Genomic DNA, 56,167 nt, shown 5'->3' with positions numbered 1-56,167 from the left:
CGTCGACCCCGCCGATGCGCGCGAGGTGCAGTTCGTGGCCCGCCGTGTAATAGCGGTCCTCGTCGAACACGCCGTAGTTCGGAAGATGGCGCTTGTAGTAGCGGAAGAGGACCTTGCCGTCCTGGATCAGCGCCAGCGCGTTGCGCAAGCCTCGCGAAGCGGGCGAATCCCCGGTCGCGGGGGGTGCGCCGTCGGCGTCGAGGTAGCCGACGGCCACGGGGAGGGCGCCGTTGCCGTCCTCGGCGAGTTCGGCGGCGAGGCGGACGAGGCGCTCGCGGCTGGCCTCCACGAAGGAGTGGCGCAGCGCGAGGTCTTCGACGGGGTAGCCCGTCAGCGCCTGCTCGCCGGTGGCGAGGAGGTGGGCGCCCGCGGCCGCGGCCGCGGAGGCGGCCCTGCGGATGAGGTCGGCGTTGTGGTCGAGGTCGCCTACGACCGGGTTGTCCTGGGCGAGTGCGATACGGAGCGTCGGCATGGGCCCATTCTTCCGCGTCCCGGCGCGCGCCGTCATGTGACTTGCGCGAAGTCTCAGACCTCGGTCGGGTTCAGAGGGAGCGCGCGAGGAGGATCGCCGAGAGCACGAGGCCGTAGGCGACGATCGCGATCCGCAGGGGCCGTTCGGGAATGCGCTGGAAGATGCGGGCGCCGATGTAGCCGCCGAGGAAGGTCGCGGGGACGAGGACGGCGATCGCAAGCCAGTCCACGTCGGCCCAGATCCCGTACATGACGGAGGTGACCACGCCGACGATCGTGGTGCAGAAGTTCTTGAGCGCGCCGACCCGCACGAGCCGCTCGCTCAGGCTCATGGCGATCACGGCCATGAGGATGAGGCCGAGGGCGGCGTTGAAGTACGCGCCGTACAGGCAGCCGGCGAAGACGCCGACGTGGAGCGCGGCGGGGTGCAGGTCGCGTCCGCCGTTGCGGGCGGTGACCTTGCGGTTGATCCACGGGCCGACCGCCATGAGGAGGGTCGCGGCCAGGACCAGGAACGGCACGATCGCCTCGAACACCTCGTGGGGGGTGTTGAGCAGCAGCAGCGCGCCGCACACGGAGGCGACGAGCGCGGTCGGGATGAGCCGGAGGGCGCGGGCGCGCTGCGGGAGCAGGTGCTCGCGGGAGCCGACGGCCGCCGCGGCGTAGGCGGGCGCGACCGCGATGCCGTTGGTGGCGTTGGCCAGGAGCGGGGGGACGCCGACGGCCATCAGGGTCGGGTAGGTGATGAGCGAGCCGCCGCCGGCCACGGCGTTGAGCCCGCCGCCGGCGAGGCCGGCGAGGACGAGGGCGGAGACCTGGAGCAGATTCATGGCTCCGGCAGCGTACGCTTTACCGCTGGGACGAGATGGCCAGGCGGTCGCGGCAGTGACGGGTGACCTTCACTGGCGAGGAACGTCCGGGCTCCACAGGGCAGGGTGGTCGCTAACGGCGACCCGGGGCGACCCGCGGGACAGTGCCACAGAGAACAGACCGCCGGCTTCGGCCGGTAAGGGTGAAACGGTGGTGTAAGAGACCACCAGCGCCGCCGGTGACGGCGGCGGCTCGGTAAACCCCACCCGGAGCAAGGTCAAGAGGGGCCGCGAGGCCCTGCGCGAAGGTCCGAGGGCGGCCCGCCCGACACGCGCCGCGACGCGGCGCGCACCTTCGCGGGTAGACCGCTCGAGCACGTCGGCAACGGCGCGCCTAGATGGATGACCGCTCTCGACAGAACCCGGCGTACCGGCCGTCTCGTCCCCCACTTCGCGATCGCGGCGCCGGTTCGGCGCGTACGCCTCGTCGACCTTCGGTCGGCGGCGTTCCCACCCTTTTGCTCCGTCGGGGCTCAGTCCTCGGGCTCGTTCGCCAGGGGGCCGAGGTCGTAGTGGGACAGGAGCTTGGCGGTGGCGCGGGTCATTTCGGGGAGGTCGTCGACGGGGTGCCAGCCGGCGTCCCAGACTTCGTGGCCGTCGACGATGATCTGGGTGGTCGCGGGGTCGCGGACGAGGCGGAAGACGTTGTCGACCCAGCGGCCGTGGGTGTGGACGACGGCGTTGGGGTCGGCGGGGGCGAGTTCGGCGAGGTCGGCTTCGATGCCGGTCTCCTCGGCGAGTTCGCGCCGGGCGCCTTCGATGGGCTGCTCGCGGCGGTTCAGCAGGCCCGCGGGGAGGGTCCAGCGGCGCCCTGGGGGCTGGCGGAGCATGAGGAGGCGCTCGCGGTCGGCGTCCGTCACCAGGACCACGGAGCCGAGCGTGTAGGTGGGCGTGGCGATCCGCACGATGCGCCGCCGCATCGGGTGCGGCAGGCTGTAGAACACCGTTCCGGCCAGGCGCCGCAGGAGCGGCGCCTTCCGGCGCTGCACAGAGGGAGTCACCGGCATACCCTACCCACCGGTCCGGCGGGGGGCGGCAGTGGCGTTGGGACGGTGGCGGACACGCGAAAGGCCCGGGGCACCCGCCCCGGGCCTTCGTCGCCGGTCTACTGCGGGCCGAGCTTGCGCGTGCCCGTGTAGTACTCGAAGAGGTAGCCGCCCACGGCGAACAGCAGGGCCACGCCGCCGGCGATGAGGAGCCAGGGGAGCCAGAAGACGACGCCGATGCCGGAGACGACCGCGGTCAGCGCCAGGCCCAGCGGCCAGTACGAGCCGGGGCTGAAGAAGCCGACCTCGCCGGAGACGTCGGAGATCTCGCCGTCGGCGCGGTCCTCGGGGCGCGGGTCGATGCGCCGGGCGATGAACCAGAAGAACAGCCAGACCATGAGGGTCAGCAGGCCCGAGAAGATCAGGGCGAGGGTGCCGACCGGTTCGATCTCGTTGGGCATCCCGTAGGCGGGGTTGTCGTTGATCTTGGTGACCCACGCGTAGATGGCCGCGAAGATGAACATCGAGACCATCACGATGGCGAAGAGCCGGTTCTCAGTCTTCATGGCGCTCCCTTAGCTCGCTTCGCCCGAAGCCGGGTCGGTGTCGAATGGATGCGTCGTGGTCGCGTACGCGTCCTGGCCGATGAGCTCGAGGGCCTCCGGCGTGGTCATGCCCTCGACGCGGGCGTTCACGAAGGTCTCGTAGTCCTCGGGGCTGACCACGCGCATCTCGAAGTTCATGAAGGCGTGGTAGGCGCCGCAGAGTTCGGCGCAGCGGCCGACGAAGGTGCCCTCGGTGTTGAAGTCGACCTCCCAGCGGGTGGTCTGGTCCTCGCCGCCGGGGATGACGTCGCGCTTGAAGAGCATGTCGGGGACCCAGAAGGAGTGGATGACGTCCTCGGCGTTGGCCTCGAAGCGGACGTCGTCCTCGTTGGGGACCACGATGATCGGGATGTATTCGGAGTTCCCGGTCTCGGTCACGGGGCGGCCGTCGGCGCCGGTGAGGGGCTCGCAGTCGGCGTCGGTGTACGTGAACTGCCAGTTCCACTTGAACGCGGTGACCTGCGTGCACGCGTACGGGTCGTCGCTCATCTCGGTGACCTCGTCCTGCACGATGACCGTGTAGTAGAAGAGGACGCCGATGAGCACGAACGGCAGGGCCGTGAAGGTCAGCTCCGCGGGCAGGTTGTACTTGGTCTGGCGGGGCAGCTCGGTGTCGGTGTCGCGCTTCTTGTAGGCGGCGATGCACCAGAACGTGAGGCCCCAGACGATGAGGCCGACGACGAGCGCGGCCACGGTCGAGCCGATCCACAGGTCGAACATCTGCTCGGACTGGGTCGTGGGGCGCGTGCGGGGCCAGCCGAGGTAGAACGCGTCGTCAAGGCTGCAACCCGCGAGGACGACGGGGAGCAGCGCGGCGATCCCGGTGAGACCTATCGTGCGGCGGGCTCGGCCGCGACGTACTCGGGACGGTTTTCCGACCACCTGTCTCATGCCTTTCTCAGCGCTCGGCTCCGCGTCCGCCGCCGGGCCGGCGGCAGGGCGCAGATCATGACGGCAAGAGCCTACTGCTTGGCCCGCGCCTCGGGGCGCAAGGGGTTGGGTTCGGCGCCGGAAGTCTTCTACATTGGGTCGGTGAGCGAGACCTACTTCGACGGCGCCACCGCGCAGCCGCCCCATCCGGCGGCGCGGGACGCCTATGCTGCGGCTTTGTCAGAGGGCTGGGCCGGGCCCGGGAGACTGTACACATTGGGCAGGCGGTCGCGGATGCTGCTGGAGGCGGCCCGTCAGTCGGCGGCGTCCTCGCTGGGCGTCGACCCCGATGAGGTCGTTTTCACATCGGGCGGGACACAGGCGGTGCACGCCGGGGTACTCGGCGTGATCGCGGCCCGCAGCGCGCCCGGTCCGCTGGTCCACAGCGCCGTCGAGCACTCCTCGGTGCTGCACGCCGCCGAGTGGCACGCGTCCCGCGGCGGCTCGGTCGTGACGGCGCCGGTGGACCGCGCCGGGAGGGTCGACGCCGATCCGCTCGCCGGGGTGGAAGACGCCTCGGTACTGGTCGTGCAGAGCGCCAACCACGAGGTCGGGACCCGTCAGCCGATCTCGGCGATCGCCGCGAACGCGGGCGGCGTGCCACTGGTGTGCGACGCGGCGGCGAGCCTGCCGTGGGAGACGGTGCCCGAGGGCTGGTCGGTCCTGGCCGCCAGCGCCCGCAAGTGGGGCGGTCCGTCCGGGACGGGGCTGCTGGTGGTGCGCCGGGGGGTGCGCTGGCGCAATCCGTTCCCGGGCGAGGACTCCTCGGTGCGGGAGGCGGTCGGTGAGGTGGACGTGCCGGCGGCGGTCGCCGCGGCGGCGTCGCTGCGGGCGGTCGTGGCGGAGCGGGAGGCGCTGTCGGCGCGGATGCGGGTGCTGACGGCGCGGATCAGGGAGCACATCGCCGAGACGGTGCCGGAGGTGGAGCTGCCGGGCGATCCGGTGGACCGGCTGCCGCACATCGTGACGTTCTCGTGCCTGGGGGTGGACGGGGAGGTGCTGCTGACGGAGTTGAACCGGGCGGGGTTCGCGGTGTCGTCGGGTTCGGCGTGCGCCTCGACGCGGCTGCGGCCTTCGCACGTGCTCCAGGCGATGGGGGTGCTGAGCCACGGGAACGTGCGGGTGTCGCTGCACCGGGAGTCGACGGAAGCGGAGGTGGAGCGGTTCCTGGAGGCGCTGCCGGGGATCGTGGAGGGGATTCGGCGCCTGTCGCGGTGAGGTGCGGAGGCGGTGCGCGCGTTCGGGTCCGGGTCGGCGGTCTTAAGACGACGGGGCTCACGGGGCGACTCGTGCCGCGTTCTATTGCATAGCACTTGCAGTTGTGGAAGCGTTGCTGTTGCAAAAGTGTTGCCACAAGTGAGAGAGGCGTCAGATGACCGTCTACACGCTGCCCGATCTGCCTTACGACTACGGCTCGCTGGAGCCGCACATCAACGGGCACATCCTGGAACTGCACCACGACAAGCACCACGCGGCGTACGTCAAGGGCGCCAACGACACCATCGAGCGGATCGCCGAGGCGCGCGACAAGGGCGACTTCGGCGGGATCGTGGGTCTGGAGAAGACGCTCGCGTTCAACGTCTCGGGGCACGTGCTGCATTCCCTGTATTGGGAGAACATGAGCCCGGACGGCGGCGGGCGCCCCGAGGGCGATCTGGCCGACGCGATCGGCGAGTACTTCGGGTCGTTCGAGGGCTTCCACGGGCAGCTCTCGGCGGCGACGACGCTCGTGCAGGGTTCGGGCTGGGGCGTGCTGTCGTTCGAGCCGACTTCGAAGCGGCTCATCGTGGAGCAGGTGTACGACCACCACGGGAACGTCGCGCAGACCTCGGTGCCGCTGCTGGCCTTCGACGCCTGGGAGCACGCGTACTACCTCCAGTACAAGAACGTGCGCCCGGACTTCGTGAAGGCCATGTGGGAGGTCGTGAACTGGCAGGACGTGGCGGCGCGCTACGCCGCTGCGATCGCCAAGGCCGAGTAGGGCTCGCGACCGGCTCCTGCCATCCCTAATCCCCACCCACCCAGAGGGGAAGCGACTGTAGGGGCCAGCGTGCCACCCGGGTCCGACAGGAATCGGCGCCGGCGGACCGCGCGAGCCGATTGTTCACCCGAAAGAGAGCGGCCCGCAGAATGCGAAGGGGCCCGCGCGGCGTTTGCCGCGCGGGCCCCTTCTCGTCTCGGGGTTCAGCGTTCGAGGCCGTGTTCGGCGGCGATCGCGGCGATGTCGGCGGGGGTGCCTGACATGATGGTGCGGGCGTGCTCGGTGACGAGCTCGACGGGCCAGTCCCACCAGGCGGCGCGCAGGAGCTGCTCGACGCCCTCCTCGTCGAAGCGGGAGCGGATCGGCTTGGCCGGGTTGCCGCCGACGATCGTGTAGGGCGCGACGTCGGCGGTGACGACCGCGCCGGAGGCGATGATCGCGCCGTCGCCGATGCGGATGCCGGGCATGACCGTCGTGTCGTAGCCGAACCAGACGTCGTTGCCGACGACGGTGTCGCCGCGGCTGTCGACGTTCATGACGATGTCGAAGGTGCGCTCGGCCCACTCGCCGCCGAAGATCGCGAACGGGAAGGTGGAGACGCCGACCATGGGGTGGTCGGCGCCGGCCATGAGGAACTTCGTGCCGGTCGCGAGCGCGCAGTACTTGCCGATGACGAGCTTCTCGGGGCCGTAGGAGTAGAGGACGTTCCGCTCCTCGAACCGCGTCGCGGCGTCGGGGTCGTCGTAGTACGTGTAGTCGCCGACCTCGATCTTCTCGGAGGCGATGAGCGGCTTGAGGAAGACCACGCGCGGGAATCCCGGCATAGGGTGCAGCACTGACGGATCGGGGATCATCGGCGTTCCTTTCGTCGCAGGCGGAACGCACGATACGCACGCGCGCCGTGGGACGCAAGGGGCTTTCGGGTCACCAGCCCAGTTCGGGACCGTTCGTCCCGCGTTCGGCGCGGGCGCGGAAGTAGCCGTTGAACAGCAGCACCAGGATGAGCGGCAGTCCGGCGAAGGTCGCGAGCAGCGGCAGCTGGGCGGCGGTGCCGAACCAGGAGGGCGCGGCCTCGGTGAGCAGCGGCGCGAGTTCGTCCTGGCCCCAGCCGCCGACCTGCGGCAGGCCGTCGAGGAGGCGTCCGAGTCCGACGCGGGCCATGATGAGCGCCCCTGCGGCGCTGAGCGAACCGGTGAGGACGACCGACCATCGTGGACCGATGCGGACCGCCACGGCCAAGGCGGCGAAGAGGATCGCGATCGCGAGGTAGGCCGTCGCGAGGTCGAGGAAGCGGAACTGGACGAGTTCCTCGAGCCGCAGCAGGTGGTACTCGACCAGGTCGTCGTCGCGGTCGATGAGCCGCGCCGCGGCGTCGGCCCGGGTCCGCGAGGCCGCGAGCCAGGCGGCGACGGCGCACACCAGCGCCACCCCGGCGACGACGGCAGCCAGCCAGGTCGCCGCGAGGGACCTCCGCGGCGCGGGGTCGGGAAGTCCGGTCAGCGGTCGGATCAATGGAGGCTCCGATCATCGGCGAGCTGTCAAGCATACCCGGTGCGGCGGGGCGGATCCACCGCCGCGGCCGGTCGGGGCCGGTTCGCCGGCCCCGGGCGCGGTCAAGGGAAGGACGCCGCGGCCTGCGGGAAGGGTTGCCCCCGCGGCGGATAGTCTGGCAGGCGACGGCGCGGCCGCGCGGCCGTTCCCCCACCACCACCCCTGGATTGGCGCCTGACGTGAGCCCTGAATTCCTACGCGACGCCGCAGGGACCGCGGCCGTCTTCGGCTTCTTCGCCATGACCTGGTTCGGCTGGGCGCAGGAGAAGCCGCCGCAGTCCTGGCTGTGGCCCTTGCGGATCGGATCGATCCTCAGTGGTCTCACGGCGGTCGCGGGCGGCCTGCTGCTGTGGCGGCACTGGTCCGACGGCTCGGTCATCGACGCCGAGACCGGTCCGCAGTTCGGCGTGATCGTCGGCATCGAGTTCGCCGCGGCCGGACTCGGCGCGGCCTTCCTCGCGATCCGCAAGAAGGCCCACCTCATGTCGGCGTGGATCGCGTTCGTCGTCGGCGTGCACTTCTTCCCGCTCGCGGTGATACTCCAGGCCCCGGCCCTGCACGTCACGGCCGCCCTGGTCACCGTCGCATCGGTCGCCGCCGTGTTCGTCGCGCGAGCGAAGTCGCTCACCGTCAGCGCCGTCGTCGGCGCGAGCGTGGGCCCGATCCTGCTCGTCTCCGGGCTCGTCGCCCTCGTCGACGCGCTCACCCGCTGAACGGAGCACCCCATGCGCGCGGTGATGGCGACCCTGGACGGACACCCCGGGCGGTCCAATGAGGACTTCGTGGGCGTCGTGCCGAACGGCGCGGTCCTCGTGGACGGCGCGGGCGTGCCGAACGCCGGGCACCTGTGCCGCCACGGCGTGGCCTGGTACGCGCACCGCCTTGGCGGCGCCCTCCTCGCGGCGCTCCCGCAGGAGCCGGAGCGCCCGCTCGCCGCGATCCTGACCGACGCGATCACCACGATCACCGACCTTCACCGCGACTCGTGCGAGGTGACGAACGCCAGCAGTCCCTTCGCGGCCGTCGCGATCCTCCGCGCCGGACCCGACCGCGTCGAGCACCTCGTGCTCGGCGACGCCTGCGCGGTCCTCGCAATGCGCGACGGCTCGCTCCTCGTGACCGAGGACCGGCGCGAAGCCGAGGTCATGGGCCGCTTCGAAGGCCGGCTCGCCGCCGCCCCCGAAGGGGGCGAGGCGTACCGCGCGGTCCTCGACGAGATGCGGGCCTGCCGCAACGCCCCCGGCGGGTACTGGGTCGCCAAGGACGATCCCGTCGCCGCCGCGCACGGGTTCACCGGTTCGGCTGCGGCACAGGAGGTCGCGAGCGCGGCGCTGCTGAGCAACGGCGCGGCCCGGCTCGTGGTGCCGTTCGCGGTGGCCGACTGGGCCGAGGTGATGACCGTCCTCGACACGGCGGGACCCGCGGCGCTCATCGAACGCGTGCGGGCCGAGGAGACCCGGCGCGAGTACGCAACCGACGACGCCACGGCGGTCCACTGCACGGCGTTCCAGGGGCGGTAGGCGGGTCCCCGAGGGTCGCGACCGGTCCGGCGCGGACCGACTGCGTGCCGCAGGCGCCGTGTTCGGATCCAGTGCGACGCCGTGTCGGAACCCGGTTCGGGTCATTGAACCTGCCGCAAACCGCCGACCCGACCCACGTCGGCGCCTAGGCTCGGCCGGAGAGGGCCGCGCGCTGGCGGCCCGCGACGGAGGGAGCGGGGCGATGGGCGACCCGGAGGCGCCGAGACCGGAGGAGGCGCCGAACGCCGCCGACGAGCACGGGCACAAGTCCGGCCTGTGGTCCGAGGCCGACGCCCGCGGCGGCTACATGACCGGCGAGTACGTCCACGGCCTGCGCCAGGGCGTGTGGCGCCACTTCGCCGACGACGGGCGGCCGCGCTCCGAGGGCCCGTTCCTCGACGGCCTGGTCCACGGCGAATGGACCTGGTGGCGGGCGAACGGCCGACTGCTCCAGAAGGGCGGCTTCGTGCGCGAGCAGCGCCACGGCCGCTGGGAACGCTGGACCGCCGACGGCACCCCGATCGACCGCGGCGACTACGACCACGACAAGAAGATCGGCGAGTGGACCGCCTACAACCCCGACGGCACGGTCAAGAAGGTCACGAACCACCGACCCCGGAAGTGAACGCCGACAGGGCGGGTCGTCGTCAGGTGCCTGTTGGTGGTGCGGCACACCCGCGCGGAACCGCCGCTGCGGCCCTGCGACCGGGCGCGAACCCGCCGTAGGCGATCGCGGCGGGTCACGACCGCATCGGGTACAGGTGCCCGCGCGAAGTCGACGCCCCTGGCCGGGACGACCGCGATCACGCGCCCCGAGCCACGAACCTCCGGATGCGGAAACGCCTGCCGTGCAAAGGGGCCGACCGGTCGTACCGGTCGGCCACTTCAGTGCGTCATGCGGCGCTGCACGTCACCTGTGGTGCCGTTGCGGGGCCGGAGGCGATGAAGCCGAAGGCTTCGCGGCTCTGGCCTGCGGCGACCGCGCCGTTCCAGCCGACGTCGGCGGCGGTGACGGCGGCTCCGGACTGGGACCAGTCGGCGTTCCAGGCGGAGGTGACCTGTTGGGAGGCGGGCCAGGTCCAGGTGAGGGACCAGCCGTTGAGGGCGCTCGCGCCGGCGGTGACGTCGACGCGGCCCTGCCAGCCCGAGCCCCAGTCGCCGGTCACGGTGACGGCCGCGGTGCAGCCGTCGCCGGTCGGCGGCGGGGTCGTGGTGGGCGGCTCGGTGGGTTCCTCGCCGTCCCCGCAGGAGGGGTCGGTATTGGTCTGGGTGAGCAGGCCCAGTCGCCAAGGCAGGCTGTTGTAGTCGCCGCCGGCGTTCGGGTCGACGCCCTGGTACACGTACCGCATGTCGCACGGGCTGATCTCCAGCCGCTGGTCGACGCCCGCGCGGACCATCTCGCCGTGGCTGATGTCCTCGGTCCACACACCGGCGGGGAAGGACACGTTGGACGCGGCCGCGAACGGGTTCGCGTTCGAGTCCGCAAGGGGCGTCCAGGGACCGGCGATGCTCGTGGAGGTCCAGGAGCGGAAGTAGCGTCCCACCGTGCCGAACGCCTCGATGAGGAGCAGGTACCGGTCGGCGCCCTGTACCTTGTAGACGTTGCTGGCCTCCCAGAGCGCGTACTTGTCGTCGTCCTCCATCGCGATGACGGGTTCGCTCATCCCGTTGGGGAAGTTCGACACCGAGGTCTGCGAGCGGTAGAGGTGCCCGTTGTCGTCGGAGGAGAACAGGTGGCAGTTCGCCTCGTCGCAGGTGACCCACATGTCGACCCAGTAGCCGCTGCCGATGTTGTCCTGGATGATCTGCGGCATCCCGGAGTAGAAGTGGCGCGGCGCCGTCCAGCCGGTGGGGTCGGCGATGTCGGGGTTGGTGGAGTACGCGGCGTTGCCGTCCTGGTAGACGAGGTACCATAGGCCTTGCGGCTCATAGAAGAAGACCTGCGGGGCGGCCCGGTAGCCGGTGCCGATAGCCGAGCGGTCGAGGTAGTGGTGGGTCGCGTTCGCGGCCTGGGACCAGTCGGTGAAGTTGAGGTACACCATGTTGTACCCGCCCGAGCTGGCGATGCTGGCGAACACGTGCCAGCGCCCGTCGTGGTAGACCACGGACGGGTCCTTGAGGCCCGCGATGTTCGGGTGGGCGCTGTCGGGCTTCGGTCCCATGAGGACGCCGCTGGAGGACCATTCGAATTGGGCGGGGAGCGCCGCGAGGGCCTGGGCCGGTGCCGGGTCGGCCTGGTCGGCGGGTTCGGCGCTCGCGCTGAGGGCCGCGGCGGACATCGCGACCGCCAGGACGGCGGCGATCAGGGCGGCTCGGGCCGTCCTGAGCCTGGTTCGTTTCGGATTGGCCATGCTTGCCTCTCTCGTTGCGGGGCAGCGGATGCGCCGTGTCCGGTGCCTCTGGAAGTTTCAGCGGTTTCCGGAATTCGGTGCACCGCAAGGCCAGGTTACCGATAACCATCGAGGTTTGTAAATACTTCTAGCTCCATGTCGATGCTCCGGGAGTTCCGGAACTCCGCCGAGAACGCCGCGAGGGCCCCGCCGGAGCGGGGCCCTCGTCGACGCGTGCGGTCACTTCACGGCGTGCGTGACGTCCCGCTCCTCGGCGTGGAAGCAGGCGGTCGGGTGGGTGCCTCCGTCGCCCACGTCGAGGGTCGGGACGACCTCGGCGCACTCCTCGGTCGCCTTCCAGCAGCGGGTGCGGAAGCGGCAGCCCGAAGGCGGGTTGATCGGGGACGGCACGTCGCCCTGGAGCACGATCTCGTCGCGCTGGCCGCGCAGCTCCGGGTCCGGCACGGGCACCGCCGACAAGAGCGCCTGCGTGTAGGGGTGGCGCGGATGGTCGTAGATCTCCGGCCCGGTGCCGCGTTCGACGATCTTCCCCAGGTACATCACCGCGACCTCGTCGGCGATGTGGCGCACCACCGACAGGTCGTGCGCGATGAACACGTACGCCAGGCCCAGCTCGTCCTGAAGGCGCTCGAGGAGGTTGATCACCTGCCCCTGGATCGAGACGTCCAGGGCGCTCACCGGCTCGTCGCACACCAGCACCCGCGGCCGCAGCGCCAGCGCCCGCGCGATGCCGATGCGCTGGCGCTGGCCTCCGGAGAACTGGTGCGGGTAGCGGTTCACGTGGTCGGGGCTGAGCCCGACCATGTCGAGGAGGTCCTTGACCTCCGCGGCGCGCTTGCGCCTGGGGATCACCTCGGGGTGGATCTCGAAGGGCTCGCCCACGATGTCGCCCACGGTGAGCCGGGGGTTGAGCGAGGTGTACGGGTCCTGGAACACGAGTTGGACGTCCCGCCGGAACGGCCGCATCCGTCGCGGAGGCAGGTTCGCGATCTCCTTGCCCTGCAACTTGATCGAGCCGGAGGTGGGGGCTTCGAGCCCGACGAGGAGCTTCGCGAGCGTGGACTTGCCGCACCCCGACTCCCCCACGACGCCGATCGTCTTGCCCGCGTGGAGGACCAGGTCGACGCCGTCGACGGCCTGCACCTGCCCGACGGTGCGCTTGACGACGATCCCGCGCTGGATCGGGAAGTGCTTGACGAGGTCGGTGGCCTCCAGGACCGGCTCGGCGACCGCGTCCGCCTGCCCCAGTTCAGCGTTCATCGACGTAGACCTCCTCGGCGAAGTGGCAGCGGGCGCCGTGGTGCTCGGCCGGCTCGGTCCACGGCGGGACCTCCTCGGCGCAGCGGTCCTCGGCCGCGAAGCAGCGCGGGTGGAAGGGGCAGCCGCTCGGCAGGTCGGCCGGGTTCGGCGGCAGGCCCCGGATGACCTCCAGCTCCCGCCCGACGCTGTCGACGCGCGGGATCGCGCGCAGCAGCGCCTTCGTGTAGGGGTGGGCCGGGCGCTTGAAGGTGTCGCGGATGCCCGCGCGCTCGACCACCTCCCCGGCGTACATGACCGCGACGTCGTCGGCGACGTCGGCGACCACGCCGAGGTCGTGGGTGATGAGGATGAGCCCCATGTCGCGCTCCTCCTGGATGCGCTTGAGCAGCCGCATGATCTGGGCCTGGACGGTGACGTCGAGGGCCGTGGTCGGCTCGTCGGCGATGAGCACCTCGGGGTCCAGGGCGAGGGCCATTGCGATCATGACGCGCTGCCTCATGCCGCCGGAGAACTGGTGCGGGTAGTTCCCGACCCGGTTGCGGGCGTCGGGGATGCCGACCTGGTCGAGCAGGTCGATCGCCTTCTTCTTCGCCTCGGCGCGGCTGGTGCCGCGGTGGACGCGGAACAGCTCGCCGATCTGGAAGCCGACCGACCACAGTGGGTTGAGGGCCGAGAGCGCGTCCTGGAACACGATCGCGATGTGGTTGCCGCGGATGCTCCTTCGGGTCTCCTCGTCCTGTTCCAGGAGGTCGACGCCGTGAAGGAGGACCCGGCCGCCGGTGACCTTGGCGGGCGGGGTGTCGAGGATGCCCATGATCGCCTGCGAGGTCACCGACTTCCCGGAGCCGGACTCGCCGACGACCGCGAGTGTGCGCCCCTGTTCGAGCGTGAAACTCGCGCCCCTCACGGCCGGGATGCGGTGGCCGCGCACCTTGAACTCGACGCGCAGGTCGTCCAGTTCCAGCAGCGGCGCGTTCATGTCGGCGCCCGGGAGGGTGTCGCCGATGACGCGCAGGTACTCCGCCAACGCGATCACCTCAGTTTCGGGTCGAGGGCGTCGCGCAGGGCGTCGCCGAAGGTCGCGAACGCGAACACGGTCAGGATGAGCAGCACGAGCGGGATGCCGAACAGGTACAGGTACCCGCCGCCGGCCCACTCGGTCCCGTCGGAGAGCAGCACGCCCCAGCTGGTGGCGGGCGGCTGGACGCCGATGCCGAGCACCGCCAGGGCCGCCTCGGTGACGATGACGCCGCCGATGGTGGTGGGCACGACGGCGGTGACCGGCGCGATGGCGTTGGGGAGGATGTGGCGGAACATGATCCGCCTGTCCTTGGCGCCCAGGCATTTCGCGGCCATGACGTAGTCGAGGTTCTTCGTCTCGATGGTGGAGGCGCGCGCGTAGCGGCAGAACTCCATCCAGCCGAAGAGGCACAGCGCGATGGCAGGTGGCGCGATGGTCTCCAGCATCGAGTCCGGCGCCGAGCGCCCGCGGAAGAGGCTCAGCAGCAGGATGGCGCCCAGGAGCATCGGGATGACGATGAAGACGTCGAGGGCGCGCGAGATGAGCGCGTCCACCCAGCGGCCGTAGTACCCGGCGGTGATGCCCAGGACGAGGCCCACGGCCACCGACACGACCATGACGGTGAGCGCCAGGACGATCGTGGGCCGGGTGCCGTAGACGATGGCGGCGGCGAAGTCGCAGCCGAAGCCGTCGGTCCCGAGCGGATGCTCGCCGACGAACCAGGTCTCCGGCTGGAGCCGGGCCTCGCGGCCCCGGCAGACCGTCGGGTCCTGGTCGGTGAACAGGGCCGGGAATGCCGCCATGGCGAACACGAACAGCATCACCAGGACCGCGAAGATGACGTCGGGCCGTTTGCGGAGGCTGTGGAACGCGTCGGCCCACAGTGACGCCTGCCGCTGCGTCTGCGAGACGGGAACTGTCAACTCAGTCATAGCGGATCCTCGGATCGAGTACGGCGTAGAGGAGGTCGACGACGAGGCTGACCACGACCACGACGACGGCCGACACGGTGAGCCCGACCAGGACGAGGTTGATCTCCTGGCGCTGCACGGCCTGGAAGATCATGCGCCCCATGCCGGGGATGCCCATGACGCCTTCGGTGAGCACCGCGCCGGAGAGCATGAACGCGAACAGGTAGCCCACGCCGGTGACGATGGGGATCATGGAGTTGCGCACGACGTGGACCATCGTGATGCGGCGCTCCTTGAGCCCCTTGGCCTTGGCGGTGCGCACGAAGTCGGCGCCGAGGTTCTCCAGCTGGCTGGCGCGGACGAGGCGGGTGAGGGTCGCGAGCCCGACCGTGCCGAGGATGATGCCCGGCATGATGATCGTGACCCACGGGTAGTCGGGGTTGTAACTCGGTCTGAAGAACTGGCCCATGAACGAGTCGGTGCCCCATATGCCTCTGGCCCACTTGGTGAGCGGCACCGAGATGATGTACACGTAGGACAGCAGGATGAGGAAGACCGGGATCGAGTCCACGAGGATCGTGGTCGCGCGCACGGAGTGGTCGACGAGGCTGCCGCGGCGCCGGGCGGCCCAGGTGCCGAGGAGCATCGCGAGGGTCACGACGGTGATCGTGGAGATGATGAACAGCCGCAGCGTGTTCGGGATGTACACCGCGAGCAGGTCGCCGACGTCGCGGTTGCCCTGGAGGGTCGTCCCGAGGTCGCCGGAGGCCAGGCGCTGGAGCCGTTCGACGAACGGGACCAGGCACGGGTCGCCGGTCCGCTCGTAGCAGGGGCTGTCGAGGCCGTAGAGCCGCTCGATCTGCTCGAGCATGGCCGGGTCGGGGACCCGTTCGCCGCCGAAGAACAGGAGGGCGGGGTTGCCGCGGACCTGGACCGACAGCGCCATGAGGTAGTGCAGCAGGAACAGCACGATACCCAGTGTGAGCAGGGCTTGGAGAAGCCTGCGTATGATATAGCGTCCCATGTGGAATCCAGTTCTAGCGCCCCCGGGCGGGCCGATGGCCCGCCCGGGGGTCGGTGGTGGTCGGGAGCTATGACTTGATGGTGACGTCGCGCAGCTCGCAGTCGCCGCCCGGCCCGTTGTAGATCGGGTGGACGAGGACGTTGTCGAGGCGCTCGGAGTAGAAGTAGTTGATCTTCGAGGCGAACAGCGGTGCGCTCGGGAAGACCTCGGCGAGGAGCGCCTCGGCCTCCGCGTAGAGCTCGATGGCCTCGTCCAGCGACGCGGCCGCGCCGGCCTCGGCGATCTTGGCGTTGTAGGCCTCGTCCTCGAAACCGGTGTTGTTCACGGAGGCGCCGCCGCCGTAGATCGGTTCGAGGTAGTTCTCGTTGAGGTTGTAGTCGGGACCCCAGCCGTCGCGGAACGGGCCCTCGATGGCGTGGCCGTCGCGGGCGTCCAGGTAGTCGGGCCAGGCCACGGTGACCAGCTCGTACTCGATGCCGAGGGACTCGGCGATGGAGTCGCCGATCGCACGGAAGATCGCGGTGTTGTCGTTCGCGTCGTTCACCCAGATCTGGAGCTTCTCGCCCTCGGGCCAGCCGCCGGCCGCCTCGAGGAGGGCCTTCGCGCCCTCGGGGTCGTACGTGCAGTACTCGCCGCAGGCGCCCCTGCCGCCGCCGAGGATCGATTCGGGGACCCAGGAGTCGAGCGGGTCGAAGCGGTCGGGACCGATGACGTTGATGACGCCCTCGCGGTCGATCGCCATCGAGATGGCGCGGCGCAGGTCGACGTTCTGGTAGCGCTCGTCGTACAGCGGGAACGCGAGCATGGTGATGCTCGGGTCGCTCTGCTGGACCAGGCGCGAGGTCAGCTCCTCGTCGGCCATCGCGGACTCGTAGTCGGGCGCGGTCGGCCGGCAGACGTCGATGTCGCCGGTCTGGAAGTCGGCCCAGCAGTCCTGGCCCTCCAGGTAGACCTTCCAGTTGACGCCGTCGATCGAGGGCTTCTTGTCGCCCGGGTAGTCCTCCCACGTCACGGCCGTGCCGCCGGACTCCACATTGTACGGTTCTTCGAACATGAAGGGGCCGTTGCCGATCGGCTTGGCCTCACAGGCTTCGAGGTCGTTGAGGCACTCCTCGGCGATCGGGTAGAACGCCTCGTAGCCGAGCATCGTCGGGAAGCCGATGAACGGCGCGGTGAGCTTGACTTCGAGGGTGAGGGGGTCGATCGCGGTGAGACCGGAGAGGTGCGTGGTCTCGACCGTGTCGTACTCGGGCACCTCGGGGTCGGCCCAGGTGTCGGCCGGAAGCGGGTCGGGGTTCATGTCCGCGTAGCCCTCGATGGTCGCGAAGAAGTAGTTCAGTCGCGCCACGTTCGGGGCGTATGCGGTGCGGTCCCAAGACCTGATGAAGGAGTCCGCGTCGACCGGCTCGCCGTTGTGGAAGGTCAGGCCGTCCTTGATCTTGATGGTCCAGGTCTGGTTGTCGTCCGAGGTGATCGACTCGGCCACGAGGTTCTCGGGCTCGCCGGTGTCGATGTTGTAGTAGACGAGGCCGTCGTAGACGTTCTTCATGACCCGGTAGCCCTCGGACTCGCCCGAGCTGCCGGGGATGAGGCTGTAGACCTCGCCGATCTGCATGTTGATGAAGGCGTCGCCGCCGCCGCCCTCACCGTCGACGTCGCTCTCGTCGCCGGTACAGGCGGCCGTGGCCACCACCGTTCCGGCGGCGGCCAAGGCCGCCACCGCCATTCGCATTCGTCGCACTGGACGCTCCAGAGTGTGAGTGGGTCGTGGGATACCTCACACCATGGCGTACAACACAAGCTAGCGAAAGGGTGCGTTGTGAAATCGTTACCTGTCGGACGGTAAGCAGAGACCTAGCAGCCATAGGATTTCGGCGCTATTGCCCACAGATGGCCATGTACCGCGACAGATGTTTCGTCGGCGGGTCAAGTTGACCGGTGTGTTCACTCAGGCAACAGGTATGCGGATGCCTCGGCCGCCGCGGCCGGTCCGTAGGACTGCTCCAGGCGCTGCACGAATTCCACCGGGTTCACCGCGTACCCCTGCGGCCCTACGGTTTCGAGCGCGAGCGCCGTCAGTTGGCTGCCGACCTCGGCCGAGCGGCGCACGCTCATCCCCCACCCCAGCCCGGCGAGCAGGCCGGCCGCGAAGGCCTCGCCCGCGCCGGCGGGGTCGATGATCTCGCGCACGCGGGGGAAGGGCACGCGCACGCGTTCCATGTCGTGGCCGGCGATCTCGACGCCGTCCTGGTCCAGAGTGGTCACCCGGACGCGGACGCGCTCCAGCAGCTCGTCGTCGCTCAGGTCCGTGGAGGCGAGCAGGACCTGGTGCCGCTCGCGGTCCGTGACGAGGAACTTGGCGCCGGCGACGAACTCGGCGGCCTCCCCGCCCTCCAGGTCGCCGGGGTCGGCGCTGAACTCCAGGCCGAGGTCGCGGCACTGGTCGGCGTAGGCGTGCATCGCCTTGGCGTCGCCAGGTCCGATGTGGACCAAACCCAGGGTGCCGCCGCGCTCCATCACCTCGATGAGGTCGAGCTCGTCGGCGCCGATGACGACGGGCGCCTGGCCCAGTCGGCTCATGCCGAGGCCGATGGTCTCGGCCGTGGTTCCGGTGACGGCGGTCTTCATGCCTTGCACGACAAGTGGCACAGCAAAGGTCCTCGTTCGGTCGGGGACGTGGAAACGGTTCGGGAGTGCGTTCGCGGGCGCGCCGCGGGCAATGCGGCGAACACGGTGCAGCCCGGCCGACCCTCGGGATCGACCGGGCTTGAGACTGCTCGGCGGTCGGGTCCGGGCCTTGCGGGCTGATGAGCGGCGGACCGCCGGGCTTCGCGGTGAAGCCCGTCGGCGGCGGCGGGCGGCGTGCGCCCGCGGCGAGGTCGCCGTCTCAGGAGTCCCGCCGTGGCGCTGCGGACCCCGTCCCCTCTAGTGGAAGGAGTCGCCGCAGGCGCAGGAGCCTTGGGCGTTCGGGTTGTCGATGGTGAAGCCCTGGGCGTCGATGCGGTCGGCGAAGTCGATGTTCGCGCCGATGAGGTAGGGGACGCTCATCTTGTCGACCACGACGCCGAAGCCCTCGTAGTCCTGCACGACGTCGCCGTCGCGCACGTCGGTGTCGAAGTACAGGCCGTAGCGCAGGCCGGAGCAGCCGCCGGGGCTGACCTCGACGCGCAGACGCAGGCCTTCCTCGCCCTCCTGCTCGATCAGGGCTTTGACCTTGGTGGCGGCCGCGTCCGTGAGCACGACGCCGACCTTGGCGTTGTCCTTGACGTCGTTGGCCTTCTCGGTGTCGGCCTGCTGAGTGGCGCTCACTTGCAACTCCTCTGATGTGTGCGAGATCCAAGTCTTTCGGGTCTCTTCGACCCGTCAACACTACCCAACCGGTTCGGACGCGTCGCTATTCCCGACGTCACAGGGCGCGGATCTGGAGGCTCGATGCGCTCCAGTGCTCGACGGTACCTACTCATGCCATTCGGTCGCCACCCGCGCGGCGAGTGCGCTGAGTCCCTCCACCGGCGCGGCCATCGCCGCGGCGGTCCCGCCGACGTGGTCGGCGACCGAGTGCACGCCGGCGAGGCCGGGGTGCTCGGCGAGGTCGGAGCGGCCGGCCAGGACCAGGCAGGGCGTGGAGTGGGCGGCGGCCGCGGCGGCGACCTCGGCGGCGAGCTTGCCGCGCAGGCTCTGGGCGTCGAAGGAGCCCTCGCCGGTGATGACGAGGTCGGCTTCGGCGACGGCGGCGTCCAGGCCCACCGCGTCGCAGGTCAGGCGCGCGCCGGACTCGCGTCGGCCGCCGAGGAGGAACAGGGCGAAGCCGATGCCGCCCGCCGCGCCGGCGCCGGGCAGGTCGGCGAGGCCTGGGAGGTCGAGGTCGCGCTGGGCGACCTCGGCGAACCGGGCGAGGGAGGCTTCGAGGACGAGGAGGTCGCGGTCGGTCGCGCCCTTCTGGGGGCCGAACACGTAGGTCGCGCCCTCGGGTCCGAGGAGCGGGTTGTCGACGTCGGTGGCCGCGATGATCTCGACGCCGCGGGTGCGCGGGAGCCATTCGAGGATCGCGGTAAGGCCCGGGCCCTCGCCGCCGTAGGGGACGGGGTCGCCGTCGGTGTCGCGCAGGACGCAGCCGAGGGCGGTGAGCATCCCGGCGCCGGCGTCGTTGGTCGCGGAGCCGCCGAGTCCGATGACGAGGCGGCGGGCGCCGTGCTCGATGGCGTGGGCCATGATCAGGCCGAGGGCGTAGCTGGTGGTGCGGCGCGGGTCGCGCTCGGCGGCGGTGAGGTGGTGCAGGCCGCAGGCGTGGGCGGATTCGATGTAGGCGGTCGCGCCGTCGCGCAGGTAGTGGCCCCAGGTCGGGCGCCCGAGGGGGTCGGAGGCGCGGACGTGGTGGAGGACGCCCGAGGGGAGGGCGTGTTCGAGAACCTCCACGAAGCCGGGCCCGCCGTCGGCGAGCGGCAGGGTCACGGTCGTGTCGTCCGGACGGGCGCGGCGCCAGCCGTCGGCGACGGCGTCGGCGGCCTCGGCGGCGCTCATGGTGCCGGCGAACTTGTCGGGAGCTATGAGGATGCGCACACCAAGAGCGTAGAGGATGCCCGAGGCGGTCGTGTAACCGCTTGCCGGGCGGCGGCGGAGCGGTGGTGGTGGATTCGGAAGCGGTTGCGCGGCGCGGGGCGGCGGCGTGTCGGCGGTCCGGGGGTCGGGCGTGTCGGACCGCCGGTCCCCCCGGCTTCGATGGTGCCCGGAGGGTGCGACGGCGCCCGTGGACGGGCCGCGCCCGAAAGGTGAGTCCGCCTCGATTCGGCGGTCCCCCCGGCTTCGATGGTGCCTCGGGGGTGTGACGGCGGACCCGACGGGTGACGGACGGGGCCGGAGGGTTCGGTGGAGCCGAGGAGGGCTCGGAACGGATTAGGATGGCGCGTATGACGGGCTTCAACGAACCTGCATCCACTCAGACCGCGCTGCTGCTGCTCGGGCGGGGGACCGACGCCGGCTCCGAGCGCGGCGTCGACTGTCCCGGCGAGCTGCCCGCTCCCTCCGACCCCGATCTGGTCGCGCGAGCGACCGCCGCCAAGGAGGCCCTCGGCGGCAACGTGTTCGTCCTGGGCCACCACTACCAGCGCGACGAGGTGATCCAGTTCGCCGACGTCACCGGCGACTCGTTCAAGCTCGCGCAGCAGGCCGCGGCGCGCCCCGACGCGGAGTACATCCTGTTCTGCGGCGTGCACTTCATGGCCGAGAGCGCCGACATCCTCACCGGCGAGCACCAGCAGGTGATCCTGCCGGACCTGGCCGCGGGCTGCTCGATGGCGGACATGGCCACGGCCTCGCAGGTCGAGCAATGCTGGGAGGACCTCCAGCGGGTCGGGATCGCGGACGTGACCGTGCCGGTCACGTACATGAACTCCACGGCCGCCATCAAGGGCTTCGTGGGGCGCGAGGGCGGCCTGGTCTGCACCTCCTCGAACGCCGAGCGGGCACTGCGGTGGGCGTACGACCACGGCGAGAAGGTCCTGTTCCTGCCCGACCAGCACCTGGGCCGCAACACGATGGTCCGCGAGCTGGGCTACTCGCTCGACGACTGCGCGCTCTACAACCCGCACAAGCCGAACGGCGGCCTCACCGACGAGGAGCTGCGGAACGCGAAGATCATCCTGTGGAAGGGCCACTGCTCGGTCCACGGGCGCTTCACCCTCGAATGCGTCGAGGAGATGCGCCGCCTCGACCCCGAGGTCAACATCATGGTCCACCCCGAGTGCAAGCACGAGGTGGTGGCCGCGGCCGACTACGTCGGTTCGACCGAGTACATCATCAAGCGCCTGGAGGAGGCCGAGCCCGGCTCCTCGTGGGCCGTGGGCACCGAGCTGAACCTGGTGCGGCGCTTGGCGAACCGCTTCCCGGACAAGAAGATCTCGTTCCTCGACAAGACGGTCTGCTACTGCTCGACCATGAACCGGATCGACCTGCCGCACCTGGTGTGGGCCCTGGAGGAGCTGGTGGCCGGGCGCGTCCCGAACACCATCACCGTGGACCCGGCCACCGCCGCGTACGCGCGCGAGGCCCTCGACCGGATGCTCGCGCTGCCGTAGTCCCGGGTGCGGGCCCCGTCTCGGGCGGGGTCCGCATCACGCCCGCGGAGGGGCCCGCGTTGCACGAACGAGTGGTGCGCATGATCACCGTGGGTTATGGCGCCACCTGGGCGTTTTCCTTGTGGCTATTCCGTTATCGTTGGTCCGCCACCTGAAGTTCACGGCTCCCGAGCAGCGTCGTGAAACCAGGCTCCCGGCCGACCGTCACCGCCGCGGACCCGCCGCCGGCACCGGCGCTTCCCGGCTTCAGATCCAGAACTCCACCCATCGAGGAGACCTGTTGAGCAGCACCGACGCCACCCCCGAGACCGCCGCCTCCGACGACGTGCTGATCGTCCACGGCGGCACCCCGCTCGAAGGCGAGGTCACCGTCCGCGGGGCGAAGAACCTCGTCTCGAAGGCGATGGTCGCGGCGCTCCTGGGCACCTCCCCCTCGATCCTGCGCTCGGTCCCCGCGATCAGGGACGTCGAGGTCGTCACCGGGCTCCTGCGCGTCCACGGCGTCGAGGTCGAGCTCGACGGCGACACGCTGTACATGGACCCGACCTCGGTCGAGTCCGCCGGCGTCGAGGAGATCAACGTCCACGCCGGGACCAGCCGCATCCCGATCCTGCTGTGCGGGCCGCTCCTGCACCGCCTCGGCCGGGCCTTCATCCCCGACCTCGGCGGCTGCAACATCGGCGGTCGCCCCATCGACTTCCACCTGGACGCGCTGCGCGAGTTCGGCGCCGTTGTCGAGAAGGGCCCCGACGGCACGCACCTCTCGGCCCCGAACGGCCTCCACGGCATCCGCTACGAGCTGGAGTACCCCTCGGTCGGCGCGACCGAGCAGGTCCTGCTCACCGCCGTCATGGCGAAGGGCACGACCGAGCTGCGCAACGCCGCGATCGAGCCGGAGATCGTGGACCTGATCTGCATCCTCCAGAAGATGGGCGCGATCATCAAGGTCCACACCAACCGCGTCATCGAGATCGTGGGCGTCGAGGAACTCAAGGGCTACTCGCACCGGGCGCTCCCCGACCGCATCGAGGCCGCCTCGTGGGCCTCGGCGGCGCTCGCCACCGGCGGCAACGTGTTCGTGCGCGGCGCCGAGCAGGCCGACATGATGACCTTCCTCAACGTGTTCCGCTCGATCGGCGGCGCCTACGAGGTCGACGACGACCCGAACACCGGCGGCATCCGCTTCTGGCACCCGGGCACCGCGCTCAAGCCGGTGGCCCTGGAGACCGACGTGCACCCCGGGCTCATGACCGACTGGCAGCAGCCGATCGTGGTGGCCCTCACCCAGGCCGACGGCCTGTCGATCATGCACGAGACCGTGTACGAGAACCGCTTCGGCTACACCTCCGAGCTGCGCCGCATGGGCGCCAACATCGAGCTGTACTCCGACTGCCTCGGCGGGACCCCCTGCCGGTGGGGCCGGCGCAACTTCCTGCACTCGGCGGTCATCGCCGGGCCGTCGAAGCTGCACGCCGCCGACCTCCAGATCCCCGACCTGCGGGCCGGGTTCAGCCACCTCATCGCCGCGATGGCCGCCGAGGGCACCTCGCGCGTCTACGGCGTCGACCGCTACATCACGCGCGGTTACGAGAACTTCGAGGCCAAGCTCCTCGGCCTCGGCGCCAAGATCGAGCGCCCGCGCCCCTGACCTACGGGAACGGCCCCCGATCAATTGGGCAAACCGTAAATTTCGGGGGCCGAACACCCGTGGGTATGCTTGGAGGACACCGCCCGCCGCGAGTTGAGGAAGGCCGATCGTCAGTGGGGAAGAAGTCCGCCCAGGCAGTCCCTGCCATTGAGGAACCCAAGCCGGTCTCCGCCACCGACAAGAAGGGGAAGGCCACCCCGAAGCGGCCCAACCAGTCCAAGGCGCGCCCCCCGGTCAACCCGCCGTTGACCAACAAGGAGAAGCGCGAGGCCGTCAAGAAGTCCGGCCCGCTCACCAAGGAGCAGAAGCGCCAGGCCAAGGACGACGTCCGGGCCGAGCGCGCCCGCATCGCCGAGGGCCAGTGGAAGGGCGACCCGCTCTTCGACAAGTACCACCTGCCCCGCGACCGCGGCGCCGAGCGCCTGCTGGTGCGCGACATCGTCGACGGCCGCTGGTCGGTCGGCCAGTACTACATGTTCGCGGCCTTCGCGATCCTCATCTTCTCCACCTCCGGGAACGTGCAGCTCCAGGGCTACCTGTTCATCGCGCTCTTGGCGCTGACGGCCGTCATCGTCCTGGAGTCGGTGCTCCTGTGCCGCCGCGTCAAGCGCCTGGTGTTCCAGCGCTTCCCCAAGACCGAGCAGCGCAAGGGCTCCCTTTACTGGTACGCGATCCAGCGGAGCATCATGCCCCGTTCGATGCGCAACCCGCGCGCCCGCATGAGCTACAAGGCCACCGAGGACGACCTCGGCAAGGTCGTCAAGTAGGGGGCGGGGCCCCGGCCCTGCGACCCGGGGCGGCGCGCCCGCGCCGCCCGTCCCATCGGCCAGGCCCGGCGCACCGCGGTGAACCCTCCCGGGTCCCCGATGGCTTACCCTCGAATAGTCGTAGCCCTTCCCGACCCCGGAAAGTAGTCAACGTGGTGGATGTCGCGGCGGACTTGCGGGCGGGGTTGTTCCGCGCCCTCGGCCCACTCGATCGCGCCACGATGCGCCACGCGATCGCCGACACCGTGGCCCTCCAGCAGATCCGCGAGGAGGCCACGATGCGCCTCGGGCGCCACGCCGCCGAGGCCGACCAGTCGCGCCTGCTGGGCGTGCGCGCGGTGATCCTGCGGGTCCTCGGCGACTTCGACGCCGCCGAGGTCGACGCGGCCGCCGCCGTCAAGTACGCCGAGGCCGTCGGCGCCGACCTCCTGCTCGCCCCCGCCCGCGCCCGCCTCGGGCAGGTCCTGCGGGTGCGCGGGCGCTACGAGGAGGCCGACCAGCTGTTCGCGCTCGCCGAGGCCGGCGAGCTGCCGCGGACGCTGACCGGCGCCGTCCGCGCCTACGCCGGGCTCTCGTGCATCGCGCAGGGGCGCATCACCGAGTCGCTCATCCACGTCCAGCGCGCCTCGGAGCAGAACCCGCACGGCTTCGTCATGCAGATCGTGGAGACCGCGCTCGCGATCATCGAGGAGCACGCCGCCAAGACCGGGTTCGGGCCGCCGCCGCGCGGCTGGCCCGAGCGGGCCGGGCATCCCGCGCCGGAGCGGTTCCAGGACCAGCAGACCGGCCGCTTCGGGTACCTCGGGCCGAACGGGCAGCCGGTGGTGCAGGCCGCGTTCAGCCAGGCCGGGGACTTCCGCGGCGGGGTCGCCGCGGTGTGCCAGGCCGACTGGGGCGCGATCGACCGCAACGGCACCGTCGTCGTCCCGATGCTCTACAGCTCGATGGAGACCCCGACCGCGGACGGGCGCACCGTCACCGGGTTCGTCAACGGCGTCGCCGCGGCCTCCCAGCGCGGGCGGGTGCTCGTCGTGCACCGGTCGGGGCGGGTCGTGGTGCCGCCGCGCTACCAGCGCGTGGAGGTCCATCCTTCGGGGTTCCTCGTCACCGACGGGTACTCGTGGGGGGTGCTGGGCCTGGACGGCGGCGAGATCGTGCCGGTGCGCGCCGACAAGGCCGAGGCGCTGCGCACGCTCGACGCGGCGGTGTCGATCGACGACGGCCCGCTGTAGGTGACGCGGATCGCCCGCGCGGTACGGCTATCGGCGGGGGCGGTGTACCTGTGACGGTGATTGCGTTGACGCTAGCCGTGCGGCAGGTAGGCTTTCGGGCATGGAATTCCGTCATCTCGGCCGCTCCGGCCTCGTCATCTCCGAACTGGTCTACGGCAACTGGATCACCCACGGCGGGCAGGTGGAGGAGGACGCCGCGGTCGCATGCGTGAACGCGGCCCTCGACGCCGGCATCACCACCTTCGACACCGCCGACGTGTACGCGCAGGGCGCGGCCGAGGAGGTCCTGGGGCGCGCGCTCAAGGGCCAGCGGCGCGACGGCATCGAGATCTTCACCAAGGTGTACTGGCCGATGGGCCCGGGCAAGAACGACCGGGGCCTGTCCGCGAAGCACATCAGGGAGTCGATCGACAACTCGCTGCGGCGCCTCCAGACCGACCGGGTGGAGCTGTACCAGGCCCACCGCTGGGACGTGGAGACCCCGCTCGAGGAGACCATGCAGGCGTTCGCCGACGTGGTGCGCTCGGGCAAGGCCCAGTACATCGGCGTCTCGGAGTGGACCGCCGAGCAGATCCGGGCCGCGGCCGACCTGGCGAAGGAGCTGAAGATCCAGTTCGTGTCCTCCCAGCCGCAGTACTCGGCGCTGTGGAGGGTCATCGAGGCGGAGGTCGTGCCGGCCTCCGAGGAGCTGGGCATCGGCCAGATCGTGTGGTCCCCGCTGGCCGGCGGCATCCTCTCGGGCAAGTACAAGCCGGGCCAGGGCGCTCCGGCGGGCTCGCGCGGCGCCGACCCGAAGTTCGGGCGCTTCGTGGAGAACTGGCTCAAGGACGACGTGCTCGAGCGCGTGCAGCAGCTCGGCCCGATCGGCGAGGAGCTGGGCCTGAGCATCGCGCAGCTGAGCCTGGCGTGGGTGCTCCAGAACTCGAACGTGTCGGCGGCGATCATCGGCGCGACCCGCCCCGAGCAGGTCGAGGAGAACGTCAAGGCCGTCGGCGTGAAGCTCCCGGCGGAGGTCTACGCGAAGGTCAACGAGCTCCTCGCGCCGGTCGCCGTGACCGACCCGAAGGAGACCACGGCCCCGAACCCGCGGGCCTAACGCGTCACCGGGCGGGCCCGCCGCGAAGGCCAGGGCCCGCTGCGACAACTGAGGATCGGCCGCATCGAACCATTCGATGCGGCCGTCCCTTTTGAACCAGGAGCGCTGGCGGCGCACGAAGCGGCGCGTGCCCTGGACGGTGCGGCGGAAGGCCTCGTCCTCGTCGTACTCCCCCGCGAAGTGGGCGAGCACCTGCTGGTAGCCGAGGGCGCGCCAGGCGGTGCGGCCCTCGCGCAGGCCGCGGGTCTCCAGGGTCCGGACCTCGTCGAGGAGTCCGGCGTCCCACATGGTCCGCACGCGGCGCTCGATGCGCTCGTCGAGTGCGGCCGTGTCGAGGTCGACGCCGATGCGCACGGCTTCCAGGTGCGCCTTCGGTTCGGGCAGCGACGCGGTGAAGGAGCCGGTGAGTTCCACGACTTCGAGCGCGCGCACGACGCGGCGGCCGTTGGAGGGCAGGATCGCCTTCGCGGCCTCGGCGTCGAGGTCCCGCAGGCGCTCCCACAGCGCTGCGGAGCCGTGGGCTTCGAGGTCGGCTTCGAGTCGGGCGCGGATCTCGGGGTCGGTGCCGGGGAAGTCCATCTCGTCCAGGGCGGCCTGCACGTACAGGCCGGAGCCGCCCACGAGGATCGGGCGGCGTCCGCGCGAGCGGATGTCGGCGATGGCTTCACGGGCGAGGCGCTGGTACCCGGCGACGTCGGCCGTCTCGGTGACGTCGAGGACGTCGAACACGTGGTGGGGCACCCCGCGCCGCTCCTCGGGCGTGATCTTGGCCGTGCCGATGTCCATGCCCCGGTACAGCTGCATCGAGTCGGCGTTGACGACCTCGCCGTCGAGGGCCAGCGCGAGGGCGACGGAGAGCGCTGTCTTGCCGGCCGCGGTGGGGCCTACGACGGCGATCACCGGCGGCTGTAGGGTGGGGGTGCCGCCACCCGCCTCCCGGCGGAGTCCGCGGGCCATCAGTCGGCGGTCTCGGCGGCGTTCGCGAGCTGCGGCTCGGGATGGCTCAACGGAATGACCCCCTCGGTTCGTGCGGTCCCACCCGGCTGGCGGGGACCCGCCGACCACCGTAGGGTACGGGAAGTACGTACCCTAGTTCGTGTGAAGGATTTGAGATTACCGCGATGAGTGACCTCGGAGACTGGACCAGCTTCGGCCGCATCGACGCCGACGGCACGGTCTATGTGAAGACCTCCTCCGGAGAGCGCGCGGTCGGCTCCTGGCAGGCCGGCTCCACCGAGGAGGGCATCGCGCACTTCGCGCGCAAGTACGCCGACCTCGTGGTCGAAGTCGATCTCATCGCCGCGCGCCTGAACTCGGAGTCCGCCGACGTGGAGCAGGCGGCCTCGCAGCTGCGCAAGCTCCGCGAGGGCCTGGACACCGCGGCCGTGGTCGGTGACGTCGACGGCTTGGCGACCCGCCTGGACGGCCTGTCGAAGCACGCCGACGACAAGCTGGGCGAGTTCAAGGCGGCCAAGGACGCCGAGCGCGCGGAGGCCGTCGCCGCCAAGGAGGCCCTCGTGGCCGAGGCGGAGGAGCTGGCGGCCCGCGACAGCCACTGGAAGGCCTCGGGCCAGCGCTTCAGCGAGATCATCGAGGAGTGGAAGTCGATCCACGGTGTGGACCGGAAGACCGACCAGAAGCTGTGGCGCCGGTTCTCGGCCGCGCGCGACACCTTCACGCGGCACCGGGGCGCCTACTTCTCGCAGCTGGACGCCGAGCGCAAGGTGATCGGCCAGAAGAAGGAAGAGCTGATCGCTCAGGCCGAGGAGCTGGCCGCGTCGACCGACTGGGGGCCGACGGCCGACCGGTTGAAGGGTCTGATGAACGAGTGGAAGGACGCCGGGCGACTGGCGCCGGACGCCGAGCAGAAGGCCTGGAAGCGGTTCCGGGCGGCGCAGGACGTGTTCTTCAACGCCCGTTCCGAGGTGTTCTCGGCGCGCGACGCGGAGCTGGACTCGAACCAGGCCGCGAAGGAGGAGCTGCTCAAGCAGGCGGAGGCCCTCGACATCGAGGCCGACCCGAAGGGCGCCCAGCAGGCGTTCCGGGAGCTCCAGGCGGGCTGGCACGACATCGGCGCGGTGCCGCGCAAGAACCAGGCGAAGCTGCAGCGTCGTCTGCGCAACGTCGAGGACAAGCTGCGCGACGCGCTGGACTCGGCGTGGCGGAAGGTCCCGGTCGAGGAGAACCCGCTGCTGCTCCAGATGCGCCAGCAGGTCGCCGAGGCCGAGGAGAAGCTCAAGCGCGCGAAGGCCGACGGGAACGCGGGCCGGATCAAGAAGGCGGAGTCGGAGCTGGCGAGCAAGCAGCAGTTCCTGAAGTTCGCCGAGGGCAGCAAATAGCGCGGCCCGAAGATGAACGTGAGTCACGACGGCGTGGACCGAACCGGTCCGCGCCGTTCGCGTTCCCGCCGTTCCCTTCACCGTCCCCCTCCGCACCGCGCTTCGCCGAGCCGTGAACCTGCACGTCCCCCCGACAGGAAGGCAGCCGCATGACCATCGAGACCCTCCCCCGGCAGTTCCACGACGCCGAGAAGATCTTCAACCTGCGTGACGTGGGCGGCTGGGCCGCCGACGGGGGCCGGACGGTCCGCACCGGCAGGGTGTTCCGCTCCGACAACGTGGGGCGCCCGACCGAGGCGGACCTGGACCTGCTGGTGAACCGGCTGGGCATCCGCCACGTCATCGACCTGCGACGGGCCGAGGAGTGGGAGGTCGCGGGCCGGTTCCCCGAGGTCGAGGGGGTCGAGTTCCACCACTTCGAGCTGCTGCACGTCCGGTGGGAGAACATCGGCCGGCCCTACCCGGAGGGCGCGGCGACGGTGCCGTTCCTGCGCCAGCGCTATTCGGGGATGCTCGAATCGGGGTACCAGGCGGTGCGCGACTCGCTCGACGTGATCGCGGGCGGCGAGCCGGTCCTGTTCCACTGCATGGCGGGGAAGGACCGGACGGGCCTGGTGGCCGCGTCGCTGCTGTCGGTGCTCGGCGTCGGCGAGGAGGACATCGCGGCGGACTACGCGCTGTCGAACCACGGGATCGCGCGCTGGAAGCGGTGGCGGGACGAGCACCTCGGCAAGCCCGCGACCGAGAGCGGCCTGACGACGCCCGCGGAGGCGATGCTGGAGACGCTCGCGGAGATGCGGGAGCGGTTCGGGTCGATGGGCGAGTACGTGACGGCGACCGGTTTCGACCGGGCCGAGGAGCTGCGGGAGCTGCTGCTCGATTGAGCATCGCAAGGGCGTGAGCGGGCGGGCGGCTCCGGCGGGGCCGTCCGTCCCGTAGAACGGACACCGGAGTAAAACGTTTTCCAAATTGTTTTGCGAAGGGCCGCAACCGGATCGAACAGAATCCGAGTTTTACTTACCGGCCGGCCGGTGAAATCGGGTTGCCGGGAGGCGTACCCCGCTCGTACCTTGGTGCAGTGGGCTCAGAGCGGTTGAAAACTCCAGAACAGTCAGAGACGGATGCTCCCCCGCCGCGTCGGTCGGCACTGACGAACCTGTGGCGGATCAAGAAATACCTGTACCCCTACCGATTCCGGTTGGCCGTGCTGTGGTCGATGGTGCTGCTCAACATCGTCACCGGCCTCGCCATCCCCCCGCTGGTCGGACGGGCCATCGACGGCCCGATCACCGACGGCGACCTCCCCGGGCTGTGGAAGATCGTGGCGGCGATCGCCGTCCTCGGCGCGCTCGACGCGCTCCTCAACCTGACCCGGCGGTACTTCCAGACCACCACGGCCATGGCGATCGAGGCGGACATCCGCGGCGGGCTCTACGCGCACCTCCAGCGGCTCCACACCGGCTTCCACGACCGCTGGCAGACCGGCCAGCTCCTCGCGCGGGTCACCTCCGACCTGGGCATGATCCGGCGGTTCTTCGCCGGCGGCATGGTCTTCGCGATCACCTCGATCGGCATGATCGTCCTCATCATGGGCCAGCTGCTGTTCATCGAATGGCGCCTGGCCCTCATCGTCGCCGCCTCCGCGGTGCCGCTGTTCCTCATCGGACGCGGGTTCTTCAGGAACTACCTGCCGATGGCGCGCGCCGAGCAGGACCAGTCCGGCGAGGTCTCCAGCGCCGCCGAGGAGTCGGCCCTGGGCATCAGGGCGATCAAGGCCCTCGGGCGCGGGCCGCTCATGGCCGAGCGCTTCGACAAGGAGGCCGCCGAGCTGCGCGACCGCGGCGTCAGCAAGAGCCTCGTCGCCTCCCGGTCCTGGTCGGGCTTCACCGCCATCGCCTCCGCGGCCCTCGGCGCCACGCTCGTGCTCGGCTCGATCATGGTCGCCGACGGCGCCATGTCCGTGGGCGACCTGACCGCGTTCATCATGCTCCAGCTGGCGATCCTGTGGCCGATCGAGGCGAGCGGCTGGGTCATGGCCCACGGCAACGAGGCCATGACCGCCGCCGACCGCGTCTACGAGGTCTTCGACACCGAACCGGCCATCAAGGACCGGCCCGGCGCCGTCGCCGTCGACCGCGGCTCCGTGCGCGGCGAACTCGTCTTCGAGGGCGTGCGCTTCGGCTACGAGGACGACACGCGCGACATCCTGCGCGGCGTCGACCTCACCGTGCGCCCCGGCGAGACCGTCGCCATCGCGGGCAAGACCGGCTCGGGCAAGTCCACGCTCGTGTCGCTGCCCTCGCGGCTCAACGACCCGACCGGCGGACGCATCCTCCTCGACGGCGTCGACATCCGCGACATCCGGCTCGCGAACCTGCGCTCGGTGGTCACCACCGCGTTCGAGGAGGCCACGCTGTTCTCCATGAGCGTGCGCGAGAACCTCGCGCTCGGGCGGCCCGAAGCCGACGAGCGCGACCTCGAAGAGGCCCTCCGGGTCGCGCAGGCCGAGTTCGTGTACGACCTGCCCTACGGCCTCGACACCCGCATCGGCGAGCAGGGCCTGTCGCTGTCCGGCGGCCAGCGCCAGCGCCTCGCGCTCGCCCGCGCCGTCGTCGTCAAGCCCGCGCTGCTGGTCCTCGACGACCCGCTCTCGGCGCTCGACGTCCACACCGAGGAGCTCGTGGAGCGGGCGCTCGCGCAGGTCCTGCGGGACACCACCGCGCTCGTGGTCGTGCACCGGCCCTCGACGGTGGCGCTGGCCGACCGGGTCGCGCTGCTCCACGAGGGTCGCATCGCGGCCGTCGGGGCGCACTCAGAACTGATGGGCACCAGCCCCGAGTACGTGGACGTGCTTTCTGCCGAATCTGAGGAGGTGGCGGCATGACGCTGGCCGAGCCGACCGGCAAGACCGACAAGCCCGACAAGCACTCGCACTGGCGGGGCCACGCGGAGTCCTCCGAGGCCGACCGAACCAGTGCCGAAGTGGACGACGCCGAGTCGATCAAGGAGCTGCGGAGCCAGTCGCGGCGCCTGCTCGGGTCGATGATGCGGCCGCACAAGAAGGGCATCCTGTTCCTGTGCGGCATCCTGGTGGTGCAGAACTTCGCGAGCATGGCGACGCCGCTGCTGGTCATGTACGGCATCGACCACGGCATCCCGGCGCTGACCGACCGCGACGACTACTCGATCGTGGCGACGATCGGGGTGGCGTTCGCGGTCGTGGCGATCCTGGAGTACCTGTGCGTGCGCCTCTACATCGCGCAGTCGGCGAAGGTGAGCGCGGCGATGCTGTTCGCGCTGCGCAGCAGGGTCTTCCGCAAGTTCCAGCAGTTGTCGGTGTCGTTCCACGAGCGGTTCACGTCCGGGCGCGTCACGGCCCGGCAGAGCTCGGACATGGAGTCGATCCGGGAGATGACCGAGAACGGCGTGGACGACCTGGTCCTGGCCGCGCTCAACGTCGTCACCATCACCGTGGTCATGCTGGTCATCGACGCGCGGCTGGCGGCGGTGGCGCTGCTGACGTTCCCGCTCATGCTGCTGCTGGGCCGCTGGTTCAGCAAGGTCTCGGCGGTCGCGTACCGCAGGGCCCGCGAGACGGTGGCCCTGCTCATCGTCTACTTCGTGGAGTCGATGGGCGGGGTGCGCGCGGTCCAGGCCTACCGGCGCGAGGAGCGCGACCGGGAGCTGTTCGCCGGCCTCAACACCGACAACCGGTTCGCGCAGGCGGCCGGGCACCAGCAGAACGCGTTCATGGCCGGCGGGATGCGCGGCATCGGGCACCTCGCCACCGTCGTGGTGCTGCTGTTCGGCGGCTGGCAGGTCATGCAGGGCAACACCGAGCTCGGCGTCCTGGCGGCGTTCCTGCTGTACATGAAGCGGTTCTTCGACCCGCTCAACGAGCTGGTGCAGTTCTACAACGTGCTCCAGTCGGCGACGTCGGCGCTGGAGAAGATCTCCGGCGTTCTGGACGAACCCGTCGAGGTGGCCGAGCCCGAGGAGCCGCGCGCGATCGAGCGGCCGCGCGGCGAGCTGCGCTTCGACGGCGTGCGGTTCCAGTACCGCGACGACCAGGTGGTGCTGCCGGGCCTGGACCTGCGCATCCCCGGGGGGCAGACGACGGCGCTGGTCGGCTCGACCGGCGCGGGCAAGACCACGATCGCGAAACTCGTGAGCCGCTTCTACGACCCGAAGGCGGGCACGGTCTCGCTCGACGGCGTGGACCTGCGCGACCTTGCAGAGGCCGACCTGCGGGCGAACATCGTCATGATCACCCAGGAGAACTTCCTGTTCAACGGCACGATCGCCGAGAACATCGAACTGGGGCGGCCCGGCGCTCCGCGTGAGCGGATCGTGGAGGCGGCCAAGGTGGTCGGCGCCCACGAGTTCATCGACGCGCTGCCCGACGGCTACGACACGCACGTGCGCAAGCGCGGCGGCCGCCTCTCGGCGGGCCAACGTCAACTGGTCGTGTTCGCGCGGGCGTTCCTGGCCGACCCGAGGGTCCTCATCCTCGACGAGGCGACCTCCTCGCTGGACATCCCCTCGGAGCGACTCGTGCAGCGGGCCCTGCGCACCATCCTGGCCGACCGGACGGCGATCATCATCGCCCACCGCCTCTCGACCGTGGAGATCGCCGACCGCGTCCTGGTGCTCGAACACGGCCGCATCATCGAGGACGGCCACCCCGAGGAGCTCATCGACCACGGCGGCGAGTACGCGACACTGCACCGCCAGTGGGAGGACAGCCTCGTCTGAGTCCCGGGCGGGCGGCGCGGCGCTCAGCCGCGCCGCCCGCCCTCCTCGTCGTCGCGGCGTTCGAGCCAGCCGGGCCAGACGCGGGCGGCGTCGCGGCGGCGCAGGCGCCCGCCCAGGTGCATGGCGCGCCAGACGCCGCGGTAGCCGGGGAGGACCCCGGCGGCGATGAGGATGTGGCCCAGGACCACCGGGGTGAACGCGTAGGTGGACCAGCGGTGGACCCGGTTGAACCAGACGAAGGCCGGCCCGCCGGAGACGGCCCACAGCCCGACACCGCTGACGACGAGCGCCGAGAGCAGGGCGACCATGACGAGGTTGGCGATGCGCTGGCCGGGGTCGAACCGGCCCTCGTGGCGGGCGAAGCGGCCGGTGAACACCGCTTTCGGCCAGCGGGCGAACCAGCGCAGGTCTGAGCGGCGCAGCCGCGCCGAGTCCACGACGAGGGCGCGGAGGCCCTTCGGGCCGAACGCGAGTCCGGCGACGGCCAGGCCCGCGAGGACCCAGCCGACGACGGTGTGGATCTCGGCGTCGGCGAACCCGGTCGCGCGGGCGAGGAGGCTCGGATCGCCTTCGCGGCCGAGCGTGAGCCACCAGCCCGTGGCCATGAGGACCAGAACCGACAGGTAGACGGCGGCGTGGAACCAGCGGGCGGGCGCGCGGTTGCGCACCACGGTGCCCTCACGCGCTGGGCCGCCCGGTTCGGCCTCAGTAGTCATACAGGTCCTCCGTGCCCTCCTCGCCGTCCGAGCCGCCGGTGCTGCCCGAGCCCGCGGCACCGAACACGACGGCGACCTCGTCCTCGGCACCCGCCGCGGAGTGGTCGGCGTTGCGCAGGGAGACGTTGATCGTGTGCTCGCCGTCGGCGACGCCCGCGAGGATCGGGGAGTCGGCGGTGATCTCGATGGGCTCGCCGTTGCCGGACTCGATGACCTCGTAGACGCTGTCGTCGCCGTCGAGGTAGAGGTGGACGTGGTGGTTCCCGGTGTCGGTCGGGCCGAGGTCCTCGCTCGAATCGACCTCGAACGTGAACGGGACGGCGACGGTGCCGCCTTCGGCGGGCTGCACGATCGCGACCGTGGGGCCGCCCTCCTCCCCCGCGTCGCCGTCCCCGCCGCATCCGGCGAGCGCGACCGCGAGGACGCCCGTGGCGGTCAGGGCCATCAGCTTCGTCTTCATGTCTCGGCCTTTCGTCGCGGCAGTGCGCTGGAGCGGCACTGCCCGTACAGGTGATACGGGCCGGGGCCCCGAATGGATTGCGGGCGCGGCGGCGCCGAATTCGCGGCGCCCGGCGCAATCCCTTCGGCGTGTGGTTCCGTATAACCGGTATGGAAGTGTCAGATGAGGCGCTGCTCGCGGGGGTCGCCGGCGGCGACGCCGACGCGATGGCGGCGTTCGTCCGGCGCCACCAGGCCCGCGTCTTCGGCATGGCGCTGTCGGTGGTGGGCGTCCCGGCCGTGGCCGAGGAGGTCGCGCAGGAGGCGTTCGTGCGCGCGTGGCGGCACGCGGGGAACTACGACCCGCGGCGCGCGCGGGCCTCGACGTGGCTGCTGACGATCACGCGGAACGTCGCCATCGACGTGCTGCGGGTGCGCCGCGAGCTCGCGACCGAACCGGTCGCGATGGCGGAGCTCCTGATGGCCCCCTCCAACGACGGCGACCGGGTGGACGACGCCGACGACGTGACCGCCGCCCTGCGGGAGCTCCCGAAGGACCAGGCCGTGGCCGTGGTGCTGTCGGTGCACTTCGGACTGACCGCCCGGGAGATCGGCGAGCGCCAACATGTGCCGCTCGGCACGGCCAAGACCCGGATCAGGACCGGCCTGACGCGACTGCGCGGAATCCTCGAGGTGCGCCATGACTGAGCCGACACGCTGCGACGGGTACCGGGAGGGCCTCGCCGAGGTCGCCACTGGCGCGGCGAGCGGCCCCGACCGCGCGCGGACCCTCGCGCACCTGGCCGGCTGCGAGGACTGCCGCCGCGAGCTCGACGCCCTCGCCCGGGTCGCCGACGAGGTGCTGCTCGTCGCGCCGCAGCACCAGCCGCCCGCCGGGTTCGAGAGCGCCGTCCTCGACCGGATCCGGGTCGAGGACGGCTCCCGCAACCCGAGGCGCGCGAAGCGGAAAGCACCCGCGGGCAGGCGCCACCGGGTGCTGCGGCCGCTCGCGGCCGTCGCCGCGGCGCTGGTGATCGCCGTCGCCGCCGCGGGCACGGTCTGGACCGCGACCGCGCAGGACCGCGAGACCGCCGACCGTTACGAGCGGACCCTCGCCGTCGCCGACGGCCGGTACTTCACGGCCGCGCCGGTCCTCGACGGCGGCGTCCAGGTCGGGCACGTGTTCCTGTACCAAGGGGAGCCCTCGTGGGTGTTCGCGGTCCTCGGCGAGGCCGCGCCCGGCACGTACGACCTGGTCGTCTCGACCGGCGAGTGGACGGCCACGGTCGGCTCGTGCGAGGTCGCCGAGACCTCGTGCGGCACGGGGGCGACCGTGGCCGCCGACATCGGCGACATCACCGAGGTGCGGCTGGTGGGCTCGGACGGGACCGTCCTCACCGCTGCCCTCCCGGGCTGGTAGCCCGAGGCCGGGCGGGGGCCGGGCTGTATACCCTTGGGGGCCACACCCTTCCGAAGGACCGGCCCATGAACCGACCCGATCCCGGCCGCATGCGGATCTCCGACGACGAACGCGAGCAGGTCGCCGCCCAGCTCAGGGAGGCGCTCGACTCGGGGCGGCTGCAACTGCACGAGTTCGACGAGCGGTCGCGGGGACTGTACGAGGCGCAGACCTACGCCGAGGTCGCCCGGCTCCTCGACGACCTCCCGGCGGCGCGGCTGCCGGTGCCCGCCGAGGCGGCGCCCGCGCCCGAGCGGGCGCCCGAGCGGAGCGGCAAAGCGAACCTCATGGGGCACGTCGCGCTCGGCATGGGCGTGATGTCGTTCGTGAGCTTCATGCCGTTCACCGTGCTGGCTATCGTGTTCGGCCTCATCGGCATCGACAATCACCGCAAGGGCGAGGCCGACACCCGGTCGTTCGCGCTGGCGGGCCTGGTCCTCGGCGCCGTGAGCGTCCCGGTGTGGATCCTGTTCTTCGTCCTCGGCGCGCTCTACTGGTGGTGACTCAGCGCGCCGAGACCAGGTAGTAGTCGATCCAGCCGCGTTCGTGGCAGCGCAGCCAGTTGCGGCCCCACGAGTCGCGGAACTCGGTCTGGGCGATCCACCGGTCGAACTGGCGCCACACGTGCTCGCCGATCGAGGTGACCGTGACGTCCGCGAAGCCAGCGGCGGCGAGGTCGGCGGCGAAGTCGCCCACCGGGCGGACGACGTCGACGCCCGAGGCGACGGTCTCGATGAGGTCGGCGACGGGGCCGGGGCCCGAGCCGTCGGGGGCGAAGAAGGTGGCCGCGGCGAACCGGCCGCCGGGGGCCAGGACGCGGCGGGCCTCGCGCGCGGTGGCGGCGAGGTCGTCGACGTGCTGGAGCATCTCGACGGCGTAGACGCCGTCGAAGTCGCCGTCGGGGAACGGGACGGCGGTGACCGAGCCTTCGGCGAAGGAAAGGCCGATGTCGGGGGATGCCAGCGCGGCGGCGTTGGCCGCGGCGGCGCGTTCGAGCTGCGCCGGGGAGCGGTCGAGGCCGGTCACCGCGACGCCGAGTTCGCGGGCGACGAGCGCGGCGCCGACGCCGAGCCCTGAGCCGAGTTCGAGCAGCCGCGCGCCGGGGGCGGGTTCGAGTGCGGTGACGACGCGGCGGTAGAGCTCGGCCTGGCTCGCGGTGCGCTCGTCGAGGGTGATGTCGCGGCCGGGGTCGAGGTCGCCCCAGTACCCGTAGTTGATGAACGAGCCCGAGAAGAGCGTCAGCGAGCCGAGGTCGAGTTCGCCGTACATCTGGTCGCGTCGCGCTTGGACGTCCGTTTCGCGTTCCATCGCCCGATTCTGGCACGGTGTGCGGGTCGGCGTCCGCCCGCGGTCGTTCAGCAGGCGCAGCCGGGGGCGGCCTGCTTCGGGAGGGGCTTCTTGCCGATGGTGGGGATGCCGAGGCTGACGCCGGGGAGCCTGGTGGCCTTGCCCGCGGCCCAGGCGTCGCCGGCCTTGGTGGCGCGGTGGGCGAGGACGGGGCCGTCGGCGACGAGGTGGTGGGGGGCGCCGTAGGTGACGGCGGTGGTGACGACGTCGCCGGGGCGCACGCCTTCGGCGTTGCCGGTGGGGTCGGTCTCGGAGGGGGTGACCGCGAAGTGGACGAGGCGGCCGTCGCGGGCGCGGCCGGAGAGGCGGCCGGTGGCGGCGTCCTTGCGGCCGTCGCCGACGGTGACGAGCACTTCGACCTCGGTGCCTTCGAGGGCGCGGTTCTCCTCCCAGGAGACGCGCTCCTGGAGGGCCACGAGGCGCTCGTAGCGCTCCTGCACGACGGCCTTGGGGATCTGGTCGGGCATGGTGGCGGCGGGGGTGCCGGGGCGGATGGAGTACTGGAAGGTGAAGGCGCTGGAGAAGCGGGCCCGCTCGACCACGTCGAGGGTGGCCTGGAAGTCCTCCTCGGTCTCGCCGGGGAAGCCCACGATGATGTCGGTGGTGATGGCCGCGTCGGGCATGGCGGCGCGGACCTTGTCGATGATCCCGAGGTACTTCTCGGACCGGTAGGAGCGGCGCATCTCCTTGAGGACGCGGTCGGAGCCGGACTGGAGGGGCATGTGCAGGGAGTGGCAGACGTTCGGGGTCTCGGCCATCGCGGCGATGACGTCGTCGGTGAAGTTCTTGGGGTGCGGGCTGGTGAAGCGGACGCGCTCCAGGCCCTCGACGGCGCCGCAGGCGCGCAGGAGCTTCCCGAAGGCGAGCTTGTCGCCGAACTCGACGCCGTAGGTGTTCACGTTCTGCCCCAGCAGGGTGACCTCGGAGACGCCTTCGGCGACGAGGGCGCGGACCTCGGCGAGGATCTCGCCGGGGCGGCGGTCCTTCTCCTTGCCGCGCAGTGCGGGGACGATGCAGAACGTGCAGGTGTTGTTGCAGCCCACGGAGATGGAGACCCAGCCGGAGTAGGTGGAGTCGCGCTTGGTGGGCAGGGCGGAGGGGAAGGTCTCCAGGGATTCGAGGATCTCGACCTCGGCGGCGCGGTTGTGGCGGGCCCGGTCCAGGAGCGCGGGGAGCGAGCCGATGTTGTGGGTGCCGAAGACGGCGTCGACCCAGGGGGCGCGCTTGACGATCTCGCCGCGGTCCTTCTGCGCGAGGCAGCCGCCGACGGCGATCTGCATGTCGGGGTTCTCGCGTTTGGCGGGGGCGAGGTGGCTGAGGTTGCCGTAGAGCTTGTTGTCGGCGTTCTCGCGGACGGCGCAGGTGTTGAACACGACCAGGTCGGGGGCCCCGTCGCCCGCGGCGGGCACGTAGCCGGCCGCTTCGAGCAGACCGCCGATCCGCTCGGAGTCGTGCACGTTCATCTGACAGCCGTAGGTCTTGACCTGGTACGTCTTCACTGCTCGCTCAACCACTCCCCCAGGATAGACGCGAGCCCGATCACACGGTCGGGGCCGGGATCGGGTCGGGCCCATAGCCGCCGGGGACCCGCGGCGGGGCCCGCAGGAGCGCTCAAGCAAACGTGATAATGACCACACTCTTTCCGTGCCACCTTGGCCCCGGTGCTCGCCGTTCATCCACAATACGCACTTGAGTGACCGCTGCGACCTCAGGGTTGAAACGGTTCAAATGACCAATGTGAGCGGTGGCTCACACTAACCGACCTTTCGGTTCACTTCAGCGCTTGCGCCCCGGAGCTGCGCGTTTCTGTTGAACTTTCAGTCTTTGAAACTCTTTTGCCTTTGGCCTTGTGCCGTCCTGATCGTCCTTATAAGGTGGCCCTCGTGCCGCCGGGTCCGCAAGGGTGCGGCGGTGCTCCCATCGTTACCCCCACCGAACCTCAATCAGGGAAGAGATAATGCGTCTCAAGACCTCCTCCGGCGTAGCCGCCGTCATAGCGGCCGCCGCCCTCCTCGCAACCGCCGCATGCGTCTCGGAGGAACCCGCGAGCAGCTCCAGCGACTCGGCGCTCTCGGGCACCGGCACGGGCGCGGACTGCACCATCGACGAGACCGTCAAGCTCGGCGCCGTCTTCAGCCTCACCGAGGCCGCCGCGTTCGCGGGCGGGTACCAGCAAGAAGGCCTCAAGATGGCCATCGACGAGCTCAACGCCGCCGGCGGCATCAAGTACGAGCTCATCCTCGAAGACGACAAGACCAGCGTCGACGACTCCGTCGCCGCCTTCGAGAAGCTCATCGAGCGCGACAAGGTCAGCGCCATCGTCGGCCCCACCCTCTCGGGCATGGCCTTCACGACCTACACCGACGCCCAGTACGCCGGCGTCCCCGCGCTCGGCGTCTCCACCACCGCCGAGGGCATCCCCGAGATCGGCGACTACATCTTCCGCGCCTCGCTGCCCGAGGAGGTCGCCCTCGCCGCGAGCATCCCGGCCGCCAAGGAGACCCTGGGTCTGGAGAAGGTCGCCGTCCTCTACGACAGCGCCGACGAGTTCACCGCCTCCGCGTTCAACACCATCTCCGACGTCCTCAAGGAGCAGGACATCGAGATCGTGGTCGAGGAGAGCTTCGAGACCGCCGACACCGAGTTCTCGGCCCAGTTGACCAAGGTCGCCGACGCCGACGTCGACGCCGTCATCCTCTCCGCCCTGCCCGGGGCCACCGTGCCGCTCGTCAAGCAGGCCCGCGACCAGGGCATCACCGCCCCGATCGTCGGCGGCAACGCCTTCAACTCCCCCGTCCTCGTCGGCCTCCTCGAAGGCGCCTCCGAGGGCCTCATCGTCGGCGGCGCCTGGAGCGCGGCCGCCGAGACCACCGGCAACGCCGAGTTCATCGCGAACTACAACGAGCTGTACGGCCGCGCGCCCGACCAGTTCGCCGCCCAGGCCTACACCGCCGGCTACCTCCTCGACCAGGCCGTCCGCGCCGACTGCGACGCCAACCGCGAGGCGATCAAGGACAACCTCGGCCAGATCCTGGAGTACGACTCCATCCTCGGCCCGATCTCGATCGACGAGGGCGGCGAGGTCACCCAGGAGCCGTTCGTCCAGATCATCCGCGACGGCGAATTCACCATCCTCTAGGGAACGAGCTCGGGGCCGGCGATCCCGGCCCCCGCTCGCCCACCTCCGCCCAGGGAAAACAGAGATGCTGCAGCAGTTGGCCAACGGAGTCTTCTCCGGTTCGATCTACGCGCTCTTCGCGATCGGATTCACCCTCGTGTTCGGAATCCTCCGGCACCTGAACCTCGCCCACGCGGCGATCTTCACCACCGGAGCGTTCCTCGGCATCGAGATCGCGACCAGGACGGGCATACCGTTCTGGGCCCTGCTCCCGGTCGTGGCCGGGATCGGCGCGGTCGCCGGCGTCGTGCTCGAACGGATCGCGTTCCGCCCGCTCGCGGGCCGGGACGACGAGCACTTCGCCGGACTCATCTCCTCGGTCGCCTTCGGCGGCGTCCTCATCGCGCTCATCCAGGCGCGCTACGGGACCGAACCGAAGAGCTTCCCCTACGAGTACTTCCCCAACCGGCTGTTCGAGGTCGCGGGACTCCGCGTCACCCTCACGCAGCTGGTGACCCTGGGCCTGGCGCTGGCGCTCATGCTCGGACTCGCATGGCTCGTCTCGGCGACACCGCTGGGACGGGCCATGCGGGCCGTGGCCGAGAACCCCACCGCCGCAAGGGTCGTCGGCGTCAACGTCGACCGCGTCACCGCCGGGACCTACGCCCTGTCCTCGGGGCTCGGCACCGTCGCCGGGGCGCTCCTGGCGCTCAACATCGGCCAGACCGACCGCGGGCTCGGCGCCTCGATCGAGCTCATCGGATTCGCCGTCATCATCCTCGGCGGCCTCGGCTCCCTGTGGGGCGCGATGGCGGCCGGGATCGTCCTCGGCCTCGCCGAGGCCCTCACCATCCACTACTTCGACTCGACCTGGAAGGGCCTGGTGCCCTTCGCGCTGCTCTTCGCGGTCCTGATCCTGCGCCCCCGGGGCCTGTTCGGCCACATCAAGGTCAGGGAGGTCTGATGCTCGCCGGATACGACACGCTCATCACCAACATCGCCCTGGCGGTGATCCTGGCCTACTCGTTCCACGTGGTCCTCATGGCCGGACAGCTCAACCTCGGGCAGGCGGGCTTCGCCTCGCTCGCGGCCTACACCTCGACGCTCGTCGTCCCCACCGAGCCGCTGTTCGGCTCGCTCTCGCCGGTCCTGGTCGGCATCCCCGTCGGCGCCGCGGTCGGCGGCGCCGCCGCGTTCCTCGTCGGCCTCCCGGTCCTGCGCCTGCGCGGGGTCTTCCTCGCCATCGGCACCATCGCCTTCGGCGAGATGGTCCGGGTCTTCATGACCAACGCCGAGTGGACGCGCGGCGCCCTGGGCCTGCGCGTCGACAAGTGGCTCACCGTCGACCTCGCGTGGATCGTCGTGGCCGTCCTCGGCTACCTGTTCTGGCGCCTGGGCCCCTCCCGCACCGGCCGCGCCTTCGCCGCCGTCCGCGAGGACGAGCTCGCCGCCGGGTCGATGGGAGTCGACGTCGTGCGCACCCGCATGACCTCGTTCGTGGCCTCCGGCGCGATCGCCGGCGTCTACGGCGTCATGTTCCTGTACTTCTTCGGGCGCATCACCCCGGCCACCTTCGACTTCAGCCTCACCCTCGGCGGCCTGGTCACCGCCGTCCTCGGCGGCTACCTCGTCTTCTTCGGGCCCGTCCTGGGCGCCGGGTTCCTCACCGCCGTGCCCGAGATCCAGAACGCCCTCGGCGTCGAGGCCGGGTGGATCCACCCGCTCATCACCGGCCTGCTCCTGCTCGCCGTCATCCTGTTCCTCCCCGGCGGACTGTCCACGCTCGTCGCCCGGCTGCGCCCGGCGCGGGTGCGGCCCGACCCCGGGACCGAACCGGACGGCCTCGCGCCGCTGCCCGAGCCCGGCACCCCCATCGCCGAACTGCGCGGCCTCGGCAAGTCCTACGGGTCCGTCCAGGCCGTCCGCTCGGTCGACCTGGAGATCCGCGCCGGCGAGGTCCTCGGCGTCATCGGCCCCAACGGTGCCGGCAAGACCACCCTGGTCAACATGATCAGCGGCCTGGAGACGCCGAGCGCGGGCGAGGGCGAGGTCCTCGGCGTCCGCCTCGGCGCCCCCTCGCACCGCTTCGCCAAGGCGGGACTGAGCCGGACCTTCCAGCACTCCAAGCTGTTCGACCGGCTCAGCGCGCTCGACAACGTCCTCGTCGGCACCCACCCGGTCACGCGCTCCACCTACCTGCGCCGCCTCCTGTGGCTGCCCTCGGCACGCCGCGACGAACGCCGGGCCCTCGCCCTCGCCTGGGCGCAGCTGCGGCGCGTCGGCCTCGCCGACCGCGCCCACCTGCGACCCGGCGCGCTCTCCTACGGCGACCAGCGCCGACTGGAGATCGCCCGCGCCCTCGCGGCCCACCCGACGCTCCTCGTCCTCGACGAGCCCGCCGCCGGGATGAACCACGTCGAGGCCGGCGAACTCGCCGCGCTCATCAAGGACCTCGCCGAGGACGGCATCGCGGTGCTCTTCATCGAGCACAACGTGAAGATGGTCCTCGACACCTGCACCCGCCTGGTGGTGCTCAACTTCGGCGAGGTCATCGCCGCGGGCGAGCCCCGCGAGGTCGCGGCCGACCCCAAGGTCGTCGAGGCCTACCTCGGCGCCGAAGACGAGGAGAGTGAGCATGTCTGAGCCGATCCTGTCGGTCGAGTCGCTGAGCGTCTCGTACGGCCGCGTCGAGGCCGTCCGCGACGTGTCCTTCTCGGTCCCCGAAGGCGGCATGGTCGCCCTCGTCGGCGCCAACGGCGCCGGCAAGAGCTCCGTGCTCGCCGCCGTCTCCGGCCTCATGCGCCCCGGCAAGGGCACCGTCCGCCTCGACGGGCGCGACATCACCCGCTGGCCCGCGCACCGCCGCGTCGGCGCCGGGCTCGTGCTCGTGCCCGAGGGACGCCAGATCCTCGGCACCCTCACCGTCGCAGAGAACCTCGCCCTCGGCGCGCACCGGCGCCGGGCCCAGGCCGTGCCCGCGGGCGAGCTGTACGAGCTGTTCCCCGTGCTCGCCGAACGTCGCGACCTGCCAGCCGGGGCGCTCTCCGGCGGCGAGCAGCAGATGCTCGCCATCGCCAGGGCCATGATCTCCCGGCCCCGGGTCGTCCTCATGGACGAGCCCTCGATGGGCCTGGCCCCCAAGATGGTCGACGAGGTCTTCGGCGTCATCGACAAGATCCGCGCCTCGGACGTGACGGTGGTGCTGGTCGAGCAGAACGCCCGCCGGGCCCTGCGCACCGCCGACACCGGGCACGTCCTGGAGACCGGGGCGATCGCGCACAGCGGCCCCGCCTCCGAACTCCTGAAGGACCCCAAGGTCGTCCAAGCCTATCTAGGCGTGGAATAACCCGCGCCGGACCAAGGAACCCACCCCAGATGAACGATGAGCAAGAGCCGGCGCCGACGGCCGAAGGCGGCAAGCAGCGCCGCCGCCTCCTGTCGCGCGTCCGCATCCGCACCAAGCTGACGGCCATGCTGCTCGTCCCGGCCCTCACCCTGACCGGCATGGTCGCCCTGCGACTGGTCGAGTCCGCCGCCGAGGCCCGCGAGGTCGGCGCCACCGCCGACGCGGTCGAGCTCCTCGGCGACGTCAACGACGCCATCGGCGCCCTCATGGCCGAGCGCACCGACGCGGCCATGCTGGTGTACCAGGAGGACACGGGCCTGGCCGAGCCCGACGCGCTCCTGGAGGCGTTCGAGCGCCACGAGACCGAGACCGAGGCCGCGCTCGACGCGCTGGAGACCACCAGGTCCGAACTCGACCTCGACGCCGAGACCGTCGCGCTCCTCGACCGCGCCGGCACGCCCCTCGACCGGCTCGCCATCGCGAGGCGCGCCGTCCACGACGGCACCGTCGACGCGGTCCACCTGACCGTGTACAACTCCGTCATCGGCCGCCTCTCGGTCGTCGTCGACCGCGCCGTGGACGCCGCCGGGACCGCCGAACTCTCCCGGATGCTGCGCACCGCGAGCCTCCTGGCCGCCATCGACGAGCACTCCGAGCAGCTGCGCCTCCTCGTCCTGTCCCTTGAGGACGGCAAGCCGCTCGCGGGCAAGCACCGCACCTTCATGCGCCTCTCGGCCGCCCGCGAGGAATCGCTCAACGAGTACCGCCGCACCGTCGTCCAGATCGACCCCGAGGCCTCCGTCCTCAGCGTCGGCGGCATCGGCTCCACCGACGCCCGCGCCGCCAACGCCTTCGAGAGCGCCGTCGCCGGCTCCCGTTCCGACGACGACCAGGTCGTCGACCACGAGGCCCTCATGGCCGCCTACGACGCCCGCCACACCGCCACCGCGAAACTCGTCGACGACTCCCTCACCGAGGCCACCGAGCAGGCCGAGTCCGTCGCCGCCGCCTCCCTGCGGCGCCTCGGCGTCGAAGGCCTCATCGCCGTCCTCGCCCTCGCCCTCGCCATCCTCATCGCCTACGGCATCGGCCGGTCGGTCACCCACGGTCTGCGCGAGCTCTCCGGCTCAGCCCGCCGCATCGCCATGGTCGACCTCCCGCTGGCCGTCAAACGCGTCGACCAACAGCAGGGACTGGGCGGCCTCAGCCCCTTCCAGTTCGCCGCCCGCACGCCCTCACCGCTCCAGGTGCAGGGCAAGGACGAGCTCAGCGAGGTCGGCGAGGCCTTCAACATCGTCCACCGCGAAGCCATCCGCGTCTCCGCCCAGCAGGCCCTCCTGCGCTTCCACGTCGGCGCGATCTTCGTCCGCCTGGCCCGCCGCGGCCACTCCCTGACCGGCCGCCTCACCGCCGAACTCGACGAGGCCGAACGCAACGAGCAGGACCCCGACCGCCTCCAGCGGCTCTTCCGGCTCGACCACCTCGCCTCGCTCATCGGCCGCGCCAACGACAGCCTCCTCGTCCTCGGCGGCTCCTCGGCCGCCAAGGTCCGCACCACCGACGCGAAGGTCGGCGACGTCCTCACCGCGGCCCAGAGCCGCATCGAGTACTACACGCGCGTCGAGGTCGCCTCCGACGAGGGCGCCTGGGTCAAGGCCGACGTCGTCGACGACGTCGTGCAGCTCCTCGCCGAGCTCATGGACAACGCCACCCGCTACTCCGAGTCCGCCACCGAGGTCACCGCCCGGATCGTAACCGGCAAGGTCATCATCCAGGTCCGCGACCACGGCATCGGCATCGAGACCGACCGCCTGGAGCGCTTCAACGAGCGGCTCAAGCAGGAGACCCCCGTCGACCTGGAGGCCATGCAGGCCATGGGGCTCACCGTGGTGGGCTTCCTCGCCTCACGGCACGGCATCGAGATCGAGATGCGCCCCTCCATCGGCGGCGGCATCGTCGTCGAGGTCATCGCCCCCGGCTCCCTGCTCTCCTTCACCGAACCCGAGCGAAGCGAGCGCATGCCCGAATCCATCGTGTCCCGGCAACCCCAGATGCCGCGCCCCAGGACCAACGCCCCGCTCTTCGCGAAGGGCGCCGAGCCCCCGGCGCCCGCGCCGGCCCCCGCGGGGCCGAGGGCACTGACCGCGGGCCCCGCCCGCGGCGTGGCGGCGGTGGGCCGCCCGCAACCCGAACTCGGCTCGGCCGCAACGGCGATCCTCACCGAGCTCCCCGAGATCAAGTTCGACGTCACCGTCGTGCACGCCGACCCGTCGCTCCGCGCCGGGCACCGACTGCCGACTGCCGACCCGGGGACGCTCGTGACCGGTGCGAACGGGCTGCCGCAGCGGCAGCCGATGTCGAACCTCGTCCCCGGCGCGATCGCACCGTCGGCCGGGCAGGACGGCAAGCCGATCGAGCGGAACCCGCGGAGCATCGGCGCGACGTACTCGGCGTACGCGCGCGGACTCTCCGGCAGCAGGACCGCCACTCCCACAAATGACAAATGACCCGAGGATCGACCCATGACCACCAGCGCACAATTGGACTTCCTTCTCAACGACTTCGTCGGCAGGGTGCCGCACGTGACCCACGTGCTCGCGGTGGCCGCTGACGGCCTGCTCATCGCCTCGAACAACACCCTGCCCAGGGACGAGGCCGAGCGCCTGTCGGCGATCGCCTCGGGTCTGACGAGCCTCCTGGCCGGCGCCGCGCGCTCCCTCCAGGCGGACCCGGTGATCAGCAACCTGACGGAGATGAACGGCGGCTTCATGTTCTCGATGTCCGTGTCCAGCGGCGCGAGCCTCCTGGCGCTGGCCGGTCTGCACTGCGACATCGGCCAGGTCGGCCACGAACTGGCGAACCTCATCAATCAGGTCGGCCCGGCCCTCACCCCCGCCGCCCGCCAGGTCGCCTCCGCCCAGTACCACCAGCAGTTCCAGCAGTAACCCGGACACGTGTGAGGGCCGGGAACCCGATGGTTCCCGGCCCTCACACGTGTCCGCGCCAGAATTCGCGCGAGACCGTACGACGGCGTTGCCGAGGCGGATACCGCGCCCATCACGATCGTCTGGCACATCGCTCCGGGGATCGACGCCCGCATCGCCGATGCCAGGGAGGACGCCGCCAAGGCCGCCGCGCTCCAAGCGCGGGCCTCGAACATCAACCGAGAGACGGTCATGCTGCTCAAGGAATCGGGTATGACCGGCCGCGACATCGCCGCGGTCCTCGGGATCTCGGAACAGCGCATCTCCCAACTCGCGAAGGCCGCGAAAAAGGCGGCCTGACCGCCGAGGGACACGTGTGTGGGCCGGGAACCATCGGGTTCCCGGTGACCGGTCTCAATCGGGCCGGGGCAGTCAGACTGCAAGGTCCGGGTCGGTCTGTCTCGTTTTGGTTGGGGTGGATCGCTCTCCGTCGGCGATGTGGCGGAGGACGTCTTCGGCGAATTCGCCCCAGGAATCGTACCCCTGGCCTACCGCCGAGCCCTTCTGATACACACCGGCTAGGGTCACCCGATGATCTTCGCCATGACGGTGCTGTTCCCGGTCTCGCTGCTCATCCTCGTGGCGTTGGCGGTCGCCGCCGTGACCATCCCCATGAGGAAGCGCCGCCCCACGCGAAGCACGGTGTTCATCGCCGCATCGCTTGCCTCCCTGTGTATCGCAATCCCGCTCTACGTGGGCACGCTCTTCATGTCTTCACCGTTGGACACCAGATACGAATGCACTCGATTCGGCGCAGGCGAGTTCGTGAACCTCACCGAGTCGCTGTTCCCACCCAGTTTCGTGCTCGAATGCACGGAGCGGACAGTCCAGCTCGTTCCGGCTGGAGCCAATCCCGCACTACTACTGCTCATCGCCGCGACAGTCGGGTTCGCCGTCGCGGCGATCGTCGCCCACAGGAAGAGCATCAGATAGCGGAGGAGCCGGATGCCGCTTGCTGCGGTGGTCCGGCCCTCTCTCGTACCTCCCTGGGGGTGCTTTGGGACGCAGCTGCACAAGACCGGCTCAGGACAAGTGCCTCCTCTCGACTGAGACAAATCCCCGGATGCCTCCGCTACAACGAGACTGCCCCGGAGCCAACGAGACGGGACACCCGGCCCTCACACGTCCGAGGCCCACCGGCCCAGGTACCGATCCGCGGCTACGCGGTCTCGGTGAACTGGCGCCGGACCCGGCGGCAGAACGAATCGCCGCGTCTACGCGGTGCCCTCCAGCAGCGGCCGGACGACGGCGATGTCGGTCTGGACGAAGTCCTCACCGATGCACAGGATCGGCCAGCCGAGTTCAGCGGCGACTCCGTAGACGATGCAGTCGCCGAAGTTCAGTTTCGCAGGGTGCCGCCCCTTGCCGAACCGGCGCCATGATTCGAGTGCCCGCTCGGCGGACTTGGCCGTCACATCGACGATGTCGATCTCCGCGTCGCGTACGAACCGAGCGGCGATCCCGGTCTCGCGCGGACCGAAACGGGACTCGAGGACCATGCCGAGCTCAAGGTAGGTCGCCGCGGGCATGACGGCCGCGGTCGTCTGCGCGAGCGCGTCGGCCAGCCAGTCGGCGCCGGGCTCGTCGCTCAGGATGGCGACAGCGGCAGAGGTGTCCACGACGAGGAAGTCTGCTTCGGTCACGTGGGGAGGCCGTTCTCGTCGTAACCGAGGATCTCCTCGGCGGCGCGGTCGTCGACGACCGGCACGTGCCGCAGCTCGTCCCGCAGTGCGTCGAGTCGTCGGTGGATGCGCCGGGAACGCGCGCCTTGCGTCTGCCGCTCCAGCCGTTCGCGGATCGCGGTCTCCACGGCTTCGGTCAGGGACTCGCCGGTCGCCGCGACGAGCTCGCGGGCGAGCCGGTCGGCCGCCGGGCTCTTGATGCTCAGTGCCATGTCTATCATTCTAGCTTCGATTCTAGAAATCTAGAATCGAGTTGCAGTACCGGGTCACCCCGGCCCGCAACGCCGAAGGCCGGGAGCCGCAAAGCGGCTCCCGGCCAAGCAGTGTGCTTGAGACTTACGCGGTCTCGGTGATCTTGCGCTGGACCCAGGGCATGAGGTCGCGCATCTTCTTGCCGACCTCTTCGAGCTGGTTGTCCGTCTGGACGGCCTGGAGCTTCTTGAAGTTCTCGCGCTTCTCGGACTCGGCGACCCATTCCTTGGCGAAGGTGCCGTCCTGGATCTCGCCCAGGATGCGCTTCATCTCCTTGCGGGTCTCGTCGGTGACGATGCGCGAGCCGCGGGAGACGCCGCCGTACTCGGCGGTGTCGGAGACGGAGTACCACATGTTGGTGAGGCCGCCCTCGTAGATCATGTCCACGATGAGCTTGAGCTCGTGCAGGCACTCGAAGTAGGCGGCCTCCGGCGCGTAGCCGGCCTCCACCAGGGTCTCGAAGCCGGCGCGGATGAGCTCGGCGGTGCCGCCGCAGAGGACGACCTGCTCGCCGAACAGGTCGGTCTCGGTCTCCTCCTTGAAGGTGGTCTTCAGGACGCCCGCGCGGGTGCCGCCGATCGCCTTCGCGTAGGAGAGCGCCACGGCCTGGGTGTCGCCGGACGGGTCCTGCTCGACCGCGACGAGCGCGGGGACGCCCTTGCCGTCCACGAACTGGCGGCGGACCATGTGGCCCGGGCCCTTCGGGGCGACCATGGCGACGTTGACGTCCGCGGGGGCCTGGATCAGGTCGTAGCGGATGTTGAAGCCGTGGCCGAAGAACAGGGAGTCGCCGGCGGACAGGTTCGGGGCGATCTCCGAGGCGTACAGCTTGGCCTGCACGGTGTCCGGGACCAGGATCATGATGACGTCGGCCCACGCGGCGGCCTCGGCCGGGGTGAGCACCTTCAGGCCCGCCTCCTCGGCCTTGGGACGCGACTTGGAGCCCTCCTGGAGGCCGATGACGACCTCGACGCCCGAGTCGCGCAGGCTCAGCGAGTGGGCGTGGCCCTGCGAGCCGTAGCCGAGGACGGCGACCTTCTTGCCCTGGATCAGGGCCAGGTCGGCGTCGTCGTCGTAGAACACTTCAGCGGACATGCAACTGCTTCCTTCTTGACTTAATTGTTCGGTGAGACGTATCGGGACAGCGAGGCCATCGACTTGGCCCCGCGCCCCAGCGCGACCGTCCCCGACTGGACGAGCTCCTTGATCCCGAACGGCTCCAGGACTTCCAGGAACGCCTCGATCTTGTCGGAGTTCCCGGTGACCTCGAAGGTGACCGTGTCGGGTGTGACGTCGACCGAGCGGGCCTTGAACAGCTCGGCCGCGGCGATCACCTGGCCGCGGGTGGCGGCGTCGGCGCGGACCTTCACCAGCAGCAGTTCGCGCTGCACGGAGGAGCCCGCTTCCAGCTCCACGATCTTGAGGACGTGGATGAGCTTGTTGAGCTGCTTGGTGACCTGCTCCAGCGAGCCCGCCTCGACGCCCACCACGATGGTGATGCGGCTGACGCCGGGGTGCTCGGTCTCGCCGACGGCGAGGGAGTCGATGTTGAAGCCGCGCCTGGAGAACAGGGCGGCGACCCGGGCGAGGACGCCGGGCTTGTTCTCGACGAGGACCGAAAGGGTATGCGTGGTCACTAGATCTGCCCCTCGTCGTCGAAGTTCGGGCGCACGTCGCGCGCGTAGAGGATCTCGTCGTTGGAGACGCCGGCGGGGACCATCGGCCACACCATCGCGTCGGGTCCGACGGTGAAGTCGACCACGACCGGGCGGTCGTTGATCGCGTTGGCCTGCGCGATGATCGCGTCGACCTCGTCGGCGGTGTCGGCGCGCAGGCCGACGCAGCCGAGGGCCTCGGCGAGCTTCACGAAGTCCGGGATGCGCGGGGACGCCTCGGAGTGGTGCGTCGACAGGTTCGTCTGGGAGTAGCGCTTGTCGTAGAACAGCGTCTGCCATTGGCGGACCATGCCGAGGTTGCCGTTGTTGATGACGGCGACCTTGATCGGGATGCCCTCGATCGCGCAGGTGGCGAGCTCCTGGTTGGTCATCTGGAAGCAGCCGTCGCCGTCCACGGCCCACACGGTGCGGCCCATCTGGCCGAGCTTGGCGCCCATGGCAGCCGGGACGGCGAAGCCCATGGTGCCCAGGCCGCCGGAGTTGAGGAACGTGCCCGGCTTCTCGTAGGAGATGAACTGGGAGGCCCACATCTGGTGCTGGCCGACGCCGGTGGTCCAGATGGTGTCCTCGGGGGCGAGGGCGCCGAGGCGCTCGATCACGTACTGCGGCGCGGGCAGGCCGTCGTCGATGTCGGTGTAGCCCAGCGGGTAGCGCCCGCGCAGGTCGTCGAGGGTCTCCCACCAGGTCTTCAGGCGCTCCTGGCCGGGGTCGGCGTAGGCGTCGATCATGGCGGCGATGGCGGCCCGGCAGTCGCCGACGATCGGCACGTCCGCCTCGCGGTTCTTGCCGATCTCGGCCGGGTCGATGTCGACGTGGACGATCTTGGCGTCGGGCGCGAAGGAGTCGAGCCGGCCGGTCACGCGGTCGTCGAAGCGGGCGCCCAGGGAGACCAGGAGGTCGGACTTCTGGAGCGCGTGCACCGCCGGGACGGTGCCGTGCATCCCGGGCATGCCCAGGTGCTGCGGGTGCGAGTCGGGGAAGGCGCCGCGGGCCATCAGGGTGGTGACGACGGGCGCGCCGGTCAGCTCGGCGAGCGCCAGCAGCTCGGCGTGGGCGCCGGACTTGACGACGCCGCCGCCGACGTAGAGCACGGGGCGCTTGGCCTCGGCGATGAGCGCGGCGGCCTCGCGGATCTGCTTGCCGTGCGGCTGCGTGGTGGGGCGGTAGCCGGGCAGGTCCATCCGCGGCGGCCACACGAAGGGCGCCTCGGTCTGGAGGATGTCCTTGGGGATGTCGACCAGGACCGGGCCGGGGCGGCCGGTCGAGGCCACGTGGAAGGCCTCGGCGATGACGCGCGGGATGTCGGCGGCGTCGGTGATGAGGTAGGAGTGCTTGGTGATCGGCATGGTGATGCCGCAGATGTCGGCCTCTTGGAAGGCGTCGGTGCCGATCGAGGAGGTCACGACCTGGCCGGTGATGGCCACGATCGGGACCGAGTCCATGTAGGCGTCGGCCAGCGGGGTCACGAGGTTGGTCGCGCCGGGGCCGGAGGTCGCCATGCACACGCCGACCTTGCCGGTCGCCAGGGCGTAGCCCTGGGCGGCGTGGCCGGCGCCCTGCTCGTGGCGGACGAGGACGTGGCGCACCTGATCGGAGTCCAGGAGGGGGTCGTAGGCGGGGAGGATCGTGCCGCCGGGGATGCCGAAGACGGCCTCGACCTGGAGCTCTTCGAGCGCGCGGACGACGGCCTGCGCGCCGGTGAGGACGGGGGCGGCGGCGGGGGCGCCGATCGGAGGAGCCGGCCTGGGTGCCTTCGGCCTGGCGGGCTGAGCTTTGGCAGCCTGCGGCCCTGGCTTCGGTGCCTTCACTGGTGTGCTCATGTCCTTCGTCCAATAGGGAGATATGTGGCTGGTTCGACATGCTGTGTCGTTCCCCGGGCAGAAAAAATCGCCCGCGTGCTAGACGCACGGGGCGAGCGCACCGTCAGAGAACGACGGTGCGCTAGGTAAGTACTACGACGAGCGGCCGGGCGGCGAGGGCCTCGGTCGTCATGGAGTCGCAGTTCTGCTTCGGCACGCTCCCCAGGATGCACGATTCCGGCCCGTGAGTCAACTTTTCTCAGACTGCGGGACGTCAGTCGGCGTGTCGCGCGGCGCGGGCGGCAGCGCCCGCGGCTCCTCGGTGAGCCAGCGCGTCAGGTCGTCCGGCTCCATCGGCTTCGCGAGCAGGTAGCCCTGCACGAGCGGCGCTTCGGCGGCGATCATGGCGTTGAGCTGGAGGTCGGTCTCGACGCCTTCGGCGATGACCTCCATGCCGAGGAGGCGCCCGAGCTCGACGGTGACGGCCGCGAGCGGCCCGACGCCGCCGTCGTCCTTCGCCACGAGGTCGCGGTCGATCTTGATGATGTCGACCGGGAGGCGTTCGAGCTGGCCGAGCGAGGAGTACCCGGAGCCGAAGTCGTCCAACGCGATCCGGACCCCGGCGCCGCGCAGGGCGCTGAGCTGGGCGATGAGCGTGTTCATCTGGTGTGAGAAGTCGTGCTCGGTGACCGCCAGCACGAGGCGCTTCGCGGGGACGCCCGCGGCGATGAGCGCGGTGTTGACCTCGGTGGCGAACAGGTGGGTGTGGAGTTCCTTGACCGAGACGTTCACCGAGATCCAGGCCTTGATCCCGGCGTTGTGCCATGCGGCGAGCTGCTCGGCGGCGCGGTTGACCGTCCACACCGCGAGATCCTGCGTGAGACCGGACTCGGTCGCGGCGGGGATGAACTCGCCGGGGCTGACGTGGCCGAGCCTGGGGTGGTGCCAGCGCATGAGCGCCTCGGCGCCCACGATGGAGCGGTCGGCGGTGGCGAACACGGGCTGGTAGACCAGGCGCAGCTCGTCGCGGGCGATGGCGCCGCGCAGCTCCTGGGTGAGCTCGTTCTTGCGGCGCACCTTGCGGTCGAACTCGGCGTCGTAGGTGGCGTAGCGGTTCTTCCCGGCCTGCTTGGCGGCCCGCAGCGCGAGGTCGGCGTTGCGCAGGAGGATCTCGGGGTCGCCGAGGACGTCGACGGCGGTGGCGATGCCGACCGAGCCGGTGGTGAAGACGGTGGACTCGTCGTGGAACTCGTACGGTTCGCCCAGGCGCGCGACGAGGGCCTTGGCGGTCGCGACCGCCTCGGACCAGCTGGCGCGCAGGAGGATCGCGAACTCGTCGCCGCCGAGGCGGGCGCCGACGTCGGTGGGGCGCAGCAGTTCCTTGATGCGCCGGGAGACCTCGACGAGGAGTTCGTCGCCGAAGTCGTGGCCGCGGGTGTCGTTGACGTTCTTGAACTCGTCGAGGTCGAGCAGGAGGAGCGCGGTGCTGTGCTCCTGGGCGTCGACGCCGTCCTCCAGGCTCTGGAGGAGCGCGCGGCGGTTGGCGAGCCCGGTGAGCGGGTCGGTGTAGGCCATGCGGGCCAGCTCGGTCTCCAGGCTGCGGCGGGCGCCGACGTCCTCGACGCGGGCGACGAGGCCGCGCACCTGGGGCTTGCCGCGCAGGTCGTTGACGACGGTCTCGGTGTGGCGCCAGCGGCGGCCCGCGTCGCGGATGCGGACGTTGAGCGAGACCTGCCCGGTGTGGCCGTAGCCGTCCAGGAGGGACCGCAGGTCCTCTTCGGCGCCGCGCCGGTCGTCGGCGTGGACGAGGTCGAGGAACCGGGAGCCGACGCACTTGCCGGCGTCGGTGGCGGGCTTCCACGCCGAGTCCTCGGAGCGCCAGGTGACGGTGAGGTCGCCGTCGAGGACGAGGACGGCGTCGGAGGCGACGCCGACGATGGCCGAGAGCCGCAGCTGGCGTTCGTCGGCGACCTCCTCGACGCGGCGGACGTCGAAGAAGGTGAGGACCAGGCGCCCGGCGAGCGCTCCCGCGGCGGTGAGGCCGAGGAGGGCCGCGTCGAGGGTGAGGGAGCCGCTCCCGGCGCCGTTGATGAGGACGGTGGCGCCGGCGAGCGCGGCGGCCCCGCCCATGACGGCGTAGTGCGCCCCCGGGTAGTTCGGCTTGTCGATCGGGGCGGGCTTCTGGTTGCGCGCCAGGTAGGTCACGCCGAGCAGGCCCGCGCAGGTGGCGACCCACGAGACCGACCACCACAGGACCTGGACCTCGGGGTCGCCCCACTGCCAGGAGGTGTACAGGGCCAGGCCGGTGAAATGGACGGCGAAGACCGCGAGGTAGGCGAGGGCGTGGCGGCGGCGCCAGCGCTGGAGGCGCAGCGTGGTGGTGAGGCCGACGCCGATCATGATGACGCCGAGCATCCCGGGGATGACGATGGCGAGGTCGCCTTCGGCGAGGTGGCCGCGCTGGCGTTCGAAGACGGGCCGGGCGACGAGGACCCAGAAGGCGAAGAGGGCGCACAGGCCGACGAAGGCGCCGTCGACGAGGCGGCGCTGGACGGCCTGGGGCTCCCAGCCGTTGTCGGGCAGGCGCAGGAGGGCGAGGGCCCACAGGGTGATGGCGGCGGAGAGGCCGGTGCCCGCGACGGCGTCGGCGGAGGCGCCGGGCAGCCAGCAGGCGGCGGCGATGGTCGCGGCGGTGGTCTGGATGCCGGCGGCGAGGAGCTGGTAGGTGACGCGGCGGCCCGCTTTGATGCGGCCCGCGGCGCGCCACATGAGCAGCCCGGCGCAGGCGGCGCCGATGCTGCCGACCGCGGCGGCGAGGTCGCGGTCGATGCGCCCGGACAGGGAGTCCGCACCGACGACGAGGGCCGCGACGAGCACGGAGCACCACACTGCGGCGGTCGCCGTCCATGACAGCTGCTGCCGGACGCGACGGGGGTTTGGCGTCATCCACTGGCCCAATCGTAGGAAGCCTCGTGCTTTACAGGATGCCGCATGGTGTCGGGTTTCCGTACCGGGCCCTCGATGTGTCCATCACGGAGGACGCCGTCACTCTCAGTGGCGGCCTTGGGGGAGCGCGGTGAGGAGGCGGGCGCGGGCCGCTTCGGCTTCGGCGTGGCGCTCGGCGGCGCTCGCGTCCCGGGCGGCGGCCTCGTCGCGTGCCTTGAGGATCGCGGCGCGAAGGTCGGCGAGTTTCTCGTCGCGGTCCTTGAGGGTGGCGGCGTGGTCGGCGGTGCGGTTGCGGTGCATCCAGAGCGGGACGAGGACGGCGAGGGCGAACACGACGGCGAGGAACCACTGCGCGGCCACGGCCGTGATGACGGCGAGCGCGCCGAGGGCGGCCGCGACGGCGACGGGAACGGTCTTGGCGGGAGCCGCCTCGACGCCGCGGGAGATGCGGGACTCGGCGGCGGCGGCCTTCTCCGGGTCGGCGCCCGCGGCGGTGACGCCGATCTTCACCGAGCGGCGGTTGAGGGTGACGACGGTGGGTGCGGGCGCGGGTTCCGGCGTTTCGAGCAGCGAACGCAGCAGGGGCGCGCTGTGTTCGAGTGCGATACGGCGCAGGGGAAGCGGGGTCTCGGGTTTGAACAGGTCGCGGCGCAGGAGGGTCGCGACGGTGCCGGCGGGTGCGCTCCAGGAGGGCCTGGTGCGGGTGGGCCCGTCGCCGAGTTCGAGTGCCTCCAGCTCCAGCACGAGCGGCAGTTCGGCGGGGCTAGGCTCCTCGATGAGCTCCTGGAGGTAGATCCGCCAGCACCGGTCGTCGCGGGCGGTCTCGGCGGCACCGGGGGCGGCGCCGTCGGGGGTGTCGCCGACGGCGGCGGGGGGCTCGGCGACGGCGCTCGCGTGAAGGGTGCCCGAGGGAGCGGCGGCGGGTTCGCCGAGCGGGGCCGCGCCGGTCCCGAGGAGACCGGACCCGGGGCTTTCGTACGGCGCGGTCTCGACTGCACCGGTTGCGAGCGCGA

General features: G+C 70.9%; 50 protein-coding genes, 1 other RNA gene and 3 pseudogenes (1 of these 54 running past the window's edge). 25 read left to right on the top strand and 29 right to left on the bottom strand.

Annotated features, from left to right (window positions below):
- On the bottom strand, positions 1-472 hold the start of the coding sequence (locus E9998_RS20545; protein ID WP_136531564.1) for an NAD+ synthase. Its footprint begins 1,280 nt before the window's first position; only the first 472 of its 1,752 coding nucleotides appear in the window; the start codon lies at positions 470-472; its stop codon lies beyond the left edge, outside the window.
- 70 nt (positions 473-542) lie between these two features.
- Positions 543-1,301 carry a sulfite exporter TauE/SafE family protein gene (locus tag E9998_RS20540; RefSeq protein WP_136531563.1) on the bottom strand — a complete coding sequence of 253 codons (759 nt, stop codon included), beginning with the start codon at positions 1,299-1,301 and terminating at the stop codon, positions 543-545.
- A gap of 31 nt (positions 1,302-1,332) precedes the next feature.
- Between E9998_RS20540 and rnpB the strand changes: the two genes are divergently transcribed.
- Positions 1,333-1,726, top strand: an RNA gene (rnpB, locus tag E9998_RS20535) — RNase P RNA component class A.
- Between the two features lie 87 nt (positions 1,727-1,813).
- On the opposite strand, the gene E9998_RS20530 is transcribed toward rnpB, so the two are convergent.
- The 3 genes from E9998_RS20530 to ctaC form a co-directional block, all read right to left on the bottom strand.
- Positions 1,814-2,347 (bottom strand): NUDIX hydrolase, encoded by a 534-nt coding sequence (locus E9998_RS20530; protein WP_136531562.1) that lies wholly within the window; start codon positions 2,345-2,347, stop codon positions 1,814-1,816.
- Positions 2,348-2,445: 98 nt separating this feature from the next.
- Positions 2,446-2,892: a cytochrome c oxidase subunit 4 gene (locus tag E9998_RS20525; protein ID WP_136531561.1), complete on the bottom strand. Its 447-nt coding sequence runs from the start codon at positions 2,890-2,892 to the stop codon at positions 2,446-2,448.
- Between the two features lie 9 nt (positions 2,893-2,901).
- Positions 2,902-3,822 carry an aa3-type cytochrome oxidase subunit II gene (gene ctaC / locus E9998_RS20520; protein WP_136531560.1) on the bottom strand — a complete coding sequence of 307 codons (921 nt, stop codon included), beginning with the start codon at positions 3,820-3,822 and terminating at the stop codon, positions 2,902-2,904.
- 132 nt (positions 3,823-3,954) lie between these two features.
- Between ctaC and E9998_RS20515 the strand changes: the two genes are divergently transcribed.
- Positions 3,955-5,079, top strand: coding sequence for a cysteine desulfurase family protein (locus tag E9998_RS20515; RefSeq protein ID WP_420842460.1), 1,125 nt, complete (start codon positions 3,955-3,957; stop codon positions 5,077-5,079).
- 154 nt (positions 5,080-5,233) lie between these two features.
- Positions 5,234-5,842, top strand: a complete 609-nt coding sequence (locus E9998_RS20510; RefSeq protein ID WP_136531558.1) for a superoxide dismutase — start codon at positions 5,234-5,236, stop codon at positions 5,840-5,842.
- A gap of 203 nt (positions 5,843-6,045) precedes the next feature.
- Here E9998_RS20510 and E9998_RS20505 read toward each other — a convergent pair whose 3' ends face one another.
- Entirely contained in the window at positions 6,046-6,696 is a 651-nt protein-coding gene (locus E9998_RS20505; RefSeq protein ID WP_136531557.1) for a CatB-related O-acetyltransferase, read from the bottom strand.
- 70 nt (positions 6,697-6,766) lie between these two features.
- Positions 6,767-7,354 (bottom strand): hypothetical protein, encoded by a 588-nt coding sequence (locus E9998_RS20500; protein WP_136531556.1) that lies wholly within the window; start codon positions 7,352-7,354, stop codon positions 6,767-6,769.
- Positions 7,355-7,572: 218 nt separating this feature from the next.
- Here E9998_RS20500 and E9998_RS20495 point away from each other — a divergent pair, with 218 nt between their 5' ends.
- The 3 genes from E9998_RS20495 to E9998_RS20485 all read left to right on the top strand — a co-directional run bounded on the left by E9998_RS20495 (position 7,573) and on the right by E9998_RS20485 (position 9,538).
- The gene (locus E9998_RS20495) at positions 7,573-8,106 is read left to right on the top strand and encodes a hypothetical protein (protein ID WP_136531555.1); all 534 of its coding nucleotides are present in this window, start codon (positions 7,573-7,575) and stop codon (positions 8,104-8,106) included.
- Positions 8,107-8,118: 12 nt separating this feature from the next.
- A complete protein-coding gene (locus tag E9998_RS20490; RefSeq protein WP_204745568.1) occupies positions 8,119-8,913 on the top strand; it encodes a protein phosphatase 2C domain-containing protein in 795 nt (264 codons plus the stop codon).
- A gap of 202 nt (positions 8,914-9,115) precedes the next feature.
- Entirely contained in the window at positions 9,116-9,538 is a 423-nt protein-coding gene (locus E9998_RS20485; RefSeq protein ID WP_136531554.1) for a toxin-antitoxin system YwqK family antitoxin, read from the top strand.
- Positions 9,539-9,806: 268 nt separating this feature from the next.
- Here E9998_RS20485 and E9998_RS27170 read toward each other — a convergent pair whose 3' ends face one another.
- From E9998_RS27170 to E9998_RS20440, 10 genes and pseudogenes are all read right to left on the bottom strand, one after another.
- Complete coding sequence (locus tag E9998_RS27170; RefSeq protein WP_420842459.1) at positions 9,807-10,190, bottom strand: cellulose binding domain-containing protein; 384 nt, start codon at positions 10,188-10,190, stop codon at positions 9,807-9,809.
- Positions 10,170-11,123, bottom strand: a pseudogene (locus E9998_RS20480) (glycoside hydrolase family 62 protein); the annotation flags it as partial. The gene E9998_RS27170 and the pseudogene E9998_RS20480, both read right to left, overlap by 21 nt.
- Before the next feature lie 360 nt (positions 11,124-11,483).
- Positions 11,484-12,524 (bottom strand): ABC transporter ATP-binding protein, encoded by a 1,041-nt coding sequence (locus E9998_RS20475; RefSeq protein ID WP_136531553.1) that lies wholly within the window; start codon positions 12,522-12,524, stop codon positions 11,484-11,486.
- A complete protein-coding gene (locus E9998_RS20470; RefSeq protein ID WP_136531601.1) occupies positions 12,514-13,503 on the bottom strand; it encodes an ABC transporter ATP-binding protein in 990 nt (329 codons plus the stop codon). Before E9998_RS20470 ends, E9998_RS20475 begins: the two co-directional genes overlap by 11 nt.
- 53 nt (positions 13,504-13,556) lie before the next feature.
- Complete coding sequence (locus E9998_RS20465; RefSeq protein WP_136531552.1) at positions 13,557-14,477, bottom strand: ABC transporter permease; 921 nt, start codon at positions 14,475-14,477, stop codon at positions 13,557-13,559.
- Positions 14,470-15,480, bottom strand: a complete 1,011-nt coding sequence (locus E9998_RS20460) for an ABC transporter permease (RefSeq protein ID WP_136531551.1) — start codon at positions 15,478-15,480, stop codon at positions 14,470-14,472. The genes E9998_RS20465 and E9998_RS20460 overlap by 8 nt, the downstream gene beginning before the upstream one ends.
- A gap of 67 nt (positions 15,481-15,547) precedes the next feature.
- Positions 15,548-17,212: a peptide ABC transporter substrate-binding protein gene (locus E9998_RS20455; RefSeq protein WP_240037697.1), complete on the bottom strand. Its 1,665-nt coding sequence runs from the start codon at positions 17,210-17,212 to the stop codon at positions 15,548-15,550.
- A gap of 212 nt (positions 17,213-17,424) precedes the next feature.
- The gene (locus E9998_RS20450; protein ID WP_136531549.1) at positions 17,425-18,129 is read right to left on the bottom strand and encodes a PfkB family carbohydrate kinase; all 705 of its coding nucleotides are present in this window, start codon (positions 18,127-18,129) and stop codon (positions 17,425-17,427) included.
- Between the two features lie 276 nt (positions 18,130-18,405).
- On the bottom strand, positions 18,406-18,789 hold the full coding sequence (gene erpA / locus E9998_RS20445) for an iron-sulfur cluster insertion protein ErpA (protein WP_136531548.1): 384 nt from the start codon (positions 18,787-18,789) through the stop codon (positions 18,406-18,408).
- A gap of 147 nt (positions 18,790-18,936) precedes the next feature.
- Complete coding sequence (locus E9998_RS20440; protein WP_136531547.1) at positions 18,937-20,040, bottom strand: glycerate kinase family protein; 1,104 nt, start codon at positions 20,038-20,040, stop codon at positions 18,937-18,939.
- A gap of 347 nt (positions 20,041-20,387) precedes the next feature.
- Here E9998_RS20440 and nadA point away from each other — a divergent pair, with 347 nt between their 5' ends.
- The 5 genes from nadA to E9998_RS20415 all read left to right on the top strand — a co-directional run bounded on the left by nadA (position 20,388) and on the right by E9998_RS20415 (position 26,297).
- Positions 20,388-21,554 carry a quinolinate synthase NadA gene (nadA, locus tag E9998_RS20435; protein ID WP_136531546.1) on the top strand — a complete coding sequence of 389 codons (1,167 nt, stop codon included), beginning with the start codon at positions 20,388-20,390 and terminating at the stop codon, positions 21,552-21,554.
- Between the two features lie 280 nt (positions 21,555-21,834).
- On the top strand, positions 21,835-23,202 hold the full coding sequence (gene murA, locus E9998_RS20430) for a UDP-N-acetylglucosamine 1-carboxyvinyltransferase (protein ID WP_136531545.1): 1,368 nt from the start codon (positions 21,835-21,837) through the stop codon (positions 23,200-23,202).
- Positions 23,203-23,315: 113 nt separating this feature from the next.
- The gene (locus tag E9998_RS20425) at positions 23,316-23,969 is read left to right on the top strand and encodes a DUF3043 domain-containing protein (protein ID WP_158299904.1); all 654 of its coding nucleotides are present in this window, start codon (positions 23,316-23,318) and stop codon (positions 23,967-23,969) included.
- A gap of 221 nt (positions 23,970-24,190) precedes the next feature.
- On the top strand, positions 24,191-25,201 hold the full coding sequence (locus tag E9998_RS20420; RefSeq protein ID WP_136531543.1) for a WG repeat-containing protein: 1,011 nt from the start codon (positions 24,191-24,193) through the stop codon (positions 25,199-25,201).
- A 100-nt stretch (positions 25,202-25,301) separates the two neighbouring features.
- Positions 25,302-26,297, top strand: a complete 996-nt coding sequence (locus tag E9998_RS20415; RefSeq protein WP_136531542.1) for an aldo/keto reductase family protein — start codon at positions 25,302-25,304, stop codon at positions 26,295-26,297.
- A gap of 30 nt (positions 26,298-26,327) precedes the next feature.
- On the opposite strand, the pseudogene miaA reads toward E9998_RS20415, so the two are convergent.
- Positions 26,328-27,254, bottom strand: a pseudogene (miaA, locus tag E9998_RS20410) (tRNA (adenosine(37)-N6)-dimethylallyltransferase MiaA); the annotation flags it as partial.
- A gap of 164 nt (positions 27,255-27,418) precedes the next feature.
- Between miaA and E9998_RS20405 the strand changes: the two are divergent.
- The 4 genes from E9998_RS20405 (at position 27,419) to E9998_RS20390 (ending at position 33,391) form a co-directional block, all read left to right on the top strand.
- The gene (locus E9998_RS20405; protein ID WP_136531541.1) at positions 27,419-28,636 is read left to right on the top strand and encodes a DUF349 domain-containing protein; all 1,218 of its coding nucleotides are present in this window, start codon (positions 27,419-27,421) and stop codon (positions 28,634-28,636) included.
- A 149-nt stretch (positions 28,637-28,785) separates the two neighbouring features.
- Positions 28,786-29,520, top strand: coding sequence for a tyrosine-protein phosphatase (locus E9998_RS20400; protein WP_136531540.1), 735 nt, complete (start codon positions 28,786-28,788; stop codon positions 29,518-29,520).
- A gap of 332 nt (positions 29,521-29,852) precedes the next feature.
- A complete protein-coding gene (locus E9998_RS20395; protein WP_136531600.1) occupies positions 29,853-31,520 on the top strand; it encodes an ABC transporter ATP-binding protein in 1,668 nt (555 codons plus the stop codon).
- Entirely contained in the window at positions 31,517-33,391 is a 1,875-nt protein-coding gene (locus E9998_RS20390) for an ABC transporter ATP-binding protein (protein ID WP_136531539.1), read from the top strand. Before E9998_RS20395 ends, E9998_RS20390 begins: the two co-directional genes overlap by 4 nt.
- Positions 33,392-33,414: 23 nt before the next feature.
- Here E9998_RS20390 and E9998_RS20385 read toward each other — a convergent pair whose 3' ends face one another.
- The gene (locus tag E9998_RS20385; RefSeq protein ID WP_136531538.1) at positions 33,415-34,107 is read right to left on the bottom strand and encodes a cytochrome b/b6 domain-containing protein; all 693 of its coding nucleotides are present in this window, start codon (positions 34,105-34,107) and stop codon (positions 33,415-33,417) included.
- The gene (locus E9998_RS20380; RefSeq protein ID WP_136531537.1) at positions 34,097-34,567 is read right to left on the bottom strand and encodes an Ig-like domain-containing protein; all 471 of its coding nucleotides are present in this window, start codon (positions 34,565-34,567) and stop codon (positions 34,097-34,099) included. Before E9998_RS20380 ends, E9998_RS20385 begins: the two co-directional genes overlap by 11 nt.
- Before the next feature lie 149 nt (positions 34,568-34,716).
- Between E9998_RS20380 and E9998_RS20375 the strand changes: the two genes are divergently transcribed.
- The 3 genes from E9998_RS20375 (at position 34,717) to E9998_RS20365 (ending at position 36,507) form a co-directional block, all read left to right on the top strand.
- Entirely contained in the window at positions 34,717-35,253 is a 537-nt protein-coding gene (locus E9998_RS20375; RefSeq protein ID WP_136531536.1) for a sigma-70 family RNA polymerase sigma factor, read from the top strand.
- A complete protein-coding gene (locus E9998_RS20370) occupies positions 35,246-35,965 on the top strand; it encodes a hypothetical protein (RefSeq protein WP_136531535.1) in 720 nt (239 codons plus the stop codon). The genes E9998_RS20375 and E9998_RS20370 overlap by 8 nt, the downstream gene beginning before the upstream one ends.
- A gap of 65 nt (positions 35,966-36,030) precedes the next feature.
- Entirely contained in the window at positions 36,031-36,507 is a 477-nt protein-coding gene (locus E9998_RS20365; RefSeq protein ID WP_136531534.1) for a DUF1707 and DUF4190 domain-containing protein, read from the top strand.
- A 1-nt stretch (position 36,508) separates the two neighbouring features.
- Here E9998_RS20365 and E9998_RS20360 read toward each other — a convergent pair whose 3' ends face one another.
- Complete coding sequence (locus E9998_RS20360) at positions 36,509-37,312, bottom strand: class I SAM-dependent methyltransferase (RefSeq protein WP_136531533.1); 804 nt, start codon at positions 37,310-37,312, stop codon at positions 36,509-36,511.
- Positions 37,313-37,359: 47 nt separating this feature from the next.
- Positions 37,360-38,925, bottom strand: coding sequence for a tRNA (N6-isopentenyl adenosine(37)-C2)-methylthiotransferase MiaB (gene miaB / locus E9998_RS20355; RefSeq protein WP_136531532.1), 1,566 nt, complete (start codon positions 38,923-38,925; stop codon positions 37,360-37,362).
- A 383-nt stretch (positions 38,926-39,308) separates the two neighbouring features.
- On the opposite strand from miaB, the gene E9998_RS20350 reads away from it, so the two are divergent.
- The 7 genes from E9998_RS20350 (at position 39,309) to E9998_RS20320 (ending at position 47,732) form a co-directional block, all read left to right on the top strand.
- Entirely contained in the window at positions 39,309-40,490 is a 1,182-nt protein-coding gene (locus E9998_RS20350; RefSeq protein WP_136531531.1) for an ABC transporter substrate-binding protein, read from the top strand.
- A 64-nt stretch (positions 40,491-40,554) separates the two neighbouring features.
- Complete coding sequence (locus E9998_RS20345; RefSeq protein ID WP_204745566.1) at positions 40,555-41,433, top strand: branched-chain amino acid ABC transporter permease; 879 nt, start codon at positions 40,555-40,557, stop codon at positions 41,431-41,433.
- The gene (locus tag E9998_RS20340) at positions 41,433-43,112 is read left to right on the top strand and encodes a branched-chain amino acid ABC transporter ATP-binding protein/permease (protein ID WP_136531530.1); all 1,680 of its coding nucleotides are present in this window, start codon (positions 41,433-41,435) and stop codon (positions 43,110-43,112) included. Before E9998_RS20345 ends, E9998_RS20340 begins: the two co-directional genes overlap by 1 nt.
- Positions 43,105-43,815: an ABC transporter ATP-binding protein gene (locus E9998_RS20335; RefSeq protein ID WP_136531529.1), complete on the top strand. Its 711-nt coding sequence runs from the start codon at positions 43,105-43,107 to the stop codon at positions 43,813-43,815. The genes E9998_RS20340 and E9998_RS20335 overlap by 8 nt, the downstream gene beginning before the upstream one ends.
- 29 nt (positions 43,816-43,844) lie before the next feature.
- Positions 43,845-46,322, top strand: a complete 2,478-nt coding sequence (locus E9998_RS20330; RefSeq protein WP_136531528.1) for a sensor histidine kinase — start codon at positions 43,845-43,847, stop codon at positions 46,320-46,322.
- Between the two features lie 15 nt (positions 46,323-46,337).
- A complete protein-coding gene (locus tag E9998_RS20325) occupies positions 46,338-46,760 on the top strand; it encodes a roadblock/LC7 domain-containing protein (protein ID WP_136531527.1) in 423 nt (140 codons plus the stop codon).
- A gap of 570 nt (positions 46,761-47,330) precedes the next feature.
- A complete protein-coding gene (locus E9998_RS20320; RefSeq protein ID WP_136531526.1) occupies positions 47,331-47,732 on the top strand; it encodes a hypothetical protein in 402 nt (133 codons plus the stop codon).
- 281 nt (positions 47,733-48,013) lie between these two features.
- Here E9998_RS20320 and E9998_RS20315 read toward each other — a convergent pair whose 3' ends face one another.
- The 7 genes and pseudogenes from E9998_RS20315 to E9998_RS25530 form a co-directional block, all read right to left on the bottom strand.
- Positions 48,014-48,442: a type II toxin-antitoxin system VapC family toxin gene (locus E9998_RS20315; protein ID WP_136531525.1), complete on the bottom strand. Its 429-nt coding sequence runs from the start codon at positions 48,440-48,442 to the stop codon at positions 48,014-48,016.
- Entirely contained in the window at positions 48,439-48,693 is a 255-nt protein-coding gene (locus E9998_RS20310; RefSeq protein WP_136531524.1) for a type II toxin-antitoxin system VapB family antitoxin, read from the bottom strand. The genes E9998_RS20315 and E9998_RS20310 overlap by 4 nt, the downstream gene beginning before the upstream one ends.
- A gap of 124 nt (positions 48,694-48,817) precedes the next feature.
- Complete coding sequence (gene ilvC / locus E9998_RS20305) at positions 48,818-49,828, bottom strand: ketol-acid reductoisomerase (protein WP_136531523.1); 1,011 nt, start codon at positions 49,826-49,828, stop codon at positions 48,818-48,820.
- Positions 49,829-49,848: 20 nt separating this feature from the next.
- Complete coding sequence (gene ilvN / locus E9998_RS20300; protein WP_136531522.1) at positions 49,849-50,370, bottom strand: acetolactate synthase small subunit; 522 nt, start codon at positions 50,368-50,370, stop codon at positions 49,849-49,851.
- Positions 50,370-52,229 carry an acetolactate synthase large subunit gene (locus E9998_RS20295; RefSeq protein WP_136531521.1) on the bottom strand — a complete coding sequence of 620 codons (1,860 nt, stop codon included), beginning with the start codon at positions 52,227-52,229 and terminating at the stop codon, positions 50,370-50,372. Before E9998_RS20295 ends, ilvN begins: the two co-directional genes overlap by 1 nt.
- 228 nt (positions 52,230-52,457) lie before the next feature.
- Positions 52,458-55,154 (bottom strand): putative bifunctional diguanylate cyclase/phosphodiesterase, encoded by a 2,697-nt coding sequence (locus E9998_RS20290; RefSeq protein ID WP_136531520.1) that lies wholly within the window; start codon positions 55,152-55,154, stop codon positions 52,458-52,460.
- 105 nt (positions 55,155-55,259) lie between these two features.
- Positions 55,260-56,167 (bottom strand): annotated as a pseudogene (locus E9998_RS25530) (hypothetical protein); the annotation flags it as partial.

The organism is Glycomyces paridis (assembly GCF_004912155.1).
In the GTDB taxonomy this organism is placed as follows: domain Bacteria; phylum Actinomycetota; class Actinomycetes; order Mycobacteriales; family Micromonosporaceae; genus Glycomyces; species Glycomyces paridis.
Note: the sequence above shows the minus strand (reverse complement) of the source record. Positions and strands in the feature narration are given on the sequence as shown.

Coding starts and splice junctions, on each gene's coding strand:
- E9998_RS20485 (WP_136531554.1), top strand. CDS start 9,116: ATGGGCGACCCGGAGGCGCCGAGACCGGAGGAGGCGCCGAACGCCGCC.
- E9998_RS20420 (WP_136531543.1), top strand. CDS start 24,191: ATGCGCCACGCGATCGCCGACACCGTGGCCCTCCAGCAGATCCGCGAG.
- miaB (WP_136531532.1), bottom strand. CDS start 38,925: ATGGGCCCGACCCGATCCCGGCCCCGACCGTGTGATCGGGCTCGCGTC.
- E9998_RS20460 (WP_136531551.1), bottom strand. CDS start 15,480: ATGGGACGCTATATCATACGCAGGCTTCTCCAAGCCCTGCTCACACTG.
- ilvC (WP_136531523.1), bottom strand. CDS start 49,828: ATGTCCGCTGAAGTGTTCTACGACGACGACGCCGACCTGGCCCTGATC.
- E9998_RS20295 (WP_136531521.1), bottom strand. CDS start 52,229: ATGAGCACACCAGTGAAGGCACCGAAGCCAGGGCCGCAGGCTGCCAAA.
- E9998_RS20510 (WP_136531558.1), top strand. CDS start 5,234: ATGACCGTCTACACGCTGCCCGATCTGCCTTACGACTACGGCTCGCTG.
- E9998_RS20470 (WP_136531601.1), bottom strand. CDS start 13,503: ATGAACGCGCCGCTGCTGGAACTGGACGACCTGCGCGTCGAGTTCAAG.
- E9998_RS20540 (WP_136531563.1), bottom strand. CDS start 1,301: ATGAATCTGCTCCAGGTCTCCGCCCTCGTCCTCGCCGGCCTCGCCGGC.
- E9998_RS20525 (WP_136531561.1), bottom strand. CDS start 2,892: ATGAAGACTGAGAACCGGCTCTTCGCCATCGTGATGGTCTCGATGTTC.
- E9998_RS20330 (WP_136531528.1), top strand. CDS start 43,845: ATGAACGATGAGCAAGAGCCGGCGCCGACGGCCGAAGGCGGCAAGCAG.
- E9998_RS20400 (WP_136531540.1), top strand. CDS start 28,786: ATGACCATCGAGACCCTCCCCCGGCAGTTCCACGACGCCGAGAAGATC.
- E9998_RS20390 (WP_136531539.1), top strand. CDS start 31,517: ATGACGCTGGCCGAGCCGACCGGCAAGACCGACAAGCCCGACAAGCAC.
- E9998_RS20395 (WP_136531600.1), top strand. CDS start 29,853: ATGGTGCTGCTCAACATCGTCACCGGCCTCGCCATCCCCCCGCTGGTC.
- E9998_RS20350 (WP_136531531.1), top strand. CDS start 39,309: ATGCGTCTCAAGACCTCCTCCGGCGTAGCCGCCGTCATAGCGGCCGCC.
- E9998_RS20505 (WP_136531557.1), bottom strand. CDS start 6,696: ATGATCCCCGATCCGTCAGTGCTGCACCCTATGCCGGGATTCCCGCGC.
- E9998_RS20370 (WP_136531535.1), top strand. CDS start 35,246: ATGACTGAGCCGACACGCTGCGACGGGTACCGGGAGGGCCTCGCCGAG.
- nadA (WP_136531546.1), top strand. CDS start 20,388: ATGACGGGCTTCAACGAACCTGCATCCACTCAGACCGCGCTGCTGCTG.
- E9998_RS20465 (WP_136531552.1), bottom strand. CDS start 14,477: ATGACTGAGTTGACAGTTCCCGTCTCGCAGACGCAGCGGCAGGCGTCA.
- E9998_RS20365 (WP_136531534.1), top strand. CDS start 36,031: ATGAACCGACCCGATCCCGGCCGCATGCGGATCTCCGACGACGAACGC.
- ctaC (WP_136531560.1), bottom strand. CDS start 3,822: ATGAGACAGGTGGTCGGAAAACCGTCCCGAGTACGTCGCGGCCGAGCC.
- E9998_RS20385 (WP_136531538.1), bottom strand. CDS start 34,107: ATGACTACTGAGGCCGAACCGGGCGGCCCAGCGCGTGAGGGCACCGTG.
- E9998_RS20325 (WP_136531527.1), top strand. CDS start 46,338: ATGACCACCAGCGCACAATTGGACTTCCTTCTCAACGACTTCGTCGGC.
- E9998_RS20530 (WP_136531562.1), bottom strand. CDS start 2,347: ATGCCGGTGACTCCCTCTGTGCAGCGCCGGAAGGCGCCGCTCCTGCGG.
- E9998_RS20335 (WP_136531529.1), top strand. CDS start 43,105: ATGTCTGAGCCGATCCTGTCGGTCGAGTCGCTGAGCGTCTCGTACGGC.
- E9998_RS20455 (WP_240037697.1), bottom strand. CDS start 17,212: ATGCGAATGGCGGTGGCGGCCTTGGCCGCCGCCGGAACGGTGGTGGCC.
- E9998_RS20475 (WP_136531553.1), bottom strand. CDS start 12,524: ATGAACGCTGAACTGGGGCAGGCGGACGCGGTCGCCGAGCCGGTCCTG.
- E9998_RS20405 (WP_136531541.1), top strand. CDS start 27,419: ATGAGTGACCTCGGAGACTGGACCAGCTTCGGCCGCATCGACGCCGAC.
- E9998_RS20375 (WP_136531536.1), top strand. CDS start 34,717: ATGGAAGTGTCAGATGAGGCGCTGCTCGCGGGGGTCGCCGGCGGCGAC.
- E9998_RS20290 (WP_136531520.1), bottom strand. CDS start 55,154: ATGACGCCAAACCCCCGTCGCGTCCGGCAGCAGCTGTCATGGACGGCG.
- E9998_RS20490 (WP_204745568.1), top strand. CDS start 8,119: ATGCGCGCGGTGATGGCGACCCTGGACGGACACCCCGGGCGGTCCAAT.
- E9998_RS20380 (WP_136531537.1), bottom strand. CDS start 34,567: ATGAAGACGAAGCTGATGGCCCTGACCGCCACGGGCGTCCTCGCGGTC.
- E9998_RS20415 (WP_136531542.1), top strand. CDS start 25,302: ATGGAATTCCGTCATCTCGGCCGCTCCGGCCTCGTCATCTCCGAACTG.
- E9998_RS20310 (WP_136531524.1), bottom strand. CDS start 48,693: ATGGCACTGAGCATCAAGAGCCCGGCGGCCGACCGGCTCGCCCGCGAG.
- E9998_RS20320 (WP_136531526.1), top strand. CDS start 47,331: ATGATCTTCGCCATGACGGTGCTGTTCCCGGTCTCGCTGCTCATCCTC.
- E9998_RS20340 (WP_136531530.1), top strand. CDS start 41,433: ATGCTCGCCGGATACGACACGCTCATCACCAACATCGCCCTGGCGGTG.
- E9998_RS20345 (WP_204745566.1), top strand. CDS start 40,555: ATGCTGCAGCAGTTGGCCAACGGAGTCTTCTCCGGTTCGATCTACGCG.
- E9998_RS20360 (WP_136531533.1), bottom strand. CDS start 37,312: ATGGAACGCGAAACGGACGTCCAAGCGCGACGCGACCAGATGTACGGC.